The organism is Arthrobacter sp. B1805 (genome assembly GCF_002929745.1).
Taxonomy (GTDB): domain Bacteria; phylum Actinomycetota; class Actinomycetes; order Actinomycetales; family Micrococcaceae; genus Arthrobacter_D.
The window spans coordinates 113,971-170,368 of sequence record NZ_PJIQ01000002.1 but is presented as its reverse complement, the minus strand read 5'-3'; the positions used below and the strand labels follow the sequence as shown (position 1 = coordinate 170,368).

The 56,398-nt window shown below is 67.4% G+C and carries 54 protein-coding genes and 1 tRNA gene (2 of these 55 running past the window's edge); 26 read left to right on the top strand and 29 right to left on the bottom strand.

Translation table 11 applies throughout. The features are described from left to right. Window positions 1–1,057, bottom strand: the 5' portion of a protein-coding gene (gene dacB, locus CXQ96_RS03435; protein WP_258058804.1) for a D-alanyl-D-alanine carboxypeptidase/D-alanyl-D-alanine-endopeptidase. It extends 383 nt beyond the left edge of the window; 1,057 of the gene's 1,440 nt are visible here — the first part of the coding sequence; its start codon is at window positions 1,055–1,057; the stop codon falls past the left edge of the window. A 178-nt stretch (window positions 1,058–1,235) separates the two neighbouring features. On the opposite strand from dacB, the gene CXQ96_RS03430 reads away from it, so the two are divergent. Both CXQ96_RS03430 and CXQ96_RS03425 read left to right on the top strand, forming a co-directional pair. Continuing rightward, window positions 1,236–1,802, top strand: a complete 567-nt coding sequence (locus tag CXQ96_RS03430) for an inorganic diphosphatase (protein WP_104116631.1) — start codon at window positions 1,236–1,238, stop codon at window positions 1,800–1,802. Between the two features lie 143 nt (window positions 1,803–1,945). Next, window positions 1,946–2,575: a hypothetical protein gene (locus CXQ96_RS03425; protein WP_104116630.1), complete on the top strand. Its 630-nt coding sequence runs from the start codon at window positions 1,946–1,948 to the stop codon at window positions 2,573–2,575. Between the two features lie 256 nt (window positions 2,576–2,831). Here CXQ96_RS03425 and CXQ96_RS03420 read toward each other — a convergent pair whose 3' ends face one another. Continuing rightward, window positions 2,832–3,668: an HAD family hydrolase gene (locus tag CXQ96_RS03420; protein ID WP_104116629.1), complete on the bottom strand. Its 837-nt coding sequence runs from the start codon at window positions 3,666–3,668 to the stop codon at window positions 2,832–2,834. 44 nt (window positions 3,669–3,712) lie between these two features. Beyond that, a complete protein-coding gene (gene serS, locus CXQ96_RS03415; protein WP_104116628.1) occupies window positions 3,713–4,993 on the bottom strand; it encodes a serine--tRNA ligase in 1,281 nt (426 codons plus the stop codon). A gap of 68 nt (window positions 4,994–5,061) precedes the next feature. On the opposite strand from serS, the gene CXQ96_RS03410 reads away from it, so the two are divergent. Beyond that, window positions 5,062–6,198 carry a diacylglycerol kinase family protein gene (locus CXQ96_RS03410; protein WP_104116627.1) on the top strand — a complete coding sequence of 379 codons (1,137 nt, stop codon included), beginning with the start codon at window positions 5,062–5,064 and terminating at the stop codon, window positions 6,196–6,198. On the opposite strand, the gene CXQ96_RS03405 is transcribed toward CXQ96_RS03410, so the two are convergent. From CXQ96_RS03405 to CXQ96_RS03390, 4 genes are all read right to left on the bottom strand, one after another. Next, entirely contained in the window at window positions 6,195–6,539 is a 345-nt protein-coding gene (locus tag CXQ96_RS03405; protein ID WP_104116626.1) for a hypothetical protein, read from the bottom strand. The genes CXQ96_RS03410 and CXQ96_RS03405 overlap by 4 nt on opposite strands. Before the next feature lie 86 nt (window positions 6,540–6,625). Continuing rightward, window positions 6,626–7,600 (bottom strand): DNA topoisomerase IB, encoded by a 975-nt coding sequence (locus tag CXQ96_RS03400; RefSeq protein WP_104116625.1) that lies wholly within the window; start codon window positions 7,598–7,600, stop codon window positions 6,626–6,628. Window positions 7,601–7,679: 79 nt separating this feature from the next. Continuing rightward, window positions 7,680–8,618, bottom strand: coding sequence for a prephenate dehydratase (gene pheA, locus CXQ96_RS03395; RefSeq protein WP_104116624.1), 939 nt, complete (start codon window positions 8,616–8,618; stop codon window positions 7,680–7,682). Beyond that, window positions 8,615–8,941 (bottom strand): rhodanese-like domain-containing protein, encoded by a 327-nt coding sequence (locus CXQ96_RS03390; RefSeq protein ID WP_104116623.1) that lies wholly within the window; start codon window positions 8,939–8,941, stop codon window positions 8,615–8,617. The genes pheA and CXQ96_RS03390 overlap by 4 nt, the downstream gene beginning before the upstream one ends. A 159-nt stretch (window positions 8,942–9,100) precedes the next feature. On the opposite strand from CXQ96_RS03390, the gene CXQ96_RS03385 reads away from it, so the two are divergent. Beyond that, window positions 9,101–10,540 (top strand): amidase, encoded by a 1,440-nt coding sequence (locus CXQ96_RS03385; protein WP_104116622.1) that lies wholly within the window; start codon window positions 9,101–9,103, stop codon window positions 10,538–10,540. Further along, window positions 10,541–12,004, top strand: coding sequence for a peptide MFS transporter (locus CXQ96_RS03380; protein ID WP_258058802.1), 1,464 nt, complete (start codon window positions 10,541–10,543; stop codon window positions 12,002–12,004). It abuts the gene before it with no gap. Between the two features lie 89 nt (window positions 12,005–12,093). On the opposite strand, the gene CXQ96_RS03375 is transcribed toward CXQ96_RS03380, so the two are convergent. Further along, window positions 12,094–13,329: a glycerate kinase gene (locus CXQ96_RS03375; protein ID WP_104116621.1), complete on the bottom strand. Its 1,236-nt coding sequence runs from the start codon at window positions 13,327–13,329 to the stop codon at window positions 12,094–12,096. Window positions 13,330–13,381: 52 nt separating this feature from the next. Beyond that, the gene (locus tag CXQ96_RS18310) at window positions 13,382–13,549 is read right to left on the bottom strand and encodes a hypothetical protein (RefSeq protein ID WP_181036337.1); all 168 of its coding nucleotides are present in this window, start codon (window positions 13,547–13,549) and stop codon (window positions 13,382–13,384) included. Window positions 13,550–13,706: 157 nt separating this feature from the next. On the opposite strand from CXQ96_RS18310, the gene pgm reads away from it, so the two are divergent. The 3 genes from pgm (at window position 13,707) to CXQ96_RS03360 (ending at window position 17,855) form a co-directional block, all read left to right on the top strand. Continuing rightward, on the top strand, window positions 13,707–15,338 hold the full coding sequence (gene pgm, locus CXQ96_RS03370) for a phosphoglucomutase (alpha-D-glucose-1,6-bisphosphate-dependent) (RefSeq protein ID WP_104116620.1): 1,632 nt from the start codon (window positions 13,707–13,709) through the stop codon (window positions 15,336–15,338). A gap of 132 nt (window positions 15,339–15,470) precedes the next feature. After that, window positions 15,471–16,799, top strand: coding sequence for a uracil-xanthine permease family protein (locus CXQ96_RS03365; protein ID WP_104116619.1), 1,329 nt, complete (start codon window positions 15,471–15,473; stop codon window positions 16,797–16,799). A 54-nt stretch (window positions 16,800–16,853) separates the two neighbouring features. Further along, window positions 16,854–17,855 carry a hypothetical protein gene (locus CXQ96_RS03360; protein ID WP_104116618.1) on the top strand — a complete coding sequence of 334 codons (1,002 nt, stop codon included), beginning with the start codon at window positions 16,854–16,856 and terminating at the stop codon, window positions 17,853–17,855. 40 nt (window positions 17,856–17,895) lie between these two features. Here the strand turns inward: CXQ96_RS03360 and CXQ96_RS03355 are convergent, their stop codons facing one another. The 3 genes from CXQ96_RS03355 to CXQ96_RS03345 form a co-directional block, all read right to left on the bottom strand. Next, window positions 17,896–19,017, bottom strand: a complete 1,122-nt coding sequence (locus CXQ96_RS03355) for an HTTM domain-containing protein (RefSeq protein WP_104116617.1) — start codon at window positions 19,015–19,017, stop codon at window positions 17,896–17,898. Continuing rightward, window positions 19,008–19,760: a DUF5819 family protein gene (locus tag CXQ96_RS03350; RefSeq protein ID WP_104116616.1), complete on the bottom strand. Its 753-nt coding sequence runs from the start codon at window positions 19,758–19,760 to the stop codon at window positions 19,008–19,010. The genes CXQ96_RS03355 and CXQ96_RS03350 overlap by 10 nt, the downstream gene beginning before the upstream one ends. Before the next feature lie 121 nt (window positions 19,761–19,881). Further along, a complete protein-coding gene (locus CXQ96_RS03345) occupies window positions 19,882–23,115 on the bottom strand; it encodes a choice-of-anchor G family protein (protein ID WP_219816076.1) in 3,234 nt (1,077 codons plus the stop codon). 405 nt (window positions 23,116–23,520) lie between these two features. Between CXQ96_RS03345 and CXQ96_RS03340 the strand changes: the two genes are divergently transcribed. Beyond that, window positions 23,521–24,177: a response regulator transcription factor gene (locus CXQ96_RS03340; RefSeq protein ID WP_146070798.1), complete on the top strand. Its 657-nt coding sequence runs from the start codon at window positions 23,521–23,523 to the stop codon at window positions 24,175–24,177. Window positions 24,178–24,381: 204 nt separating this feature from the next. Then, window positions 24,382–25,845, top strand: a complete 1,464-nt coding sequence (locus CXQ96_RS03335; RefSeq protein WP_104116613.1) for a glycoside hydrolase family 43 protein — start codon at window positions 24,382–24,384, stop codon at window positions 25,843–25,845. Between the two features lie 162 nt (window positions 25,846–26,007). Here the strand turns inward: CXQ96_RS03335 and CXQ96_RS03330 are convergent, their stop codons facing one another. The 4 genes from CXQ96_RS03330 to CXQ96_RS03315 form a co-directional block, all read right to left on the bottom strand. Beyond that, on the bottom strand, window positions 26,008–26,838 hold the full coding sequence (locus tag CXQ96_RS03330; protein WP_104116612.1) for a glycerophosphodiester phosphodiesterase family protein: 831 nt from the start codon (window positions 26,836–26,838) through the stop codon (window positions 26,008–26,010). Beyond that, entirely contained in the window at window positions 26,816–27,625 is an 810-nt protein-coding gene (locus tag CXQ96_RS03325) for an HAD family hydrolase (protein ID WP_104116611.1), read from the bottom strand. Before CXQ96_RS03325 ends, CXQ96_RS03330 begins: the two co-directional genes overlap by 23 nt. Window positions 27,626–27,696: 71 nt before the next feature. Next, on the bottom strand, window positions 27,697–28,224 hold the full coding sequence (locus CXQ96_RS03320) for a YbhB/YbcL family Raf kinase inhibitor-like protein (protein ID WP_104116610.1): 528 nt from the start codon (window positions 28,222–28,224) through the stop codon (window positions 27,697–27,699). Between the two features lie 34 nt (window positions 28,225–28,258). Next, entirely contained in the window at window positions 28,259–29,179 is a 921-nt protein-coding gene (locus tag CXQ96_RS03315; protein WP_104116609.1) for a carbohydrate kinase, read from the bottom strand. A 275-nt stretch (window positions 29,180–29,454) separates the two neighbouring features. On the opposite strand from CXQ96_RS03315, the gene ftsW reads away from it, so the two are divergent. After that, window positions 29,455–30,678 (top strand): putative lipid II flippase FtsW, encoded by a 1,224-nt coding sequence (gene ftsW, locus CXQ96_RS03305; protein ID WP_104116607.1) that lies wholly within the window; start codon window positions 29,455–29,457, stop codon window positions 30,676–30,678. Window positions 30,679–30,746: 68 nt separating this feature from the next. Here ftsW and CXQ96_RS03300 read toward each other — a convergent pair whose 3' ends face one another. Then, on the bottom strand, window positions 30,747–31,712 hold the full coding sequence (locus CXQ96_RS03300) for a TIGR03885 family FMN-dependent LLM class oxidoreductase (protein WP_104116781.1): 966 nt from the start codon (window positions 31,710–31,712) through the stop codon (window positions 30,747–30,749). Window positions 31,713–31,882: 170 nt separating this feature from the next. On the opposite strand from CXQ96_RS03300, the gene CXQ96_RS03295 reads away from it, so the two are divergent. After that, window positions 31,883–33,091, top strand: a complete 1,209-nt coding sequence (locus tag CXQ96_RS03295) for an MFS transporter (RefSeq protein WP_181036336.1) — start codon at window positions 31,883–31,885, stop codon at window positions 33,089–33,091. Here the strand turns inward: CXQ96_RS03295 and CXQ96_RS03290 are convergent. Further along, window positions 33,088–33,570 (bottom strand): PGPGW domain-containing protein, encoded by a 483-nt coding sequence (locus CXQ96_RS03290; protein ID WP_104116605.1) that lies wholly within the window; start codon window positions 33,568–33,570, stop codon window positions 33,088–33,090. The genes CXQ96_RS03295 and CXQ96_RS03290 overlap by 4 nt on opposite strands. A gap of 146 nt (window positions 33,571–33,716) precedes the next feature. On the opposite strand from CXQ96_RS03290, the gene CXQ96_RS03285 reads away from it, so the two are divergent. Genes CXQ96_RS03285 through CXQ96_RS03275 form a run of 3 tightly spaced genes read left to right on the top strand, consistent with a single transcriptional unit; the run spans window position 33,717 to window position 36,139 of the window. Then, window positions 33,717–34,694, top strand: a complete 978-nt coding sequence (locus tag CXQ96_RS03285) for a ring-cleaving dioxygenase (RefSeq protein WP_104116604.1) — start codon at window positions 33,717–33,719, stop codon at window positions 34,692–34,694. Window positions 34,695–34,701: 7 nt separating this feature from the next. Then, complete coding sequence (locus tag CXQ96_RS03280) at window positions 34,702–35,343, top strand: alpha/beta hydrolase (protein WP_104116603.1); 642 nt, start codon at window positions 34,702–34,704, stop codon at window positions 35,341–35,343. Then, on the top strand, window positions 35,336–36,139 hold the full coding sequence (locus CXQ96_RS03275; protein ID WP_104116602.1) for an isocitrate lyase/phosphoenolpyruvate mutase family protein: 804 nt from the start codon (window positions 35,336–35,338) through the stop codon (window positions 36,137–36,139). The genes CXQ96_RS03280 and CXQ96_RS03275 overlap by 8 nt, the downstream gene beginning before the upstream one ends. A gap of 29 nt (window positions 36,140–36,168) precedes the next feature. Here CXQ96_RS03275 and CXQ96_RS03270 read toward each other — a convergent pair whose 3' ends face one another. Beyond that, window positions 36,169–37,053 (bottom strand): alpha/beta hydrolase, encoded by an 885-nt coding sequence (locus CXQ96_RS03270; RefSeq protein ID WP_104116601.1) that lies wholly within the window; start codon window positions 37,051–37,053, stop codon window positions 36,169–36,171. A 65-nt stretch (window positions 37,054–37,118) separates the two neighbouring features. On the opposite strand from CXQ96_RS03270, the gene CXQ96_RS03265 reads away from it, so the two are divergent. Further along, the gene (locus CXQ96_RS03265; RefSeq protein ID WP_104116600.1) at window positions 37,119–38,228 is read left to right on the top strand and encodes a GTP pyrophosphokinase family protein; all 1,110 of its coding nucleotides are present in this window, start codon (window positions 37,119–37,121) and stop codon (window positions 38,226–38,228) included. A gap of 62 nt (window positions 38,229–38,290) precedes the next feature. On the opposite strand, the gene CXQ96_RS03260 is transcribed toward CXQ96_RS03265, so the two are convergent. Next, window positions 38,291–39,418, bottom strand: a complete 1,128-nt coding sequence (locus tag CXQ96_RS03260) for an alpha/beta hydrolase (RefSeq protein WP_258058798.1) — start codon at window positions 39,416–39,418, stop codon at window positions 38,291–38,293. A gap of 343 nt (window positions 39,419–39,761) precedes the next feature. On the opposite strand from CXQ96_RS03260, the gene CXQ96_RS03255 reads away from it, so the two are divergent. Then, window positions 39,762–40,127: a hypothetical protein gene (locus CXQ96_RS03255; RefSeq protein WP_104116598.1), complete on the top strand. Its 366-nt coding sequence runs from the start codon at window positions 39,762–39,764 to the stop codon at window positions 40,125–40,127. A 17-nt stretch (window positions 40,128–40,144) separates the two neighbouring features. Here the strand turns inward: CXQ96_RS03255 and CXQ96_RS03250 are convergent, their stop codons facing one another. The 3 genes from CXQ96_RS03250 to CXQ96_RS03240 all read right to left on the bottom strand — a co-directional run bounded on the left by CXQ96_RS03250 (window position 40,145) and on the right by CXQ96_RS03240 (window position 45,768). Then, complete coding sequence (locus tag CXQ96_RS03250) at window positions 40,145–42,529, bottom strand: phosphoketolase (protein ID WP_104116597.1); 2,385 nt, start codon at window positions 42,527–42,529, stop codon at window positions 40,145–40,147. A 49-nt stretch (window positions 42,530–42,578) separates the two neighbouring features. After that, on the bottom strand, window positions 42,579–45,191 hold the full coding sequence (locus CXQ96_RS03245) for an ATP-dependent DNA ligase (protein WP_104116596.1): 2,613 nt from the start codon (window positions 45,189–45,191) through the stop codon (window positions 42,579–42,581). Between the two features lie 82 nt (window positions 45,192–45,273). After that, window positions 45,274–45,768 (bottom strand): SRPBCC domain-containing protein, encoded by a 495-nt coding sequence (locus tag CXQ96_RS03240; RefSeq protein WP_104116595.1) that lies wholly within the window; start codon window positions 45,766–45,768, stop codon window positions 45,274–45,276. A 69-nt stretch (window positions 45,769–45,837) separates the two neighbouring features. Here CXQ96_RS03240 and CXQ96_RS03235 point away from each other — a divergent pair, with 69 nt between their 5' ends. Then, window positions 45,838–46,677 (top strand): Ku protein, encoded by an 840-nt coding sequence (locus CXQ96_RS03235; RefSeq protein WP_104116594.1) that lies wholly within the window; start codon window positions 45,838–45,840, stop codon window positions 46,675–46,677. Further along, window positions 46,677–46,931 (top strand): hypothetical protein, encoded by a 255-nt coding sequence (locus tag CXQ96_RS03230; RefSeq protein WP_104116593.1) that lies wholly within the window; start codon window positions 46,677–46,679, stop codon window positions 46,929–46,931. The genes CXQ96_RS03235 and CXQ96_RS03230 overlap by 1 nt, the downstream gene beginning before the upstream one ends. Before the next feature lie 7 nt (window positions 46,932–46,938). Here CXQ96_RS03230 and nhaA read toward each other — a convergent pair whose 3' ends face one another. The 5 genes from nhaA to CXQ96_RS03205 form a co-directional block, all read right to left on the bottom strand. Further along, complete coding sequence (nhaA, locus tag CXQ96_RS03225; protein ID WP_104116592.1) at window positions 46,939–48,354, bottom strand: Na+/H+ antiporter NhaA; 1,416 nt, start codon at window positions 48,352–48,354, stop codon at window positions 46,939–46,941. 104 nt (window positions 48,355–48,458) lie between these two features. Further along, window positions 48,459–49,157, bottom strand: coding sequence for a TrkA family potassium uptake protein (locus CXQ96_RS03220; protein WP_258058796.1), 699 nt, complete (start codon window positions 49,155–49,157; stop codon window positions 48,459–48,461). Then, window positions 49,150–50,571 (bottom strand): TrkH family potassium uptake protein, encoded by a 1,422-nt coding sequence (locus tag CXQ96_RS03215; protein ID WP_104116591.1) that lies wholly within the window; start codon window positions 50,569–50,571, stop codon window positions 49,150–49,152. The genes CXQ96_RS03220 and CXQ96_RS03215 overlap by 8 nt, the downstream gene beginning before the upstream one ends. A gap of 176 nt (window positions 50,572–50,747) precedes the next feature. Next, window positions 50,748–51,416 (bottom strand): haloacid dehalogenase type II, encoded by a 669-nt coding sequence (locus tag CXQ96_RS03210; protein WP_104116590.1) that lies wholly within the window; start codon window positions 51,414–51,416, stop codon window positions 50,748–50,750. Continuing rightward, window positions 51,416–51,667 carry a DUF2630 family protein gene (locus tag CXQ96_RS03205; RefSeq protein WP_104116589.1) on the bottom strand — a complete coding sequence of 84 codons (252 nt, stop codon included), beginning with the start codon at window positions 51,665–51,667 and terminating at the stop codon, window positions 51,416–51,418. The genes CXQ96_RS03210 and CXQ96_RS03205 overlap by 1 nt, the downstream gene beginning before the upstream one ends. Window positions 51,668–51,843: 176 nt before the next feature. On the opposite strand from CXQ96_RS03205, the gene CXQ96_RS03200 reads away from it, so the two are divergent. The 5 genes from CXQ96_RS03200 (at window position 51,844) to pstS (ending at window position 55,003) form a co-directional block, all read left to right on the top strand. After that, window positions 51,844–51,917, top strand: a tRNA-Val gene (locus CXQ96_RS03200). A 198-nt stretch (window positions 51,918–52,115) separates the two neighbouring features. Continuing rightward, on the top strand, window positions 52,116–52,574 hold the full coding sequence (locus tag CXQ96_RS03195; protein ID WP_104116779.1) for an Hsp20/alpha crystallin family protein: 459 nt from the start codon (window positions 52,116–52,118) through the stop codon (window positions 52,572–52,574). Window positions 52,575–52,694: 120 nt separating this feature from the next. Next, window positions 52,695–53,492, top strand: coding sequence for an SDR family oxidoreductase (locus CXQ96_RS03190; protein ID WP_104116588.1), 798 nt, complete (start codon window positions 52,695–52,697; stop codon window positions 53,490–53,492). 100 nt (window positions 53,493–53,592) lie between these two features. Next, on the top strand, window positions 53,593–53,814 hold the full coding sequence (locus tag CXQ96_RS03185) for a hypothetical protein (RefSeq protein WP_104116587.1): 222 nt from the start codon (window positions 53,593–53,595) through the stop codon (window positions 53,812–53,814). 79 nt (window positions 53,815–53,893) lie between these two features. Further along, window positions 53,894–55,003 carry a phosphate ABC transporter substrate-binding protein PstS gene (gene pstS, locus CXQ96_RS03180; RefSeq protein WP_104116586.1) on the top strand — a complete coding sequence of 370 codons (1,110 nt, stop codon included), beginning with the start codon at window positions 53,894–53,896 and terminating at the stop codon, window positions 55,001–55,003. A 63-nt stretch (window positions 55,004–55,066) separates the two neighbouring features. Here pstS and CXQ96_RS03175 read toward each other — a convergent pair whose 3' ends face one another. Then, complete coding sequence (locus CXQ96_RS03175) at window positions 55,067–55,606, bottom strand: SRPBCC family protein (protein ID WP_308662467.1); 540 nt, start codon at window positions 55,604–55,606, stop codon at window positions 55,067–55,069. A gap of 214 nt (window positions 55,607–55,820) precedes the next feature. On the opposite strand from CXQ96_RS03175, the gene CXQ96_RS03170 reads away from it, so the two are divergent. Both CXQ96_RS03170 and CXQ96_RS03165 read left to right on the top strand, forming a co-directional pair. Further along, window positions 55,821–56,315 (top strand): Dps family protein, encoded by a 495-nt coding sequence (locus tag CXQ96_RS03170; protein ID WP_104116584.1) that lies wholly within the window; start codon window positions 55,821–55,823, stop codon window positions 56,313–56,315. Then, on the top strand, window positions 56,287–56,398 hold the 5' end (the start) of the coding sequence (locus tag CXQ96_RS03165) for a GAF and ANTAR domain-containing protein (RefSeq protein ID WP_258058839.1). The gene runs 476 nt beyond the window's last position; 112 of the gene's 588 nt are visible here — the first part of the coding sequence; it begins with the start codon at window positions 56,287–56,289; its stop codon lies off the right edge, out of view. The genes CXQ96_RS03170 and CXQ96_RS03165 overlap by 29 nt, the downstream gene beginning before the upstream one ends.

Genomic DNA, 56,398 nt, shown 5'->3' with positions numbered 1-56,398 from the left:
GCCCTTCCTCGGGCACGCCGAGCCGCGTGGCGGCGATGGTCAGGGCTTCTGTCGCTCCTCCGAAGGATGCCGGGCGTCCGCTGTCGAGGGCGGCGATGCGGGCGAGGGCCTCGGCCAGGTAGTTGTCCGAGATCTCGAGCATCCGGCGCACCTGGTGCTGCAGCGGCGCCGACTCGACGGCTGCCACGGGTTCGGTGCCTTCCGGTGCCGCCTGGCGCCGCACGTCCGGCTGGACGACGATGCCACGCTCGGCAGCGGCTGTGACCAGGGCAGCCGCAAAGGTACGGCCGGCGTCGAGGCCTGCGTCCTGGGAACGGGGGCCTCCGGCCCGGCCCTCGTCGATCCAGGCCGAATTGATGGCGAGTGAGTGCAGCGGCGCGATCTCGCCCGCTTCGACATCACCCTCGGCCCACGTCGGGTTGAGGGTTGCGCCGGCGAAGAGGGTGTCGTCGAGGTACACGGTGTACGGGCCGGAACCGTCCGGTAGGGCAGCGGCCGTCTCCGCGGCGAGGGTGCCGAGACCCGCATGCCCCACGACGGCGTCCGGGTCCGACAGACCTGAACCGAGGAGGACATCACCGCCGCCGCGCAGGTACAGGGCGTGCGCATCGGTCCCCGAGGCGAGCACCGACGTCGTCAGCGTCTCCTCCGGCTGCCCGAAGGTCATGGACGCCACGGCCGTGAACAGTTTGATGTTCGACGCCGGAGGCTGCAGGCGGGTGGCCTCCCTCGCGTAGAGCACGCTCCCGTCGGTCGAATCGATGACCGTCCCGGCGAAGGTGCCCGGACCGGGGATCTGCAGCACCGCATCCAGTTGCGCCCCCAGCACCGCAGGGTCCGGTGTCGGGGCCGAGGCCGAGAGTGGTGTGACGACGTCGGGCACCGCGACGGCCGTCGGGGGAATCTGCGGCGCAGGCGTGACCGGTGGAGGCGCCGGCGGCGCCGGGTCGACGGCTGCCAGGACTGCCGGCGCGAGGTGGGAGGCCAGGGGTACAGCGATCGCGGCCATGACCAGGACGAGCAGGAGACCGGTCAGCAGGCGGAGCGGGCGCTTCATGGTGTCCTTTCGCAAGCTATCGCCGAGCAGCACTCAAACCACGGGGAATGCCCTTGTACCGGCGACCGACCGATATGTTAGGGCTGACGATTAACAGTAGACCGGCCGGCCGCCCCCTCCCAGGAGGGCGCGGCCGCCGGCTGCCGACCGGACCATCGACCTACCCATAGGAGTTGCCATGAAGCTCGACGTCACCATCGAGATCCCGAAGGGATCGCGCGTCAAGTACGAGATCGACCACGAGACCCACCGGTTGCGCCTCGACCGCGTCCTGTTCACGGCGATGCAGTACCCCACCCATTACGGCTACTTCGAGAACACACTCGGCGAGGACGGCGACCCGCTGGACGCACTGGTCCTGCTGCAGGACTTCGACCTCATCCCGGGGGTCCTCGTCGAGTCGCGCCCCATCGGCGTCTTCAACATGACCGACGACGGCGGCGGGGACGCCAAGGTCCTCTGCGTGCCGGTCGATCCCCGCTTCGATCACATCCAGGAACTGTCCGACGTCTCGGATTACCTGCTCGACGAGATCAAGCACTTCTTCACCAAGTACAAGGACCTCGAGCCGGGCAAGTGGGTCGAGGCCGCGGACTGGGCAGGTCGGGAGGAAGCCGAAGCCGAGATCGAGGCGTCCCTCAAGCGCTTCAAGGAGATCGGCGAGGGCAGCGCCCACGACGAGCCGCAGGGCCGCGACGTCGACGTCGACGCGAAGAACGCCACGGAAACCCCCGAGGGCCGCTAGCAGCCCCAGCACGACAGGAGCTCCCGTCGTCCCGTCCGTCGAGGGGGTGACGGGAGCTCCAGCGCTCTCCGAGCAGGCAGGGACGCGCGTGGAAATCAACGCACTTCGGTTGATTCGAGCCCTCGGGCCTCCATACTGATGCCATGCACTATGTCCTGACGATCAACCAGCGCGACTCGCGCGAGGTCGGGGACCTCGTGGGCGATCTGCTCAAGGCCCTGCGCTACCTGCCGACCGTGGTGCCGTTCCAGCGATCGGTCGGTGACGAGGTCCAGGGCGTCGTCGACTCCGCGTCGACGGCGGTGGACGCCGCCCTGCGAGCCATCCGCTACCGCCGCTGGCACGTGGGCATCGGCGTCGGCGGGCTGACCCCCCCGGTGCCGGAGCGGCTCGTCGACGCGGAGGGCTACGGCCTCGTGTACGCGCGAAGAGCCGTGAACCGGGCCCAGAAGACCGGCGAGCGCATTCCCCTCGCGGTCGAAGGGCCCGACAGCGAGATCGCCGCTGAGGCCGAGGCCGTCCTCCGACTGCTCGGACAGATCGTCTACACGCGCACCGACGCCGAATGGAACGTCCTCGACCTGATGACCCCCGGTGCCCGCGGACAGCAGAAATACATCGCACAGGAACTGGGCATCACCGCGCAGGCGGTGAGCCGCGCCGCCGTCCGCTCACACTGGATGGAGGAGTGGGCGACGCGTCCCGCGGCGGCCCGCCTGCTGGATCTCGCGTACGGGCCCGCCTCCCTCCCCGAAGCCAGCCTGGCCTACTGAGAGATACCGGCACGCAGGTCGGACGCCGAGAGGACACCGCGAACTCCTCCAGATCGGCGCGCGCGGTCAGCCCCTTGAGGCATCGAGCGGGTGCTGGACCACGCGGGTCCCGCCGATGCAGCCGTTCCAGCTGTTGGTCGCGCCGTCATCGAGCCAGTCGGAGCCGAACAACCACGGCAGCGCGTGAGCAGGGCATTGCAAGGGAATGAACGGCGAGACAACGCCAGGCCGCCCCCCCTGGCCTGACGGAACGACGTCAGACGAGGGACCGCAATACCTTCGCGGCGCCGTCGTCGTACACGCTTCCGGTGACCTCCGATGCGGCTGACCGCACTTCGTCCGGCGCCTGCCCCATGGCCACGCCGCGGCCGGCCCACTGAAGCATCTCGATGTCGTTCCGGCCGTCACCGACGGCGACGGTCAGGGCACGGTCCGTTCCGAGCCTCGTGCGCAGGGACTCCAGGGCGCTGGCCTTCGTGACGCCCTGCGCCGCGATGTCCAGCCACGCGGTCCAGCCGACGGAGTAGGTGACCCCGTGCAGCCCGATGGAGGCCACGGCGGCGCCGAACTCCTCGGCGGAGCTGTCCGTGCTGAAGACGACGACCCGTACGGCGTGGCTCTCGAGCATCTCCTCGAAGTCGACGCTCTGCGCCTCGGAGCCGAAGCTCGCGTCCTGGAAGCTCTCGGTGCACAGGAACCTGCCACGATCGTCCTCGAGCGCGTACTTCGCCGCCGGCAACCGCTCCCTCAGGGCGGTGAGGGCGGGCTTCGGATCGAAGGTGACGCGCTCGACGACCTCGAAGCCCTCGGGCATCGAACTGTCGATCCTCAAGGTGACGCCGCCGTTCGAGCAGACGGCATACCCGCGCCTGATGCCCAGCAGGTCGATCACGGGGAGCGTCGCTCCGAGGGACCTGCCCGTGGCGATGATGACGTCGTGCCCGGCTTCGATGACGGCCCGCGCGGCGTCGCGTACCTCCTCCGTCATGTTCCCCTCGTGATCCACGAGGGTGCCGTCGACGTCGAGGGCGATGAGATGGCGTTTCCGGTTGTCCTGCTGGTCATCGATGCCAGCATTGATCAAAGTACTCATGACTCAGTGAACCAGACCTCACCGACGCCCCGGTAGGGCGGCGCTCACAGTACCGGAAGGGTTTCCAGTCCGTTAAGATACGGCCGCAGCGCCACCGGCACCGTGACGGAGCCGTCCGCATTCTGGTGGTGCTCGAGGATCGCGACGATCCAGCGCGTGGTGGCGAGGGTCCCGTTGAGGGTCGCGACGGCCCGCGTGCCCTTCTGTCCCTCCCCCTCCTGGCGTTCGCGGATGTTCAGGCGCCGGGCCTGGAAGGTGGTGCAGTTCGACGTCGACGTCAGCTCACGGTAGTCGCCCTGCGTCGGAACCCACGCCTCGCAGTCGAACTTCCGTGCGGCGGACATGCCGAGATCCCCTGCCGCCGTGTCGATGACGCGGTACGGCAGCTCGACCTTGGCGAGCATCTCCTCTTCCCAGGCGAGCATGCGCTCGTGCTCCGCGGCCGCGTCCTCGACGGTCGTGTAGGTGAACATCTCGACCTTGTTGAACTGGTGCACCCGGATGATGCCACGGGTGTCCTTGCCGTGCGAGCCGGCCTCCCGGCGGTAGCAGGAGGACCAGCCCGCGTACCGTACGGGCCCCTTGCCGAGGTCGATGATCTCGTCCGAGTGGTAACCGGCGAGAGCGACCTCGGAGGTGCCCACCAGGTACAGGTTGTCCTCCTCCAGGCGGTAGATCTCGGCGTCGTGCGCGATGTCGAAGCCGGTTCCCTGCATGGTCTCGGGTCGCACGAGAGTCGGCGTGATCATCGGGATGAAGTCCGCCTTGATCGCCTGGTCCAGCGCCATCTGCAGCAGCGCGATCTCGAGGCGCGCACCGACGCCTTTCAGGAAGTAGAAGCGTGAGCCCGAGACCTTCGCCCCGCGCTCCATGTCGATCGCGCCGATGAGCTCGCCAATCTCGAGGTGGTCCCGGGGCTCAAATCCCTCCGCGGCGAAGTCGCGCGGGGTACCGACCTTCCGCAGCACGACGTAGTCGTCCTCGCCGCCCTCTGGCACACCCTCCTGCACGAGGTTCGGGAGTTTGCGCAGCAGCGCTTCCTGCTCCGTCTTGGCCTCCTCGGAGGCCGCTGCCGCAGCCTTGACGGACGACGCCAGTTCCTTCACGTCCGCAAGGAGCGCCTGCTTCTCCTCGCCCTTGGCCTGTGCCACCTTCTTGCCGAAGGCGTTCTGTTCGGCGCGCAGCGTTTCGTACGCGGTCACGGCCTCGCGCCGACGGGCATCAGCCGCGAGGACGGCGTCCACCAGCGACTCGTCCGCCCTGCGTGCGCGCTGCGATGCTCGGAACTGCTCGGGATTCAGGCGGAGGTCGTTGACGTCGATCACACCGACAAGACTACCCAAACCCGCGGACACGACCGCGCGGGGGAACGGTCCAGCTATTGTGGGTGACCATGCGCCGCAAACTCCTCGCCGGGACCGCTGCGGCGTCCGCCGCCGTCGCGTCCATCCAGAGTTACTGGGCCGTCCGTCGGCTGCAGCAGACGCGCACGCCCACGGCGTCGTTCCACAAGCCGGTACCCGTGGCCGAGGGGCCGCAGCGTGTGGCGCTCATCCTCAACCCGTCGAAGCTGCAGGCCGCCAGTGCGCGCGCCCTCGTCGAGCAGGCCTGCTCCGACGCCGGCTGGGAGCCTCCCCTCGTCCTCGAGACCACCATCGAGGATCCGGGGACGGGCCAGGCGGAACGGGCCCTGGCGGCCGGGGCCGACGTCGTCATCGCGGCCGGAGGCGATGGAACGGTGCGCGCCGTCGCGCAGGCCCTCGCGCACAAGCCGGCCGCGCTCGGGCTGCTGCCACTCGGCACCGGAAACCTGCTGGTACGCAACCTCGGCCTGCCCTACCACGACGTCGCGGGATGCCTCCGGTCCGCCCTGCACGGCGACGAGCGGCGCATCGACATGGCGCGCATCACCCTCCGCAACGACCGCACCCACGTCATCTCGGACTATCCCTTCCTGGTCATGGGCGGCGTCGGATTCGACGCGAGCGTCGTGGCCGACGCGAAGCAGGACCTGAAGGAGAAATTCGGCTGGCTCGCCTACAGCGAGGCCGGCGTCCGCCACCTGCCGGGCAGGCGACGCCGCATCTCCATCAGCCTGGACGGACAGCCTCCCCAGAGCCGCAAGGTCCGCAGCCTGCTGGTGGCCAACTGCGGGAAACTCCCGGCGGGCGTCGATTTCGTGCCCGACGCCGTGATCGACGACGGCTACCTGGACGTGGTGGTCCTCAGCCCCCGCAGCCTGCTCGGCTGGACCTGGATGGCCGCGAAGATCCTCCTGCGCCACCGCGGCGGGATACCGGTCATCAGCTACTACCGTGCGCGGGAGGTCACGGTCTGGTCCGCTGACCCGATCGCCACGCAGCTCGACGGAGACCCTTCCGGAGCCATCACCTCGCTGACCGCCCGGGTGGACCCGGACGCACTGATGGTCCGGGTGCCGGTGTCGGCTCCCGGACCATCGGGGTCCACCGCGGTGCTGCCGCTGTCGGACCTCCAGGGCAGGTGGCGGCGGTTCCTGCGCCGCTCCTAGCGGTCGCGGTCCGTGTAGTCGCCCTCGCCGTCGGGCGTGTCGACGAGCGGCTTGTCCTTGTCCGTGTACTCGCCCTCTTCCGCCGGGCTCTGCGCGGAGGTGTACCCGCCGGAGCCTCCGGAGGGTTCGCTGCTGGTGTAGTTCCCCTCCCCGCCGTCGTCGACGACCTCCGACGCGTCGTGGTCGGCCCGGCCGGCCTGCTGGTTGATGAGGGCCTGCTCCTCGGCGAAACGGATGTCGTTGCCCTGGTCGCCGATGTCACCCTGCCAGTTGGGATCCGACGTCGAGCCGTCACCCTCGTTGGGGTTCACGATGTGTCCTCCATGAGCGTTCTCGGTCATGATGCTTCCTTTCGTCGAAGGATGCGCTCCTCGTTGGGCGCCCGCTGCCAGCGTACTGACCAACGGGATGGTTTGAAATGTGCGCCTCAGTCGCGCAGGAGTTCCTGCACGGCCTTCTCCGACGCCGAATAGGTCGTGATCGGGATGACCTCGCCACTCATGAACCGGTCGACGAGCCGGGGGTCCACGTAGGAGCTGCGGGCGACCGTCGGGGTGTTCCCGAGGTGGTCGGCGACGGCCTTCATCGTGGCACTGACGGCCTTCTGGCGCGCCGTGCGGCTCGTCGCCTTGAGATCCTCCTTGGCGAGCGCCATGGCCGCGACGACGGTGGCCTGCCACGTCCGGAAGTCCTTCGCCGTGAACGGTCCGCCGGTGACCTGTCGCAGGAATTCGTTGAGCAGCGAGCCGTCCACGTGGTGCCACTTGCCGTCGTCCGTCAGGTAGGCGAGGACAGTGTCGGCGTCCTCGCGCTCCATCATGGGCCGCAGCGCGTTGGCGAGGTCCTCGTCCTCCAGCCGGGTGTCCCACTGCTGGCCGCTCTTCCCAGGGAAGTCGAACGTGATGACGTTCCCCTCGACGATGCAGTGCTCCACGAGGAGAGTGGTCACGCCGAACGAGCCGTTCGCTTCCGCGTACTGGGTGGAACCGATGCGGAGGGCTCCGGCGTCGACGATCCGGAGGGCGGCTGCGAAGGCGCGTTCCCTCGTCAGGCCGTCGCTGCGGAGGTGCTGGGTGATGGCGCGGCGGGCACTCGGCAGCTTGGCGCCGAAGTCGAGGGCACGGTCGAACTTCTCGCGGTCCTTCTGCTCGCGCCATGCCGGGTGGTACATGTACTGGCGCCTGCCGGCGTCGTCCGTGCCGATGGCCTGGACGTGGCCGTTGGGGTAGGGCGCTATCCAGACGTCCTTCCACGCCGGCGGGATGACGAGGTCCTTGATGCGTTCCAGCTCGTCGCGGTCCCGCAGCAGTTCGCCGTTCGGAGCGCGGTAGCTGAAGCCCTTACCGTGGCGCCGACGCGTGATACCGGGCCTGCGCGTGTTGCTGCGGCGCAATCGAGCCATCGTGGAACCAGCCTTCGAATGGGAGGAGGACCTTCGATAGTAAGCCTACTGTGCTTTCAGCGCTCCCTGCACCGTCGGTTCAGCGGCCCCCGAGGATCTGCCCGAGCCACGCATCGGCCAAACCGAAGGCGTGGTCCGATGTGTGACGCTCGACAGCGGGCGTGCGGCGGTCGGCGCGTGCATAGGACCCGAGGAAGCGGATCCCGGGGCTGATGCGGTGAAGTCCCTTGAGCGCATCGGCCACACGGGCGTCCTCGACGTGGCCGTCCGCGTCCACGCTGAAGAAGTAGTCGCCGAGGAATTGGCCCGTGGGCCTGGACTCGATGCGGCTGAGGTTCACGCCGCGGGCCGCGAACTGATCGAGGATCTGCATCAGGGCGCCCGGGTGGTCCTCGGGCAGGGGGATCACGAGGGTCGTCTTGTCGGCTCCGGTGCGCGGCGGCAGGGCATCCGGCCGGCCGACGAGGATGAACCGCGTGACGGCGTCGCTGACGTCCCCGATGTCCGACGCCAGCACGGCGAGCCCGAGCCGCCGGGCCACCAGGGGTGAGCAGATCGCGGCCTCATATGAGTCCTCCCCGTCGACGAGCCCGAAGGCCGCGGCAGCGGTCGACGACGCCGGGATGTACTCGACTCCGGCGACGTGGGCGTCGACCCAGTTGCGGCACTGCGCCCAGGCATGGCCGTGCGTCGCGATACGTCGGACGGCGCCGAGCGCCGAACCCTGCCGACCGGCGAGGACGAAGGTGATCGGCACGAGTTCCTCGCGGAGGATGCGCAACGGCTCTCCGACGGCGATGGCGTCCAGCGTTGCGCTGACGCCGCCCTCCACCGAGTTCTCGATGGGCACCATGGCAGCATCCACTGCGCCCGAACGGACGGCGTGCAGCGCCGCACCGACCGTCGATGCCGGCACCCGGCGGGCAGCATCGGCACCGGGCACCTGGAGCAGCGCGGCCTCCGTGAAGGTTCCCTCCGGCCCGAGATAGGCGTAGGAGGAGGTGTCCGGACGCGTCACAGGACGGTGGGCTCGCTGCCCGTCTCGGACACCATCGGCTTGCCGGCCTCCAGCCAGGCGCCCATGCCGCCGCTCACGTTGACGGCCGTGTAGCCGTTGCCCTCGAGCCACTCGGCTGCGCGCTGCGACCGGCCGCCACTGCGGCAGACCACGTGCAGGTCCTCGTCGGGATCCAGCTCGGCGAGCCGTGCCGGAAGCTGGTCGAGCGGGATGTGCAGCGCGCCCTCGACGTGGCCCGCCTCCCACTCGTAGTCCTCGCGGACGTCGAGGATCCGCGCGTCGCTGGGCACAGCCGTCACCGGCACGTTCTGGGGTTCACTCATGCGCCTAGCTTTTCACGCCCCGGCGCGGGCCCGCTATTGCTACGTACGGTCGCGGCTGCCGGTGGCCCCTCGAAGCGGCTCCTATAGTTGTGTTTGTTGTTGTCGGGGGCCCACGGCGTGGCGGGTCCCGGACCTGCCCGCCCAGCGACTGGAAGCCCCTTGAGCGAACTGCACGAACTCTCCGCACTCACCCTCCGGGACGCCCTGGCCCGAGGTGCCGTCAGTGCGCGCGAGGTCACCGAGCACTTCCTCCGGCGCGTGGACGCGCTCAACCCGGGCCTCGGCTCGTTCCTCACGGTGACGCACGACGACGCCCTGCGTGCCGCGGACCACGCGGACGGGCTGCGCTCCACGGGGGTGGCCCTCGGTCCCCTGCACGGGGTTCCCCTTGCCCACAAGGACCTCACCGATGTCGCCGGAGTCAGGACCACGCTCGGCACGGCGGCGCTCGATCACGCGGTGGCCGCGGAGGACGCGCCGCTCGCCGCCGTCCTGCGTCGCGCCGGCGCCATCAACCTGGGCAAGACCCAGGTGCCCGAGTTCGGGCTGAGCTGCTACAGCGAGAACCGCATCGCCCCACCTGCCCGCAACCCGCTCGACCACCGGCTCAGCCCTGCCGGGTCCTCCGGCGGGAGTGCAGCAGCGGTGGCTGCCCGCATGGTTCCGTTCGCTCCGGGCACCGACGGTGGAGGTTCGATCCGCATCCCGGCAGCAGCGACCGGCCTGGTGGGCCTGAAGCCGAACCGCGGGCGCGTGCCCTCCGGCTCCGGGCAGGCCGACCTCGGGCAGTTCGTCGTCGCCGGACCGCTCGCCCATTCCGCCGTGGACGCCGGACTCCTCCTCGACGCCCTCGTGGCCGAACCGAACTACCGGCCCACGAGCGCCGCCTCACGGTACCCGGGGTCCTTCACCGACGCCGCTCTGCGCGCTGAAGGCCGTTTCCGCATCGGGGTCAGTACTGTGTCGCCCTTCTCGTCCGCGATGGACATCAGCCTGGACAGCGCTGCGACCGACGCCCTCCACGCGGGGATCCAGCTGCTGCAGGGCGCGGGTCACGACGTCGTCGACGCCGACCTGCTGTACGACGAGCGCTACCACGACGCGTTTCAGCTCGTCTGGACCGCAGGCCTTGCGACCGCTCCGATACCGGCGGACCGGGAGGACCGGCTGACGGACATCACCCGCGTGCTGCGCCGCAGGGCCCTGGGACGCACGGCGGCGCAACTGGCGGGCGCCGTCGACGTACTGCGCCAGTTCGAGCAGAGCACGATCGAGCAGTACTCGCGCTACGACATGGTGCTCACCCCCGCGGTGGCCATGACCCCCCGCCCCATCGGGTGGTACACCGACGCCGACGGCGACACCGACTACCTGCGGCAATGCCAGTACTCGCCCTACACGTCCATGGTCAATGTGTGCGGTCTTCCCGCGGTGGCCGTCCCCACGCTGCACCTCCCGGACGGACTGTCGATGAGCGTGCAGCTCATCGGACGCCCCGGGGAGGAAGCGCACCTCCTCGCCGCGACCGCCCAGATCGAGGCCCTCCGGGCGGGCGGCAGCGATTTTGCCTCCGCCGGCCCGAGCGGCACCATGGAGTAAGTGAGTACACTCCAGCGGACCGCCGACTCCGGCGGAAGAACGTTCCTCGGCCACCCGCGAATGTTGGCGAACCTCTTCAGCGTCGAGCTCTGGGAGCGGTTCTCGTTCTACGGCATGCAGGCTCTGCTGCTGTTCTACATGACCTATTCCCTTGCCGAGGGAGGGCTGGCGCTCGATCCGGGCACCGCCGCCGGCCTCGTGGGAGCCTATGGCGGTGGCGTCTACCTCTCGACGATCCTCGGCGCCTGGCTGGCCGACCGGGTGCTCGGTAGCGAGCGGGTCCTGTTCTACTCCGCGATCATCATCATGTGCGGGCACGTTGCCCTCGCCCTGCTGCCGGGCGTCGTCGGCCTCTCGGTCGGCCTCGTGATGGTGGGGGTCGGGTCGGGCGGCCTGAAGGCCAACGCGTCCTCACTCGTCGGCACGCTCTACGCGCCCGGCGACGACCGCCGCGACGCGGGCTTTTCCATCTTCTACATGGGCATCAACATCGGCGGCCTCATGGGACCGCTGCTCACCAACCTGGCCTGGGACACCTACGGCTTCCACGTCGGGTTCGGGCTGGCCGCCGTCGGCATGGCAGCCGGGCTCCTCCAGTACGCCGCGACCCGCAAGAACCTGCCGGCCGCGGCGCATACCGTCGAGAACCCCCTGCCCCGGTCGGCCTACCCGCGCTGGATCGCGATCGCCGCCGTCGTCGTCCTCCTCGTCGGCGTGGTCCTGGCCACCGGGCTCCTCGATGCCGGCAACCTGGCCGGCGTGATGGCCTACACCGCCATCGCGGCGACCATCGCCTACTTCGCCGTCATCCTCTCGAGCAGCAGGGTCACGGCCGAGGAGCGGCGCCGGGTCTACTCCTTCATGCCGCTCTTCGTCGCGAGTGCCGCGTTCTGGTCGCTGTTCCAGCAGCAGTTCACGGTGGTGGCGCTGTATTCCGAGAGCCGACTGGACAGGAATCTCTTCGGCTGGGAGATGCCGCCGGGCATGGTGCAGTCCATCAACCCCGTCTTCATCATCATCTTCGCCGGGATCTTCGCCGCCCTGTGGACACGGCTCGGCAGCCGCCAGCCCTCCTCTCCCCTGAAGTTCTCCTTCGGGCTGATCGTCATGGGCGTCGCGTTCCTCGCGTTCATCCCCTTCGCGGGCGGCGGAGCCAACAGCACACCGCTGATCGGCCTGGCCGGGATCCTGCTGCTGTTCACCTGGGCCGAGCTCTTCATCTCGCCGATCGGGCTGTCCGTGACCACCAAGCTGGCACCCGAGGCGTTCCGCACCCAGATGCTTGCCCTGTTCTTCCTGTCCATCTCGCTCGGGACCACGGTGTCGGGCCTCCTTGCCGGTTTCTACTCGGAAGCGAACGAGGTGCCGTACTTCGCCTTCAGCGGCATCACGGCGATCGTCCTGGGCGGCGCCCTCATAGCAGCCGCGCCGGCCATCCGGAAGGGCATGGGCGCGGTCCGCTAGCCCCGTGCAGCCGCTCGATACCGCGGGTCGGCCTGTTGCGCGAACGGCGCCGTCGCCCGGACTTCTATTCTGAAGCGCGAGATCACGGTCTAACGAGGAACGGTCGCACCGAACACCCCGTAGACATGTGCGGCGGCGTCCTCCATCAGTGACGCGGCGCCCTGGAGGAGCTCCTCGAGTGCCATGGGCCCCGTTGCGAGGGAGAACGCCCCCGCCAGCCCGGCGTCCTGCACCTGTGCGGCCGAGAGCTGGACGCGCCCGGCGATCACGACGACGGCGCAGGTGTCGGGCGCGGTCGCCACGACGGCCTGCACCACCTTGCCACCCAGGGACTGCGAGTCGAAGGAGCCCTCACCGGTCAGCACGAGGTCGGCCTCGGCCAGCGCGCCCGCGAGCCCGACGGCGTCCGCCACGAGAGCGGAGCCCGGCACGATCTCCGCACCGAGGAACGGCACGAGGACCGCGGGCAGGCCGCCGGCGGCACCGGCACCGGGCACGTCCACCATCGCGACGCCGGTCAGCTCCTCGACGACGCGGGAAAGGTGGGACAGTGCGTGATCGAGCACGACGACGTCGTTCGGCGTGGCGCCCTTCTGCGGCCCGAAGACCGCAGCGGCACCGCGCGGTCCGCACAGGGGATTGTCGACGTCCACGGCGATACGCCAGCGTACGTCGAGGGCTCGCGGGTGCAGGTTCGAGGTGTCGATCGAGGCCAGCGCAGTGAGGCTTCCGCCACCAGGCAGCAGGGCGTCACCGTCCGCATCGAGGAACCGGGCACCGAGCGCGGACAGCAGCCCGGTCCCGCCATCCGTGGACGCCGAGCCGCCGACACACAGCAGGATTTCCTCGGCGCCGTCGTCGAGGAGTTGTGCCGCGATCTCGCCGACGCCGTAACTGGTAGCCGTGAGCGCGTCGAGAGGAATGTCCGCGACCAGGGGCAGGCCGTTGGCTTCCGCGGCTTCGAGCACCCCACGTACCGGCAGCCGCTCCTGGCGCCCCTGGTCCGACACGGGTGCCGCCTCCTGGTCCGTGGCGGGGACCCGCGAGATGGCGTACCGCGCCCTGCGGGCACGGCCGGCCGCGTCGTGGCACTCCGTGGTCCGCGGCTCGACCTCCCAGGCCGCGAGCAGCGCATCGAGGGTTCCCTCCCCGCCGTCCGCTAGCGGGGCCAGGACGACAGCCGGCTCGGGGTGGCCGAGGCGCGAGGCCGCAGCGTGGACCCCTGCGGACATGGCAAGGGCAGCCTCCGCTGCGGGGAGGCTGCCCTTGAGGGAATCCGGTGCGAGAACGATCCTGAGCGGACGCCGGTGCGCGTGCGTGGTCATCCAACCACCCTAGCGGTGGGTCCTGCCCCGTCCGAGAACCGGCCGGTATGCGTCAGTCGTCGGAGCCGCCGTCGTTGTCCGCCTCGAAATCGGGGGCGATCTCGTCCTCGGTGCCGGGTCCGCCGTAGCCGCCGGCTGCCTGCTCCTCGAGCTTGCCGGCCTCCTCCGCGCCCTGCTCCTCGGGATCGCCGGTGGGGGTGTCGCTGGAATTCTCGCTCATGGTGGTACCTTCCGTGATGCGTCTGCCCCTGATTGGGTGCTGATACTCAGCTTACTGATGATCGTCGAGCGGGCAACCGGATCACGTTTCCCCTGCGCCCGGTCGTCACGAACGATCAGCGGATGTAATCGGGGGCGTTCTTTGACATGCTGGGGCCATGGCTAACCGAGCGGGCACCGTAGCCCTTCCCAGCGACCTCGTAGATGTGACCAAGCTGCTCGACGCGTATTTCGACGTCGAGCCCGATCTCGGGGACCCCGCGCAGCGCGTGGCCTTCGGGACGTCGGGCCACCGCGGCTCGTCCCTGAGGTCATCCTTCAACGAGGGGCACATCGCTGCGATCACGCAGGCGATCGTCGAGTACCGTGCCGCGCAGGGAATCACGGGGCCGCTCTTCATGGGCAAGGACACCCACGCGCTCTCCGAGCCGGCGCAGAACACCGCGCTCGAGGTCCTGGCGGCCAACGGAGTGACAGTCCTGATCGACGCGCGGGGCGCCTACACCCCGACCCCCGCGGTGTCCCACGCGATCCTCACCTACAACGCGGCGAAGGTCGAGCAGGCCGACGGGATCGTCATCACGCCGTCGCACAATCCACCGGCCGATGGCGGTTTCAAGTACAACCCGCCGCACGGTGGCCCTGCCGATTCTGATGCCACGACCTGGATCGCGAACCGCGCGAACGACCTCCTCGAGGGCGGACTGCGGGACGTCAGGCGCATGCCGATCTCGCAGGCCCGCACCGCCGAAGGAATCGGCAGCTACGACTTCCTGCGGCAGTACATCGACGACCTCCCCTCCGTCCTTAACCTCGACGCCATCCGGTCGGCGAACGTCCACATCGGCGCCGACCCGATGGGGGGCGCCTCGGTGGACTACTGGGGAGCGATCGGTGAGCGGCACAACCTGAACCTGACGGTGGTCAACCCGACGGTCGACCCCCAGTGGGCGTTCATGACCCTCGACTGGGACGAGAAGATCCGGATGGACTGCTCCTCGCCGTACGCCATGGCGTCGCTCATCGGCCGGGCATCGGAGTTCGACATCTCGACGGGGAACGACGCCGACGCCGACAGGCACGGGATCGTCACCCCGGACGGGGGTCTGATGAACCCGAACCACTACCTCGCCGTCGCGATCCAGTACCTCTACGCGAACCGCCCCAACTGGCGAGCGGACGCCGTCATCGGCAAGACCCTCGTGTCGTCGTCGATCATCGACCGCGTGGCCCTCGATCTCGGACGGGTGCTGCAGGAGGTTCCCGTGGGCTTCAAGTGGTTCGTACCGGGACTCCTCACCGGCGACCTCGCCTTCGGCGGCGAGGAGTCCGCGGGTGCTTCCTTCCTGCGCCATGACGGCACGCCCTGGAGCACCGACAAGGACGGCATCCTGCTGGCCCTCCTCGCCTCGGAGATCACCGCTGTCACCGGAAAGACCCCCTCCCAGCACTATGCAGGACTCACGGAGCGCTTCGGCGCTCCCGTGTACGCGCGCATCGACGCCGCTGCCACCCGCGAGCAGAAAGCGGCGCTGGGCAAGCTCTCGCCGTCCGACGTCACCGCCACGACACTCGCCGGTGAGGAGATCACGGCACGCCTGACGGAGGCTCCGGGCAACGGCGCCCCGGTGGGCGGCCTGAAGGTCACGACGGAGAACGCATGGTTCGCCGCGAGGCCCTCGGGCACGGAGGACGTCTACAAGATCTACGCTGAATCCTTCAAGGGCGAGGAGCACCTGAAGCAGGTGCAGGCCGAGGCCAAGGCCCTGGTGGACGGCGTCATCAGCTGACCACGGGAGGAAGCCCTGGCGCGGATCCGCAGGGCTCGCCGACAGGGGTGTCGCGCACGCCGTAACACCCCTGTCACGTGCTGCGGATAGGATTCTCCGGAACCCCCGCGACCACCTGTGGAAGGCACGCCCATGAGCACACGAGGAATCAGCTGGACTCTCCATGGGGACGGCAGGAATGTCCTTCCGGGCGGTTTCGTCGCTCCCGAGGAACGCCTCAGCTGGCCCAGGACCATCGGCGTCGGAGCCCAGCACGTCGTGGCCATGTTCGGAGCGACGTTCCTCGTACCTCTCATCACGGGCTTTCCGCCGTCGACCACCCTCCTGTTCTCCGGCATCGGCACCATCCTGTTCCTGATCATCACCGCAGGGAAGGTGCCGAGCTACCTCGGGTCGAGTTTCGCCTTCATCGCGCCGATCGCCGCTGCGCAGTCACAGCACGGCGCAGCCGGAGCCCTCGGTGGCATCATCATGGCGGGCGCGGCACTCGCCGTCATCGGCCTGATCGTCCACACCGCCGGGGCGCGCTGGATCCAGCTGGCCATGCCACCCATCGTCACGGGCGCCATCGTCGCCCTGATCGGCCTGAACCTGGCGCCCACCGCGAAGACGAACTTCGAGCAGGCACCCCTCACGGCCCTGGTGACCGTCATCGCGATCCTGCTCGTCACGGTGCTGTTCAAGGGAATCCTCGGGCGCCTGTCCATCCTGGTCGGTGTCCTCGCCGGGTACGTCGTCGCCATGTTCCGTGGCGAAGTGGACTTCGCCGCGATCAACGACGCCGCCTGGATCGGACTGCCGGAGTTCTCCGCGCCCGCGTTCCACCTGTCCGTCGTCGGCCTCTTCGTACCCGTCGTCCTGGTCCTCGTCGCGGAGAACATCGGGCACGTGAAGTCGGTGGCCGCGATGACACATCGCGACCTCGATCCGCTGACCGGCCGCGCGCTCATGGCGGACGGCATCGCGACGATGGTCGCCGGGGCCGGCGGCGGATCCGGCACCACCACCTACGCGGAGAACATCGGTGTCATGGCGGCATCGCGCGTTTACTCGACCGCGGCCTACTGGGTGGCCGGCATCGTGGCGATCCTGCTGAGCCTGTTCCCGAAGTTCGGTGCCCTGATCGCCACCGTGCCGCAGGGAGTGCTCGGCGGCGCCGGGGTTGTCCTCTACGGCATGATCGGGATCCTCGGCGTCCGGATCTGGGTGCAGAACCAGGTGAACTTCTCCAACCCCATCAACCTGTCGACGGCCGGGGTGGCCCTGGTGATCGGCATCGCCGACTTCACCTGGACCATCGGTGATCTCACCTTCGCCGGCATCGCCCTCGGGACGGCCGCGGCGCTCCTGATCTTCCACGGGATGACGGCGATAGCGCGGGTCCGCGGAAGCGAGCATGTCGCAGGGCCGGATGAGCTCGAATCAAGGGACCACGGCAGCAGGCCTTCGAAACTGGGCTGAGTCAGCCAGTGGAAGAATGATCAGCATGTCGCCCTCCCCCTGCCCCGGTCCCCGATGAACAACCCCCGCCAGACCTGGGCCTCCCCCGAGTGGCGACAGCAGGCGGAGCAGTGGATCGACCTCGTGCTTGAGACGTTCGGAGTGTCCCGGACCGGTCCTTCCGAACAGCCCCGCATCCGATTCTGGTCCACGCAGCTGACGGTGCCCACGGATCACGGGACGCTGTGGTTCAAGGAGAACAACCTCGGACAGCTCGCGGAAGCATCCATCATGTCGCTGCTGGGCGAAATCGCCCCGGATCATGTCGCCGCTCCCCTGGCGATCGAGCCCTCGCGCGGCTGGATGCTCACTGCGGATCATGGAGCCACCCTCGACAGGCTGGGATCGGACGAGGCCTCCGTCTGGTCGCGTGTGGCAACCGACTTCGCCGACCTGCAGCAGCTCGCCGCGCCGCACGGAGAACGGCTCTCGCAAGCCGGGTTGGTCATCATGAATCCCGAGGTGGCAGCGAACTTCGTCGAGAACCAGTTGCTCCTGCACACCGGGCTTCCCGATGGGCACCCGCTGTACCTGTCGGCCGAGGACGCGGACGACGTCGTACGACGGCTTCCGGTCATCAACGAGGCCGTCGACGTCCTGCGTGGTGTGTCCGTGCCTCTGTCGCTCGACCACAACGACCTGCACGCCCGGAACTGCTTCCTGCCGGGGAGCCCCGACGATTCGTTGCGTTTCTTCGATTTCGCGGACTCCTACTGGGCGCACCCGTTCAGCGCGCTGCTCGTCCCGATCACGCAGATGCGCGAGCAGTGGAACACGACGGCGGAGGACCCACGCATACAGTCGGTGGTCACCGCCTATCTCGACCGATGGACAACATATGCGCCATCCGAGGACCTCAGGGCCGCCGTCGAGCCGGCACTGAAGCTGGCGGGGGTGCACCGGTACGGCTCGTGGTTGCGCCTGCTGGTATACGCCGACGACGAGTCGATGCGCACCTACGCTCCAGCAGCGCTTCACTATCTGCGGACACTCGGGAATCCGGTCCTCGAGGGGTAACGCATCGATCGGACGACGACGTGCGGCATGGCAGTCCGCCTCAGCGCCTGCTTACCAAAGCGCGATCCTCGGTGCGCGGGTTAGCAACCACATCGGTGTCGAGCGCCGGCACTGATGCAGACGGTACGGTTGCTGGTACTCCTCGTCGGATGCCCAGCTTGGCAGTCCGCTTCTGCAGCGCACCAGCGCCCCAGCGCTGAATCGCAAGCCAGGTGGCGCTGCCGACCAGGACTGCATCGGCCGAGGCCATGATTCCCGAGAAGAACGGCAGGCCCATCGCGATCGCGATTCCGAGGTGCATCGCCAGGATCCCGAGCAGCGTGATGCGCCGGGTCACCTTATTGAACAGCAGGAACGGGAAGGCGATCTGGATGATCACCGTGAAGTAGGTCGCCAGGACCGTTGCCCAGGTGAAGAACGTCAGAGCTCCCGAGAGCCAGGGAAGCGCTCCGTACGTTTCGGACGCGAGTGGGTAGTAGACCGCGGTGCCGTTCTGCCAGGCGGTGCCCTGCACCTTGTACATGCCGGCCTCGAAGTAGACGAGGCAGAGTTGAGCGATGACCATGCAGAGCGCGAGGTTGTGCAGCACTGAGCCAGTCTGGGTCTCCGGCGAGGACTCCCGGGCTCGCCGCCTGGCATCCAGCGACCATCTCCTTGAGATGTCCGCGAAGACCAGGTAGATGAGCATGATGCGGATGAAATAGTTGCCGCCGTCGGCAATCACGGTGTTTTGTGCGTTGATGCCTGCATAGAACACGAACAGCAGGGGCGTGATGAAGCGTGTGCGCCACCCGAGGATGAATGCGATGACCAGCGCGATCGTGATGACGTACCAGGCCCAGAAGGCGCCGCTGCCGGCGTTCCGCAGCAGATCGAGCGGCCACATGTAGCCGATGACGTTGCGGTGGGGCTCCCAATAGGCCGAGCCGGGGCCCCAGATGCGCTCTGCTACCGGAAGGTTCACCAGGAGCCATGCGAGTACGAGGCTGCCGGAAACGATTCTCATCACGGCCAGGCCGTAGGAACCGTGGCGGTCGGCCACGAACCAGGAGGATAGCCCGAGCAGCCATTCGGACGGTTTGTTCCGGTGCGCGCGCACCCAGGATCGGATGGGGCGGTCTTCGGCGGCCGCCGCCGATCGAGGAGGGGATGTTACAGCCATGCGTTTCGGGTCTCCTCGCTGAAGGGCATGACGCTGCGCCAGCCGATGTTCATGAAGCTCTGGGTGGGTTCGGCTGAGGCGTCGTGACGCTGCTCGAAGGGAACGACGGCATCCCGGCGCATACGCACCTCGACAAGCGATGCTTCCTCGCCCCAGGTGTGTAGCGCATACAGCGAGGCGAAGCCTACGGCGACGTCCTCCATGCGCTGGTAGGTCCGCAGCTTGTTAAGCTGGTCGGCCGCGATGGTGTCGGCTGCTTCCTCGGAATCGAGGTCCACGCCGAAGACGGGTTCCTGGTCGAGGTGGTTCGCTTCGGCCATCTGACGGTAGTCCGGCGACAGGGCAGAAGCCGTAGGCCAGAAACGGCTGTTGATGACTTTGGATTGCCGGTGCTCACGGTTGGCGATTGTCCGAAGAGCCGCAGGAGGGGCTTCCTCCTCGCTGACGTTCCGCCACTCGGTGAACTCGGCGCCGGCCGCGTCGCCGCCCGCGCAGACCTCTGCCGGGCTGATGCACGCCCGAACGAGCATGTACTCGTCCTGTGAGTAGACGCCCGGCGCGAACAGGTTCCAGCCCTGGTCCAGCGGACCCAGGAAATACCGGTTGAGGCCCGGCTGCAGGGACTGCTTCAAGGGAGTCTGCGGTCCGGTGAAGGCGAGAGTTGCCGCCATGTGGCCGCCGCCGATCAGGACTCCAACGAGGAGGACGATGGCGGGGATCTTTCGGATGCGTGGTGAGCTCACTGCTTTGCTCTCTGGAGATGGGAAAGGGAAGGGGCGTGTGTGAGGGGGGGCCGAGACAAAGCCATGGCGGCAAGGGTTGTCCCCTGCCGCCATGGTTTGTTCCAGCTGGACGCGTTCCTGGTTAGGCGCGTGCCTGGTTGCGACGCTTGCTCAGGACCAATCCGGCGATGCCGGCCAGGAGGAGCAGGATGCCGAAGCCCACGAGGGGAAGGACTCCTTCAGCGCCTGTGTGGACGAGCTGGGCGCCGGTGAGGGCACCCCGCTTGGTGTCCGTGACGCCATTCAGGGACGGCGTCGTGGCGGTGTTGGTAGCGCCGTTCGTTGCGGGGTTCACCGCTGCGTTATCGGCACCGGTCACAGCCGTGTTGTCAGCTGTGTTATCGAGCGTGTTGTCAGCCGTGTTGTCAGCCGTGTTGTCAGCCGTGTTGTCAGCCGTGTTGTCAGCACCGTTGTCGGCCGGGTTCTCAGCAGGGTTGTCCGCCGGGTTGACCGAAGGGTTCTCAGCAGGGTTGACCGCAGGATTCTCAGCAGGATTGTCCCCACCGTTGACGCCGCCAGCTACAGCCGTGTTGTCAGCGCCGTTGATAGCACCCAGCACTGCAGTGTTGTCGGCACCGTTGATAGCACCAGCCACAGCAGTGTTGTCAGCGCCGTTGATAGCACCCAGCACTGCAGTGTTGTCGGCACCGTTGATAGCACCAGCCACAGCAGTGTTGTCAGCGCCGTTGATAGCACCAGCCACAGCAGTGTTCTCGGCACCGTTGATCGCACCGAGCACCGAAGTGTTGTCCGCGCCGTTCACGTCACCCAGGACTGCAGTGTTGTCAGCCGTGTTCACAGTCGTGTTGTCGGCACCGTTGATGGCACCAGCCACAGCAGTGTTGTCGGCACCGTTGATCGCACCGAGCACCGAAGTGTTGTCCGCGCCGTTCACGTCACCCAGGACTGCAGTGTTGTCAGCCGTGTTCACAGTCGTGTTGTCGGCACCGTTGATGGCACCAGCCACAGCAGTGTTGTCGGCACCGTTGATCGCACCGAGCACCGAAGTGTTGTCCGCGCCGTTCACGTCACCCAGGACTGCAGTGTTGTCAGCCGTGTTCACAGTCGTGTTGTCGGCACCGTTGATGGCACCAGCCACAGCAGTGTTGTCAGCGCCATTGATCGCACCGAGCACCGAAGTGTTGTCCGCGCCGTTCACGTCACCCAGAACTGCAGTGTTGTCCGCACCGTTGACGTCACCCAGGACAGCGGTGTTATCCGCCGTGTTCACTGTCGTGTTGTCGGCGCCATTGATGGCACCAGCCACAGCAGTGTTGTCGGCACCGTTGATCGCGCCGAGCACCGAAGTGTTGTCCGCACCGTTGACTTCACCCAGGACAGCGGTGTTATCAGCCGTGTTCACTGTCGTGTTGTCGGCAGTGTTGATGGCACCAGCCACAGCAGTGTTGTCAGCGCCGTTGATCGCGCCGAGCACCGAAGTGTTGTCCGCACCGTTGACTTCACCCAGGACAGCGGTGTTATCAGCCGTGTTCACAGTCGTGTTGTCGGCAGTGTTGATGGCACCAGCCACAGCAGTGTTGTCAGCGCCATTGATCGCACCGAGCACCGAAGTGTTGTCCGCACCGTTCACGTCACCCAGAACTGCAGTGTTGTCAGCCGTGTTCACAGTCGTGTTGTCGGCACCGTTGATGGCACCAGCCACAGCAGTGTTGTCAGCGCCATTGATCGCACCAGCCACAGCAGTGTTGTCAGCGCCATTGATCGCACCGAGCACCGAAGTGTTGTCCGCACCGTTGACGTCACCCAGGACAGCGGTGTTATCCGCCGTGTTCACAGTCGTGTTGTCGGCAGTGTTGACTCCGGTGTTGTCGCCCGGGTTGTCACCGGGGTTGTCGACCGCCGAAGCGAGGACGCTGGAGGTAGCTAAGCGAAGCGAGACCGCGTCCAGTCGAGGCAGCAGCGTCACAGCGAGTGCGCTCACGGTGAAGGAATCCTCACCGAGGATTCCCGGCGTGGGCTGCTCGTTGACCACCAGTCGGACGACCTCGGAGAGTACCGTCGCAAGACCCGGCGACAGCGCGCCTACCGTCTGGTTCACGAAAGTCGTGAGGCCGGCGGTTGTGTTGGTCAGGGTGCTGTTCAGGGCTGTACCGATCGCCGAGACCAGGTTCGTGGTCAGGAGGCCGGAGAGAGCCGTGGTCAGGTTTGCGTCCAGGCCCGCGATGTTCACCGCGACAGTCGGCGCAACTGCACCGGGGGTGCCGGTGAATCCTCCGAGCGTTCCCGTGAGGGTTGCCGAACCTGTGAGGCTGGGGACCAGGGGAAGCAAAGAGTCGACCTCTACGCCTGCAGTGACCGTGACTCCCAGTGTGGGAACGACTCGGGTGATTCCCGTATTGATCTCGGCGACCGCGTCGGTCAGCACCTGGGTCACGGCGGCCGTGATCCGGTTGATGTCCGCTGCTGTCAGCACCTGAGTGTTGGCCGGACGACCGTTGAGACCAAGAGCATCAAGGTCGACTGCGATCTCGCCAGTCCGCAGGTTGACGGTGACGAGTCCATCGGGGCTGACTCGAGGTGTGTCCAAAATCGGATCAACGACAGCGTCCAGCGCTGCCCCTGCACCGTCCACGGTCACGGTGACCGGTCCGACGGACGCGTTCGCGAGACCGAGAAGCGAGAGATCCAGCTCGATGCCGGCGCCTGCGTTACCGAGCGCTGCTGCCAGGCCGTCGACGGTCCTGGACACGTCCGTGGTCAGGGTTCCGACCAGGGGACTGCGCAGGAGGAGTTGCGCGTCCGCAACAACGTACTCCGATGTCGGCGTCTCGGCTCCGTTCTGCTCAGCCCGCGACGCGAGCACACCGAGATCCAGCGAAAGCTGATCCACAACGCTACCACCGGCAACCTGGCTCAGCAGGGGTGTGAGGTTGACGGATGCGGAGTCCCCCTGTGAGGCGGGAGAGACAGCGATTGCACCATCGGCGGTGATAGCACCAGCCGCAGCAACCGACGTTGTCGCCGATGGTGAGGACGCGAAACTGTTGAGCACTCCGGCTTCGCCGAACGATAGCAGGCCGCCCGTTCCGCCAGCCGGGTTCAGCAGTGGAACTCGGACAGTGCCGAGATCGACCTGCACTGCGTTCAGCACGTTTGCATTGAGCGAAGATGTATCTGGTCCGGGATCGCTCGGGGATGCGCTCTCGGCAAGGCCAAGGCCGATCAGGTCGATTCCGGTGAACAACGAGCCGCTGAGGACCTCGGCGCGCGCGGCACTCTCATCAGTGGGAAGAGGAGCGGCAACCGCTCCCTGCAGCGGAGCCAGGGCAAGGCCCGCTACAACTCCTCCTGCCAAGAACCTCATCGTATTTCTATGCCGCCGTTTAGGCGGCCCCCCTATAAGTAACGTCAAAACTGCTCCTTGATCAAGAAGAAGCGCGCCCAAGACAGGACGCGGCGCTCAGAACGCTATCTACGCAATACGACAGGCAGAGATAATCGACCGGGTAAATTGATCTAGAGAAGCAGTCATTCTTTTCACCTACCCGGGTATGTGCTCGTCGTACTACACAGCGGAATGCGACGGCGAAACACAGGGCACTGATGGACAATCGTCCAATCTCCCAGTCAGATAGGCTATGGCGGGTGCTGGGGTGCCCGTCTTATTCGGACAACCCTCACGTGGCGGAGAAGCCGCAGTAAGCGGTTGATCTGTTATGCCGATGGCGGGGGCCATCGGTTCAGGGGGAAGGCTACAACTTTGGCTCAACAAACTCTTCGGGTACATCTGGTCGACGACGACTACCTGGTGCGCCTCGGTGTGGAACGGCTATTTGAAGGCCTGGAGCACATTGAGCTCGAATCTGTCACGTCGAGCGGGGATGCCGCGATCAAGGAGGCGCTTGCCCTCAAACCCGACGTCGTCCTGATGGAGACAACGGTGCGGAACGTCGATGGCGTCCGGGCAGTACAGGAGATCTCAGCTCGCGCACCGCAGGTGAAGGTTGCAATGCTCTCCTCCGCGACCGATTTTGGCATCATGTGCGACGCCTACCGGGCCGGCGCCGCCAGCTACCTCTCCAAGTATTCGGTTTCGTCCGACCTGGGAGCGGCCATTCGGATGATCCATCGTGGTGAGGCCATCTTCTCCATGCCGCCCGACCTCGAGCGGTTTCCGCTGCCGGCGGTACCGGCTGAATCGTCCGAGCTTCAGCTGATCAAGCGACTGCCGGCCCGTGACCGCGCAATCCTGTCCGCGCTGACCGAGGGTCGGACGAACGGCCAGATCGCAGGCGCGTTGCATGTCAGCGAGGCAACCGTGAAGGCCCAGATCACGAAGATCATGGCGAAGCTCAATGTGGCCGGACGAGTGCAGCTCGCGGTGCTCGCAGTGAGGGCCGGCGTCGCTACCCTCTAGTTCACTCGTCGTCCGCCATTCAGGGCCGCATTCCCGCGCGCAATCCCGCGCAGAATATGAGCAGCTCTGGGACTCCGGTTCTGACCCTCCCTTGACGGACCGGGTGGCCGCGTGGCACTGTTTTACAACGATGTAGACAACGATGTAAATCGAGCGTGCACTGTCGCCCGCCCGCCCTCTCACCATCGAAAGGACCACGTGATAATGACGTCACGTACGAAGCTTTGGTCGCGATCCGCGAGTATCGCAGCCGTCCTGGCACTCGCCCTCACAAGTGCAGCGCTGCCGGCGACGGCAGAGCCGAAAGTCCCCGCCCAAACCGGCGCCCTCACCCAGCAATCCGCAGCCCGGAGCATCGACGACCTCGTCGGAGGCAAGTCGGTCGTCGGCGAAACGACGCCCATCCATGATCCGGCCCTGATCATCGACGACGACGGCACCTGGTACGTCTACTCCACGGGCCTCCTTGCCCGGGAGAACGGCGGCACCATCCAGACCTGGTCCTCGAAGGACGAGGGAACCACGTGGGAATACCGGGGCACCGTCTGGGACGAGATCCCGGCGTGGATCGACGAGCGCTATGCCGGCGGTGTCCTTCCGGAGAACCTCTGGGCTCCGGAGATCTACGAGAACGACGGCATTTACTACCTCTACTACTCGGCGTCCCAGTTCGGCGGAAACAACTCCCTCACGGCTCTGGCGACGAACACCACGCTCAATCCCGATGACCCCGACTACAGGTGGGTGGACCAGGGGCTCGTCGTCGACTCCCCCGTCACCGGACTCGACCCGAACAATCCCGGCAAGACCTTCAACGCCATCGACGCCGGTATCGTCGAGGACGCGGACGGCAGGCCCTACATGTCGATCGGGTCCTTCTGGTACGGGATCTTCCTCGTGCCCTTGGAGTGGCCCAGTGGCAAGCCGGTGGAGAACTGGCAGTCGCAGACAGTGAACATCGCGGACCGCTTCATCCCGGGCAACCCCATCGAGGCGCCGTACATCATGCAGCGCGACGGCTACTACTACCTGTTCACGTCATTCGACTTCTGCTGCCGCGGCGCGGACTCCACGTACAAGATCGCCGTGGCCCGCTCGGAATCCATCACGGGCCCGTACCTCGACAAGCAGGGACGCGACATGGTTGGCGGCGGAGGAACCATCCTCATGGAATCGCACGGCGCCATGAACGGCCTCGGCGGACAGTCCGTATTCGGCGACTACCTCGCGTTCCACTACTACGACCGCAACAACACAGCGGCCCCTTACATCCCGACGCTCGGACTGCAGAAGATGGGTTGGGAGGACGGCTGGCCCACCGTCGACCAGACCGTGGAGCTGCCCGAACTCGCCTCGGCACCGCAATCGGTGACTGTGCGGGACGGGCACAAGGCACGCTTCGTGGCGAGTGCGACCGGAACACCGGAGCCCGTAGCGGTCTGGGAGAGTTCCGACGATGACGGCGCCACCTGGCAGGTCGCGGACGTCACCCAGCGTGCGGAGCGCAGCGACGACGGCACCTACACGTCGGTCGCCGAGGTCAAGAAGGCGCAGCCCGCCGACGACGGCCGGCTGTTCCGCGCGACGTTCTCGAACCCACACGGTGCGGTGACCACGGATCCCGTGGAGCTGACCGTCGAACCGAAGCCCGGCAAGGGCCGCAAGTAGCCGATCGGGCGTCCGCAGCGCGGACGCCCGATCCTAGACTCGATGGGTCAGCGGTGGGCGCGATACCCCGTTGATCCATCGATACCGAGGGAGCCCGGTTGCGGGAGTGGCCGCAACCGGGCTCCCGCATGTACGGGCGGTGGCGGTGCCTGCCGATAGAGGCTAGGCGCGTACGTCACCCTGCGGCCAGGCGGACCTCGCCGCCATGCACTCGGCGAGGACGTCCGCGGCGTCGGACACGAGTCCGTCGACACCCAGGTCCAGCAAGCGGCCCATGTCGGCCCGGTCGTTGATCGTCCACACATGGACCTGCAGCCCGGCCGCATGGCACGCGTCGACGAAACGACCCGTCACGACGCGCATGCCGCGGTAGGTCTCAGGCACCTGGAGCGCCTGGACTGCTGAGACTCTGCTGACCGCTCCGGCCAGGCCGAGCGGCGCAAGGAGCTTCAGGAGCGTGGTGACCGCCATCCCCGCCGAGGACGCCGTCGGTCCGTCCAGCAGCCGCAGCACCTTGCGGCGGCGGCGATCCGAGAACGACGCGACGAGCACGCGGTCATGTGCAGCCCGGCGGTTGATGAGGTCCGCGAACGGCCGCACGCAGGCACCACTCTTGACGTCGATGTTCAGGCGCAGGCCGGGCCACCGCAGCAGCACGGCCTCGAGCGTCGGGATGCCGCCGCCGCCGCCGACGGACAACTCTCCGAGCTCCCACGCGGTGCGAGCCGCCATGGGACCATGGGCGTCGGTCACGCGGTCGAGGTCCTCGTCGTGGAAGACCATCACGACGCCGTCGCTCGAGGCGCGGACGTCGATCTCGAGGTACCGGAAGCCGAGCTCCACGGCACGCTCGAAAGCGGCCATGGTGTTCTCGCCTCCGTCCGGCGCGAAGCCCCGGTGCGCCAGGGCGATCGGGCGGGGACTCGGAGGAGTCCCTGCCGCATTGTGCAGGTAGGGGTAGGCGCCCTGGTCAGGCCGTCCGGAGCGCCGCAAGCCGTTCCTCCAGCACCTGTGCCACGCCGTCCTCGTCGAACGGCGGTGCCACGAGGTTGGCCGCGGCAAGGGCGTCGGGGTGTCCCGAAGCCATCGCGTAGCCCTGCCCCGCCCAGCCCAGCATCTGCACGTCGTTCGGCATGTCGCCGAAGGCGACGACGTCCCCTGCCTCGATGCCTCGCTCGGCTGCATACTGCGCCAGCGTGACGGACTTGTTGATGTCCGGTACGGCCATCTCGAGCAGGGCGATGGTCGGCGCGGAGTGCGTCGTCGACACGAGGTGCGCGACGGCCGGCCGGACCGCGGCGAGGAATTCGTCGGGCGAAATGTCCTTCTCCCGCGCGAGGAACTTCACGATGTCCTCGCCGGGTAGCGATTTTTCGAAGGGCTCCGCCGTGAGGCCGCCGAGGAGTTCGGAGGTCGCGGCGTCGGCGAACCCCGATTCGACCTTGAACCCCGACACCGTCTCCGCGGCGAAGGTAGCTGCGGGAAAGAGGCCGCGGATGATGTCGCGCGCGGCGTAGACATCCTCGGGATCCAGGAGTTTCGCATCGAGGACGTGCTCGGACGCCAGGTCGTAGGTGAGGGCGCCGTTGGAACAGATCACCGTCCCGGTGTGGCCGAGCTGGTCGCGGAGGGGCTGCAGCCAGCGGGGTGGACGGCCGGTGACGAAGACGACGTCCACCCCGGCCTCGGCACACGCCCGGAACGCACGGATGGTGCGTTCGCTCATCTTGCCGTCATGACCGACGACGGTCCCGTCCATGTCGCTCGCCACGAGGCGCATTGCTGACTCCTTTGTGTTCTGGGCTTCCAGCGTACCGGCGCGCGTCCTGTCGCGGGTTGCGGGGCCGTCACCTACTGCTCGAACGTGCCGATGATCCGCGCGCGCCCGATGCCGTGCGAGAACAGCGTGAAGCCCAGATAGGCGGGCGTAGCTTCGGCCGGTACATCGAGGGTCTCGACGTCGACCGCGTGGACGACCACGTGGTAATGGTGCGGACCGTGTCCTGCGGGAGGTGCGGCTCCTACGAACCCGGCAAAGCCGCCGTCGTTCCGGAGCTGCACCGCCCCCTCCGGCAACAGGCCGGAGCCCGGCGTCCCGGCACCCGCCGGCAGGGACGTGGTCGTGACGGGCAGATTCAGGACCGCCCAGTGCCAAAAGCCGCTGGCCGTAGGCGCGTCCGGGTCGTAGACGGTCACGACGAAGCTCTTCGTGCCGTCGGGGAACCCACTCCAGCTGAGCTGCGGGGACTCGTCCCTGCCACCCGCTCCCATCAGCCCCGACGCCTGTGCGGCGTCGAGGGGTGCGTTGTGGGTGATGCTCTCACTGGTGAGCTCGAACTCGGGTACCTGCGGAAGGTCTGCGTACGGATCGCGGGTCATCGCTGTGCTCCTGGGGGTCGTGGCGAAGTGTGGCTCAGCTGTGGATCATCTCTTCGCGCGTGGGCGGATTGGCCCCGGCACGCGAGACCGTGATGGCTGCTGCCCGCGCCGCGTACTGCAGCATGCCGGTCAACTGCCCGAGGTTGATTCGGCGCAGCTCGTCCCGCCGATGGGCGCCGTCGAGTTCGAGGTCCACGAGGGACCCGAGCAGGGCCGCCATGAACGAGTCCCCCGCCCCCACGGTGTCCACGACGCTCGTCGAGGGCGCAGGAACGGATACCTCGCCCGCCCGGCAGACACCCCACGGTCCTTTCGACCCGCGGGTGACGACGACGACGGCGGCCCCGGCGTCCAGCCAGGCCCGCGCCGACTGCTCCGGGGTGCGGTCGGGATAGAGCCAGGCAAGGTCCTCGTCGGAGGCCTTCACGACGTCGGCGAGCACCACGAACCTCTCGGCCTGCTCCCGGGCGAACGCCGGATCGCGGATGATCGTCGGCCTGCAGTTGGGGTCATAGGTGACGGTGACGAGGGGGTGGGCCGCAGTGACGAGGGCCAGGACGTCGTCGGCCCCCGGGCTGAGCATCGTGGCGATGGAACCGGTGTGCAGGAGGGTCGTCCCATCGAGGAGACTGTCCTTGCGCTCGGGCAGGTCGGGGAGCTCCCAAACGAGCCGGAAGTCGTAGGAGGCTCCCCCGGCCGGGTCGAGGCGCGCCGTCGCGACACTCGTGGGAGCGCCGTCCGGCTCGACGGGAAAGGGCACTGAGTTGTCGCGGAGGTGCTTCCGGATCATCCGGCCGTAGTCGTCGTCGCCGTACCGTCCGACGAACTGCGCCGGATGGCCCAGGCGTGCGAGCCCCACGGCGACGTTCATGGGGCTACCGCCCACGTGCGCGCGCATTGAGGCAGTGTCGCTGACGACTTCGTCGATGAGGGTTTCCCCGATTACGGTGAGCACTCATTCAACGTACCAGCCCCGGCAGGGCGCCGACCCGGAGCGTTGGATTCTGCCCGAGGGGTCCCTGGGACTATCCTGCCTGCCGCGCGCCGCAGTACAGGGAAGCGCGTCGCCGAGGCGGTCCTCGCCGCCGTCCTCGCCGCCGTTCCCGTCGCCGCTCTCGCGGAATCGCCGATGCGCCTCCACGAGGCGGAAGGTCATCCTTGGCACACTTGTATTCCTTCCCCTCCGCCCGGACCTGTGCACCTGGTGCCGGTCATGTCCCCAGGACGCCGATGACACCCGCCCCTACCGCCGCACGCTCGAATCCCTCCGGTGCTCGGGCACCTTCCCGCCAGGTCCGCCTCCGGACGATCGTCGGGGCGCCGCGACCGTACTCGAACAGGAACTCCCGGAACCTGCTGATCACAACGACCTTCGCCCTGGTGACGATCGGTCTGATGATGGTGCTGTCGGCGTCGTCGGTCGAGTTGGTCGCGGCCGGCGAATCGCCTTTCGACACCTTCACCAAGCAGCTCATGTGGGCAGGCATCGGCAGTGCCGCGCTGGTGGTCTGCGCGTTCATCCCCCTGGCGACGTACAAGAAGCTGTCGTGGCTGATCCTCCTCGGTTCCCTCGCCTTCTCCCTGCTGGTGTTCAGCCCGCTCGGCGTCGAGGTCCAGGGCAACCGGAACTGGATCGGGATCGGTCCCCTGACCGCCCAGCCGTCGGAGTTCCTCAAGCTCAGCATCATCATCTGGGGCTCCGCGATCCTGGCGCGGAAGGCCAAGCTGCTCGGAAACTGGAAGCACATGGCGATTCCCGTCGTCCCGGCGGCGATGATCGCGATCGGGATCGTGATCGCGGGAAAGGACCTCGGAACCGCGATGGTGCTGGCACTCATCGTCGTCGGACTGTTCTTCTTCGCCGGTGCAAGCCCCAAACTGTTCGTCGGCGGTCTCGTCCTCGGTACCATCGGGATCCTCCTGGCGGTGACCTCCAGTCCCAACCGCATGCTGCGCATCAGCGCGTGGCTGGACCCGGCAGCCGAGGGAACGGCCGAGGGACTGGGTTACCAGAGCGCTCAGGCCCTGTACGGCCTCGCTGGTGGAGGTGTCTTCGGCGTCGGCATCGGCCAGAGCCGACAGAAGGTGAACTGGATACCCGAAGCACACAACGACTTCGTGTTCGCCATCCTCGGGGAGGAACTCGGACTCGTCGGAGCCCTGCTCGTGATCCTGCTCTTCGCAGTGCTCGCGTACTCCATCTACCGGATCTCGAAGCGGTCCGGGGATCTCTACGTCACCTACGTCAGTGGAGCGATCCTCGTGTGGATCATCGGACAGGCCATCCTGAACATCGCCGTCGTGACCGGCATGATCCCTGTGATCGGCGTGCCCCTGCCCTTCATCTCCTACGGCGGGTCCTCGATGGTCGCAGTCCTTGCCGCCGTCGGGGTCCTCATCTCCTGCTCGAGGGCTACCGAGCGTGAGGTGTCGTCACCCGATGCACCTGCCTGATCCTGCGCGGTCGCTTCCGGTGGCCACCCCGCCCGGCGCCGCGATGCGATGGCCGGGGGCTGGGGGGGCTACTGACCGGCCATGAACTGCGGCAGGACGTGCTGGGCCATCGTGTCGAGGAAGAAGTCCTGGTTCTTGTCGACGTTGTGCAGGTAGATACGGTCGACGCCCTGACCCGAGATCCTGTCGATCAGGCCGCTGAGCTCGCCCGGGTCAGCCGTGACGAAGACGGATTCGGCCACGGCCTCCGGGGTGACATGCTCGGCTGCCTGATCGTAGTGCTCGACGGTTTCGAGATCCCAGCACAGAGGCGGCGGGAAGACGTTCGTCCGCCACTGGTCGTGCGCAGTACGGAGGGCTTGCTCATGCGTCGGCGCCACACTCACCTGCGTCTGGACGACGACGTCGCCGCGCCCCCCGGCGTTGCGGTAGGCGCCGATGACGTCCGCGAGGTCGGCCATGGGCTGCAGTATCGTGACCAGTCCGTCGGCCCATGACGCGACCCACTCGGCAGTGTCCCGCGTGACTGCGGCTCCGATCAGCGGCGGCGGCGATTCCGGCAGGGACCAGAGGCGTGCCCGATCCACCGTGACCAGGCCTCGATGGCTCACTTCCTCACCTGCGAGCAGGGCCCGGATGACCTCCACGCACTCCCTGAGCCGTGCCTTCCGCTCAGGCTTCGACGGCCATCTGTCGCCGGTGATGTGCTCGTTCATGGCTTCACCGCTCCCGAGCGCGGCCCAGAACCTGCCCGGGTACATCTCCTCCAGCGTTGCGATCGCCTGGGCGGTGATGACGGGGTGGTACCGCTGCCCCGGCGCGGTGACCACTCCCAGGGAGAGGTCCGTGGACTCGAGCGCGGAGCCCAGCCAGGACCAGGCGAACCCCGACTGGCCCTGACGCTCGCTCCACGGGCTGAGGTGGTCCGAACACATCGCTGCGGCGAATCCGGCGTCCTCCGCGTCCTTCACCACGGTGAGCAGGGTGCGCGGACTCAGTTGTTCGTGGGAGCAGTGGAGACCGAGCACTGTCACGGCGCGTACCTCGTTCGGAAGTGGGTATCTGCTGGCGGGCATCTCCAGCTTCGGTGGGAGAGGCCCGACGGACAAGGCCATCGCGGAACTTCCAGACACCACGCGGACCTGCTATGCGATCGGCACCAGCCCCCGGCGAGCGTCGGCCGTTGTGCGTATTGTTCGTTCCGATGAAACGCTCGTTCCAGGCAACCTCCGGTACCGCCGGTCCCCTCTTCGCCATGACGGCGGTCGCACTGATCGCGGCCACCTACGGACTGGCGAGGTTCGGTTATGGCCTCTTCCTTCCGCAGTTCTCCGGCTCGTTCGCACTCACGCCCACGATCGGCGGCCTGCTGTCCTCCGGCGCGTCCATCGTGTACTGCCTGGCCGCAGCCGTCGGGTTCCGCTATGCGCCGCACCACCCGCGCGCGGTGACCATCCTCGCCGGCAGCTCGGCGTCCCTCGGCAGCGCGGGCATCGCTGCCTCCACGGTGACGCCCGCTTTCGCCGCGTCGGTCCTGCTGGCGGGCATGGGAGCAGGCTTCGCGTCTCCGTCACTGGTGGAACTCGTACGCCGCAACGTCACCGAGAGCCGACAGGACAGGCTGCAGTCGGTGGTGAATTCCGGCACCGGCTTCGGCGTCGTGGCGGCCGGCGTGCTCGCCCTGGCGCTCAGCACCTCATGGCGGCTCGCCTGGGCTCTCATTGCCGTCGTGACCCTGGTTTCGATGATCGGGGTCCTGATGACGGACTCCTCGGGCGCACGGACCGCACCGGGGCGGCAGCACCACGGCGTCCGAGCGCGAAGGACCCGCTGGTCGGACCTGCGCCCCTTGACCCACCCTGTCCTTGCGGCCTTCGCCTACGGCACCGGGTGTGCCGCGCTCTGGATCCACGGTCGCACCCTCCTCGAACAGCAGGGAGGCATGACGACGACGTCGTCCGCGGTGGTGTGGATCGCCCTGGGCGCCGGCGGCGCTGCAGCCGTCCTGACTGCCCCGTGGCTGGCACGGCACTCCGTCAGGACGACCTGGACGATCACGGTGTGTGCCACCGCCGGTGCAACCGGAGCGATCGCTGCCCTTCCCGGCAGCACCGCCTTCAGCTTCGCCGCAGCCGCCCTCTTCGGCCTGGCGTATACCGCGGCTACCTCCGTGCTGATCATCTGGGCGACGCATACTGCGACGAGCAGCGCCGCCGGAACCTCGGTGCTCTTCACCAGCCTCGTGCTGGGTCAGGCCGCCGGATCGACCCTGACCGGCTTGCTGATCGACGCAGCGGGCTTCGTTCCCGCCTTCGCTGTCGCGGCGGCGACCTCGCTGATCGGCGCGATCGGGTTTCTGCGTCCTGCCCGCTCGCTGACGTCGACGGCACGGTCCTCCGATCGGCTGCCCTAACGGATGTCCGTTCGCGCGGCGGACGGCCGCGGCGGAATAGGCCGACCACGGAACCGCCGCACGCTGTACACGATCAGGACGATGGCGATCAGCGATGACGCGATCAGGCTGATGCCCGTGCCCGGCCCTCCGAACAACCACCACCTGGAATCGAGGAACCACCACGAAGGAACGCCGGGCTGCAGTATCCACACGACGCCGAGCCCCATGATCGTCAGGGCACTCAGGCAACTCACCGCGATCCGGGGGATGGTCTTCACCCCGAGCGCCGCGGCATGGTAGGCATTCGCCTTCAGGGGTGTCAGATATCGGCGTGCCCAGTGGTACTGCTGCGACAGGACGGCGAGCCCGGCGGCCAACATCAGGAGTCCGGGACCCGGCAGCACGAGGGCAGCTGCGCCCAGGATGACGAGGGTCCACCCGAGCACCTCGATGCCCGTCCGGCGGATCCAGCCCCGAACCCGCTCTTTCGCTGCCATGCACACAGGATGACATAGGTAGCTGGACACTTACGACGGTCAGCAGACTGCCGGTCAGTACGCCGGGTAGCGGGAACAGAACCAGTAGTGCATGCGTTTGCATACACATCCGGGATTACACGGGCCAGTCCAACGAGGAGGACAGCGTGACAGCGCGAACCGAAGGTCTTCACCACGTCACCGCGATCGCTGGTGACCCACAGCGGAACATCGACTTCTACATCAAGGGGCTGGGGCTGCGCCTCGTCAAGAAGACGGTGAACTTCGACGATCCGGGTACTTATCACCTGTACTACGGCGACGAGTCCGGCCGTCCCGGCTCACTCCTGACCTTCTTCCCGTGGCAGGGCGTCCGCAGCGGACGCGTGGGAAACGGGCAATCGACCACCACTGCGTTCTCCGTCCCGCAGGGCACCCTCGGCTGGTGGCAGGAGCACTTCAGGGCCATCGGCGTCGAGTCCACGATCACGAGCGCCTCCTCGGAGGAGGATCGGCTCTCGCTCCGCGACCCGGACGGGCTGCAGATCGACCTCGTCGCGTCGTCCGTGTCGGATCCGCGCAACCCCTGGGACTCCGCCTCCGTTCCGGCGGAATACGCCATTCGCGGTCAGCACTCCTCCGTCCTGACGGTCCAGGACCCCACCAGGACCCTCGAGACCTTCACGCGGGACCTCGGGATGACGGTGCTGGCGGAGAAGGGCGGCCGTTTTCGTCTCAGCACGCATGGCGGCGAGCCGGGCAGCATCGTCGACGTCGTCACCGATGCGCGCGGCGAGCGCGGACTGGTCGCGGGCGGCACCGTCCACCACGTGGCCTTCCGCGTGCCGGACCAGCAGACGCAGGACGTGTGGCGCCAGGAACTCGCCGAACGGGGCTACGCCGTGACGGCGATCCTCGACCGCCAGTACTTCACCTCGATCTACTTCCGCGAGCCCGGTGGGACCTTGCTGGAAATCGCGACCGACACCCCCGGTTTCGACATCGACGAACCGCTGCTGGAACTCGGCCGTTCCCTGAAGCTGCCACCGTGGCTCGAGCCGGACCGCGAGGCCATCTCCCACGCAGTCGCGAAGATCGAACTGCCCCGGGAGAACAACCCCGCCATCCAGGCCTTCCTCAAGTAGGGCGTGCATGACCACCCCCCAGACCTGGCCGCACGTGTTCGAGGCAGGGACAGCAGGCTCTCCGGTGCTGCTGCTCCTGCACGGCACGGGCGGCGACGAACACGACCTCCTCCCGCTCGTCGACCGGCTTGCCCCGGGCGCCGGCTACCTCGCACCGCGCGGACCCGTACAGGAGCACGGCATGAACCGATGGTTCCGTCGCTTCGGCGAGGGAGTGTTCGACGTCGACGACGTCGTCCGCCGCGCCGGTAAGCTCGCCGGCTTCGTCGAGTGGGCGCGCAACCACTACGGCTTCGGAGACCGCCAGCTCGTGGCCGTGGGCTTCTCGAACGGCGCGAATATCGCGCTTGCCATGGCGTTGCTCCACCCGCAAGTCGCACCGAGGACCATCGCGTTCTCCGGCATGTACCCACTCGAGGGGAGGACGATCGACGCGGACCTCTCCGGGACGGCGGTCGCCCTGTTCAACGGAACCTCCGACGCCATGGCGCCGATCGACAGCGCCATCCGTGTCGGTTCGATCCTCGAGAGCCGCGGCGCCGAAGTAGACCGGAACGTCCGAGAGGGCGGCCACGGAATCCACCCCACCGAGGTAGCCGGCGCAGCCGCTTGGATCACCTCCCACACGAAGAAGGTTCGCGATGACTGAAGCACCCACCAGCACCGATCGCAGCGACATCGCCGCGAAGGCAACCACACTCGCCGGACTGCATGCCGCTCCGGAGATCCTTCAGGTCGTCAACGTCTGGGACGTCATCAGCGCGAAGACCATCGCTGATATCCCCGGAACGAAGGCCCTCGCGACCGCGAGCCACTCGATCGCCGCATCGCTCGGATATGAGGACGGCGAGAACATCCCGGTCGAGGAGATGATCACAGCAGTCGGCCGCATCGCCGCCGCGACCACCCTGCCCGTCACCGCCGACCTCGAGTCCGGCTATGGGAACCCCGAGGAAACGGTCCGCCGTGCAATCGGCGTCGGCATCGTCGGAGCCAACATCGAGGACCAGATGCGCCCGCTGGCCGATGCCGTCGCCCAAATGGAAGCGGTGCTGAGGGCCGGCCGGTCAGAAGGCATCGACTTCGTGCTCAACGCGCGCACCGACGCCTTCGTGAAGGCCGGGGACCGCGACCCGGACGATGTCCTTGCCGACGCCGTCGAGCGCGGCAAGGCCTACCTGGCAGTGGGCGCCACGAACGTCTTCGTTCCCGGTCTCCTCGACGAGCACGCAGTCACCACTCTCGTCAGCGCTTTCGGCCCGCAGCGCCTCAGCGTCATCAACGTTCCCGGAAGTCTCGCGCCGGCCCGCCTGCAGGAGCTCGGCGTCGCCCGGATCTCCTACGGGCCGTGGACCCAGCGAGTCGCTCTGACCGCCCTGGCCACCTCGGCACGGGAACTCCTCTCAGGCGGCGCCCTGCCCGAAGGTACGCTTCCCCTGAACTAGGACGAACGGTCCGGGTCCCGGTCAGGTTGTCACAGCCTGCCGGGATTCGGTGCGAGCGCCGCCCTGTCGATCAGTTCCACGATGCGCTCCCAGGCGCTGGAACCGGGAGTGATGACGTCGAAGTGGTCGCCCGGGACTCGCACGAATTGCGCTGTCGCCCCCGCCGCCGTCGCGGCCTCGACGTAGCTCTCCGACTGGCTCGGAGGAACCGTTGCATCCTCCTCGCCGTGCACCGCGTAGACGGGGACGTCCAGGGGTATCGCCGTCATCGGGTCGGCGAGGGCATACCGATCGGTGTCCCCGGGTGTTCCGAGCAGGTTTTCCACGGCCTGGTCGCCGAGTCCGAGTTCCCGGGCTTCCCGAAGGTTCAGCACACCGGCCTGGCTGATGACGGCGGTCAGGGGCACCGTGGGCGGCCCACTGCCGGGCGTGCCTGCCGGCAGGCCTGACCGCCCGGCAGCCCACACGGCCAGGTGGCCGCCGGCGGAATGCCCCAGCGCCGTTATCGATGTGAAGTCCAGTCCGTGCTCCCTGGCAGCCACAGCCAGATGATCGATGCCCGCGGAGATGTCGTCGAACGTGGCGGGCCAGCCGCCGCCGTCGCCTGCGCGCCGGTATTCGAGGTTCCAGCAGGCGTAGCCGCGGTGCACCAGGTCCAGTGCAAGCGGCTCGCCGAGCTCCGCACCGTAGGTCGACCGCCAGTACCCCCCGTGGATGATGACGACGGCGTCGCGCACGCGCCTGTCCTCGGGCGGCAGGTAGAGGTCGGCGAACTGGCTGGGATCATCGCCGTAGCGGTACCGCTGCGGCGCGGGGAGGCTCCTGGTGGAGGCCTTGACGCCACAGGCCGCGAGCAGGGCCGCCCCGACGGCGGCCACCAGGGCGAGAACGAAGCGCCGGCCCACAGGATTCATGAGGGAAGCGTAACCGTCCCCGGGGTTGGCTACGATGAAGTCTCTCCTCCAGGAAGGCACGGTACATGGGCGCGTGGGATGAACTCGACGAGCGGCTGCGCCCTGTCGTCGAAGCAACTACGCGCGAGTACGAGCGCGTACGGCCGGCCCTCGATCGCGTCACCGTCGCCATGCGGGACAGCATCGCTGCCATCTTCGACGGAAGCGACCTCAAGCCCCTGTTCGTGACGGCCCGCACCAAGACGGTGGAGTCCTTCCGCGACAAGGCGTCCCGCACCCTGCCCTCGACGGATCCCGGCGCCCCTCCCACCCTCGTGTTCCCGGATCCGCTCCGCAACCTCACCGACCTGGTCGGCGTCCGGATCATCACCACCCTTCCGCACGAGGTCGACCTCGCAGCGAACCTGCTGAAGCGCCAACGCAACGAATTCGACTGCCGCGGTGACCGCGAGAAGGACATCGGCTCCATCGAGTCCGGCACATACGGCTATTCGAGCCGTCACCTCATCATGCGCACCATCCACAACGACGTCGTCCGGTCCTTCCAGCAGGCCGTGGACCCTGAGACGAAAGCGGCCGGAAGCTACCTGTTCGAGGTCCAGGTGCGCACGGTCCTCGCCCACGCCTGGTCGGAGATCGAGCACGACATTCGTTTCAAGGCGTCCAACCCGAAGGCGTGGAGCCCCTACTTCGATCGGCAGTTCACCGGCACCGCCGCCATGCTCGAGACCGTGGAGTCCGCGTTCGCCGAACTGCACGAGCGGTACGAGACGGTCACGGGTTTCTGGGACGAGGATGGAGAGGGCAGCGCTCCCCTCACGCCGAACCGGATACGCGACGTGTGGCAGACGCTCCTGCCGCACGTCGACCGGAAATCGGACGACAACTGGGGCTGGGCCGCCGAACTGCTGGCCGCCCACGGCCTGACCACCACTCTCGAACTCGTCTCCCTGCTGCAGGCCGATACCATCACGACGGTCCGCAAGGCCCTGGACCACAGGTACTCGCCCGGTCCGGACCGCCTCCTGGACGACATGCTGTTGTGGCACTACGGCGAGCGCCACATCGACCTGACGGCCGAAGCGCCCGACGCCGACAGCACCCCTCGCCGCGACAGCCTCCAGCGCAGGCGCCGGCAGATGGAGATCTACCGGACGCAGCACCCCGGCGCCTGATGCCTCACGCCTGCTGCGCATCGCAGGGTTGCTTCACCAGGTGGCGCGCCGGCCTGTCCCGTTCAGGGCCTGTCGGCGACGTGCGTGGACAGGAAGTCGAGGGTCCTGTCCCTGGCCTCGCGTGCCTCGGCATGATCCAGATGGAACTGGTACTCGTGGGGGAGCTCGGGTTCGTGGTTGGCGGGCCAGAAGAGTTCGGTGACCGGGACGCCGGCACCTTTCAGGCGGTTGCTGTACGGGACGGATTGGATCCACGTGAGTCCGTCACCGTTCCCGCCGCTGATGAACGTCGGCGGGAGGTCGCCGGTGACGAAGTCGATGGTGGACATGGTGCTACCGGCGTACGTCGAGGACCAGTCGCGGGTGCCCGTGTAGGCCCAGAGTGCGGTCTTGAACCCCCACGCGGGGATGCCGCTGAGGTCCGCCATCGCGCGGAGATCGTAGACACCGCAATGCAGGATGGTGGCAGCCAGTTCCTCCTTCCGGAGGGCGGGTTCTATCCCCATGAGGTTGGCGTAGTCGGGGTTCACTGTCAGGGTTGCCATCTGGCTCGCGAGCTGGGCGCCGGCGGAGTCGCCGGCCAGGACGATGCGGCTGGTGTCGACGTGCAACTCATCGGCGTGTGCCTTGATGTAGGCCAGCGCGTCGTTGATGTCCCGCACTGCCGTGGGGTACGTGGCCTCCGGGGCGATCGGATAGCCCACCCCGATCGTCGTGTAACCCTCCGCGGCGAGAATCCGGAGGTACGGGTCCACGTCGCTCTGCGCGCCGGAGATCCACGCGCCGCCATGGATCCACACCACGGTCGGGAGCGGTCCCGTTGTTCCTTCCGGGCTGAAGGCATCGAAGACGGCACCGGGCTTATAGGACACGCCGGTTCGCGTCCGGAGCGGCGTGTCGGGGACGTACGGGGTCATCTCTTCGACGAGGGCCTTGCCGCCCCGCTCGAAGACACTCCGGATCACCAGGGCGGACGGCCACGGCGTAGCGGACACCACGATGACAATGATCATCGCCAGAACGATGACCAGACCGATCTTCCGTCGTCGGGAGAACCGCCTCGTGGGACGCATCGGTCTCGCACCGGATCGCAGCACCTGCTCCGCCCCGGGTGACGCGCCGTCGGGCGGCATCACCCTCGCACCGGTTTCCGCCGATTCCCGTGACTGCCCTGATTCCCGTGATTGCATAGCAAGCTCTCCCCCATTTGTTTCTCCGAGCAATGCTAGGACCTTTGCGTTCGGCGGAGAACAGGTGGGCAACTCTGCTCACCTCCAGACCGACCCGCGCCTGCCGGTGAGCGACACGTCGTGCCGGCGCCCAACAGCGCATGGCCCGTTCCACGGGTGCTGCAATTTTGCAAGACCGGACAACAAAATGCGGAGGCGGGCTTTGTCCGGGAATCGGCCCCATGGGAACGTTGACGGAGTCTCAGGATGAAGTGGCGGAAAAGGGGAACATGCAGACAACAGACGACGGCCACGTCATGGCGCGATGTGCAGGGCGGAACCGCACGGCGACGAAGGAGCGATCGTGCTGAGCGCACACCTCCAGCAGTGGAGTGTCGTCCAGGCCGTGAGGGAGTCGGGCCTGGGCCTCGACGACATCCTCACCGCCTACATCGACCTGTCCGGCTGCGCCGCCCACCTCGACGTGCAGGAATACCTCGACGGCCTGAGGATGCTGCCGGTGAGGGAACGCGACCTGCTGACCCAGGCGGTCAACGAACTGCTGGACTGTGCCGACTCCGCCGTCGCAGGCGCACACTACAGCGACGACGACGCGGCGCCCTTCGCGGCGTACGTCGACCATCTCCCGCAGCTCACACTTCCCGAGGGATATGACGACGGCATCTCGACCGTCGGGGACAATCACATCAGCAACGACGAGTTCCTCTGACGGCTACCCCCGCCCGACTACGTCGCGTCGTCCGGTGAGGACTCGTCCAGTGTCCAGCCGGTGATGGATTCCAGGTCCTTGCCGGCGTCGCGCGTGTACTGCCACGCTCGTTGACGCTGGTCCTGCAGGTCCTGTCGGAAGCGGGCCTCGGACGCACCCAGTGCCGGCACGCGGTCGATGACGTCCATCGCCAGCTGGAACCTGTCGATCTGGTTGAGCATCGCCATGTCGAAGGGCGTCGTCGTGGTGCCCTCCTCCTTGTAGCCACGGACATGCAGGTTCTCGTGGTTGGTGCGCCGATAGGTCAACCGATGAATGAGCCACGGGTAGCCGTGGTAGGCGAAGACCACGGGCTTCGAGGTGGTGAACAGGGTGTCGAAGTCCCGCGCTGACAGCCCGTGCGGGTGCTCGGAGCTGTCCTGCAGCCGCATGAGGTCCACGACATTGACCACGCGGATCTTCAGTCCCGGCACGCCCGCCTTGAGCAGGCCCGCTGCGGCCACTGTCTCGAGCGTCGGCACGTCGCCCGCACAGGCGAGGACGACGTCGGGCTCCACGCCCCCTTCCTCAGAGCCTGCGAAGCCGAGGATGCCGATGCCGCGCTTGACGTGCAGGTGCGCTTCGTCCGGGCCGAACCACGTAGGGGTCGGCTGCTTGCCCGTCACGATCACGTTGACGGTGTCGCGAGTCTGCATGCAGTGCTCGGTCACGGCGAGCATCGTGTTGGCATCCGGGGGCAGGTAGACCCGGATGATGTCCGCCTTCTTGTTGACCACATGGTCGATGAACCCCGGGTCCTGATGGGAGAAGCCGTTGTGGTCCTGCTGCCAGACGTGGCTCGACAGCATGTAGTTGAAGGAAGCGATGGGCCGGCGCCAGGACAGCGTACGGTGCACCTTGAGCCACTTCGCGAACTGGTTGAACATCGAGTCGACGATGTGCACGAACGCCTCGTAGCAGTTGAAGACACCGTGCCGGCCGGTGAGCAGGTAGCCCTCGAGCCACCCCTGGCAGAGGTGCTCGCTGAGCACCTCCATCACGCGGCCGGAGCGCGCGAGGTGCTCGTCGACGTCCTCAATGCGCGGCTGCCAGACCTTGTCCGTCACCTCGTAGACAGCGGACAGGCGGTTCGACGCCGTCTCGTCCGGCCCGAACAGCCTGAAGTTGTGCGGGTTGCTCTGCATGATGTCCCGCAGGTACCCCCCGACGGTCGTCATCGGGCTCACCTTCTCCGTTCCCGGGCGCGTCACCTCGACGGCGTGATCCGCGTAGCGGGGCAATACGAGGTCGCGGAGGAGCCAGCCACCGTTCGCGTAGGGGGTCGCACTCATCCGCAGGTCGCCGGGAGGCGCCAGCTCAGAGATCTCCGGCCTGAGTTCCCCCGCCTCCGTGAACAGCGTCGCCGGGTCGTAGGACCGCATCCACTCCTCGAGCTGGTGCAGGTGCTCCTCGTTGTCGTGGATCCCGGAGAGCGGCACCTGGTGGGCGCGCCAGGTCCCTTCGACGGGCTTGCCGTCCACCTCGGCCGGGCCGGTCCAGCCCTTCGGTGAGCGCAGAACGATCATCGGCCACCGGGCGGCGGCAGCGTCCGCACCCGCCGGAGAGGTGCGCGCCTGGTCCTGGATCGCGAGGATGTCATCGATGCAGGCGTCCAGGACAGCCGCGAAGTCGCGGTGGGCGTCCTGCGTGGCCGACGGATCCGAGACCGTCACGAAGTGCGGGTCGTAGCCGTAGCCGTACATCAGTTGCCGCAACTGTTCCTCCGGCATGCGGGCCAGCACCGTCGGGTTGGCGATCTTGTACCCGTTGAGGTGCAGGATCGGGAGCACGGCGCCGTCGACGGCGGGGTCGACGAAACTGTTCGAGTGCCAGCTCGTGGCGAGTGGCCCTGTCTCGGCTTCGCCGTCACCCACGACCGCTGCGGCGATCAGCGTCGGGTTGTCGAAGACGGCGCCGTAGGCGTGGGCGAGGGTGTAGCCGAGCTCCCCGCCCTCGTGGATGGATCCGGGTGTCTCGGGAGCGGCGTGGGACGGGATCCCGCCGGGGTAGCTGAACTGCCTGAACAGGGCATTGAGCCCAGCGCCATCCTTGCCGATGGTGCTGTAGACCTCGGAGTACGTCCCCTCGAGCCAGGCGTTGGCCACGTTGGCCGGGCCGCCGTGGCCGGGGCCGGTGACGAACAGCATCTCCTGCTTCCGCTCGGAGATGACCCGGTTGAGGTGCGCATAGACGAAATTGAGCCCGGGGGTGGTTCCCCAGTGGCCGAGCAGGCGTGCCTTGACGTCCTCACTCGCGAGCGGACGCGTCAGCAACGCGTTGTCACGCAGGTAGATCTGCCCCACAGAGATGTAGTTCGCCGCCCGCCACCACGCGTCCATGCCTGCGATATCAAGACCGGTCATGTATGCCTCCTTGGTTATACGTTATGGTGGTTCCGCCTCGGCGGCGGGGTCAGAGCTCGACGACGACGTCCGACGGCGTCTTGTCGGGGCGCCAGCCCCGCCACACCGGGTGGCGGAGCCGCCCGCTTCCCGTGTGCTCGCTGTACTGGACTTCCCCCACCAGCGCGGGCCGGACCCAGTGCGCGTCCGACGCGTCGGCGCTCGGCACGTCGTCGAGCGGGGCCGTCTTGCGTGCCAGCTTCCGGAGGCGGGCGCCCACCTCGGCGAGATCCCGTTCCGTCAGTCCGGATCCCACGCGGCCCACGTATCGCAGATCGACGCCGTCGGGCACTGCTACGAGCAGCGATCCGACCTTCGCGGTACGGCTGCCCTTGCCGGGGCGCCACCCGACTACCACCACTTCCTGGGTGTGGACGTGCTTGATCTTCACCCAGGACGACGACCGCGCGCCGGGCTGGTAGTCACTCGAGAGGCGCTTGGCCATGATGCCTTCGAGGCCGAGTTGCCGGCTGGCCTCGACGGCCTCCTCCAGCGTCGCATCGAGCGCCGGTGGAACTTGGATGTGACCGTCCTCCGCCTCGTCGACCGCTTTCTCGAGCAGTTCGCGGCGCTGGCAGTACTCCAGTCCGGTGAGATCGTTGCCATCGAGCTCCAGCAGGTCGAACAGCATGAGACTGACCGGCGTCGTCCTGCGGGCCGCCGCTATCTCCGCTGTGTGCGTGAGCTTCATGCGCGTCTGCAGCAGACTGAAGTCCGGACGCCCCTTCCCGTTCAGCGCGACGATCTCGCCGTCCAGCACCGCACTGTCCGCGCTGAGATACTCCCCGAGATCACCGATCTCCGGGTAGGTCACCGTGGTGTCGATGCCGTTCCGGCTCGCGAGGGTGACCCGTCCGTCCCTGACGGTCGCGATACATCGCACGCCGTCCCACTTCATCTCATACGCCCACTCGTCCGGGTCGGCGATTCCGTTCTCGGAGCCGAGTGTGGCCAGCATCGGGCGGATGACGCCGGCCCCGGAAGCCCGGACGCCCGCGGACGAACGCGCGGCCTCGGCGTGCCGGGACGGGCTGTCCGAGGTGCGTGCGCTCCCGGCATCCCTGGCCACCGGGCCGGCGGTCTCCGGGGCCGACCTCGAGCCGGTACCCGAGCCTTCCTCCTGGCCGCCGCCCCCCTCCTCGTCCCCGGTGGGACTTGCCTGGGAGCCCTGCTGCGCCTCGGCGGGCTGGTCCTTCATGAGGTGGATGAGCCAGTTGCTCTTGCCGTTCGCTCCCCCGCCGGTGTTGATCAGGGCATAACGGCGGATAGCGGTGCCACCCCGGGCCAGACCGCCGTCCGGTTTGCCGTGGAGGGTGCAGATGACTTCCTTGCCGTCCCGCCACTTCTCCACTTCGTACGTTCCGGCATCCCAGATGGAGACGTCGCCCCCACCGTATTCCCCTTTGGGAATGGTTCCTTCGAAGGAGCCGTAGTCGAGTGGGTGGTCCTCCGTCTGCACTGCCAGGTGGTTCTTGCTCGGCGTCAGGGGCGGACCTTTCGGAATGGCCCATGACACGAGCACGCCGTCGCGCTCCAGGCGAAAATCGTAGTGGAGCCGTCGGGCGTGGTGTTCCTGGATGACGAAGCTGTTGCCCCCCGGCGGCCCCACCGTGTCAGGGACCGGTTCGGGTGTCTTCGTGGCATCCCGCATCGCCCGGTACGTGGACAACCTGTCCGACGGCGCAGCGTTTCCACCGGCGTCGTCGTCCCCACCGGCGTCAACGGACGCCGTTGCCGGGGCGAGCACGTCACCCAGGGACTCCACCCGCTGCATCACCTCGTGGTAGTCGAGGTGGCCCAGGTCCTCATCATCGAGTTCCTCCCACGTGCGCGGCGCGGCGACGGTCGGCTGGAACCGTCCGCGCAGCGAGTAGGGACTGACCGTCGTCTTGTTGGCGTTGTTCTGGCTCCAGTCCACGAGCACCCTGCCCGATCGCAGCGCCTTCTTCATGTCGCTGACGGCCAGGTCCGGGTGGTCCGCCTCGAGGGCGCGGGCCAGTTCGTGCGCGACGGCGGAGACCTGCTCGGATGTCTGCCCTCCGTCGAGGGCGCAGTAGAGGTGGATGCCCTTCGATCCGCTGGTGACAGGGTAGGGCTCGAGTCCCATGTCCTGCAGGATCGGCCGCGCAAGCCGTGCCACCTCTGCGCACTCCGCAATCCCTGCTCCGTCCCCCGGGTCAAGGTCCAGCACGAGGCGGTCGGGATTGCCCTTCGCACCGTCGGCCCCGAATCGCCACTGCGGCACGTGGATCTCGATCGCCGCGATCTGGCCCAGCCAGGTCAGCGTCGCGAGGTCGTTGACCATGGGGTAGACGTTGACGTGGTCCTTGTGCTGAATGGCGTTGCGCGGCACCCAGGAGGGCGCGTTGTCGTCGATGTTCTTCTGGAAGAACACCTGGCCCGGCTCGTCCGGTGTGCCCACACCGTGCACCCAGCGCTTCCGCGTGACGGGACGATGGCCCGCGTGCCGGATCAGGTGGGGAGCCACTGCTGCGTAGTAGGCCAGGACATCGGCCTTGGTCGTTCCCGTCGCCGGGTACAGCACCTTGTCCAGATTGGACAGCCGGAGCGTGCGCCCGTCCACGGTGACGGTCTGTTGCCGGGCGGAGCTCGGAGGGGCCATTCACCCAGTCTTGACCGGATACGCGCGCGATGCCAGTGGCAATCAGCCGCCGGTGACGGGTGCAGAGGCGGCGCCGCGTGTCCTAGTCGGCGAACTGCGCGCGGTAGCGATCGACGTAGATGTCCCAGAGTGCCGGATCCTGGCCGAGGTTCCGCTTGTTGAGGAAGTCGTCCAGGCCGGCGATAGTGAGGTGCCAGCCAGCGGCCATCGTCGGCGAGTGCCGGGGGCTGCCCGGCGTCAGGTGGAGCACGAGTTGCGTACCGTTGTCGCCCGTCCGCGCGAGCTCCCAGCGCAAGCTGTCCGTCTCCCAGGTATAAGCGAGGAGGCGTGGGCGCTCCGCCTCGAGGACCACCCCGCGCAGTGGCTTCTGGTCCGCGTACCGGAAGAGGATCTCCTCGTCCTTCCGCGGTTCGAACTCCATCTCGCAGGGGAACCAGTACTTCAGCTTGTCCGCCTCGGTCAGGTGCTTCCACAGGACGGTCGGCGGGAACGCGAACTGGAACTCCAGGCGCAGCACGGTGGCGCCGTCGTCGCTGGTTGTCTTGCTGACGATGGGCTCTACGGTCTCGGAAGTCACCCCTCAAGTCTAGGGGTGGACCGAGGGCATCCTCTGGCCCACTAAGCCTGCTTGGTGTTGACTTGACCCATGAGAGCCATCTGGAAGGGTGCGGTTGCATTCGGGCTGGTCAATGTGCCGGTCAAGGTCTACAGCGCCACGGAGGACCACGACATCTCCCTGCACCAGGTGCACGACAAGGACGGCGGCCGCATCCGCTACCAGCGGCGCTGCGAGATCTGCAGCGAGATCGTGGACTTCAAGCACATCGACAAGGCCTACGACGACGGCGAGCACACCGTCGTCCTCACGGACGAGGATCTCGCCTCCCTTCCGGTCGAGAAGAGCCGGGAGATCGAGGTGGTGGAGTTCGTCCCGAGCGAGCAGATCGATCCGATCATGTACGACCGCGCCTACTACCTCGAGCCCGACAGCACCTCCACGAAGGCCTACGTCCTGCTTCGGCGGACCCTCGAGGACACGGAGCGCACCGCGATCGTGCAGTTCTCACTCCGCCAGAAGAGCCGCCTGGCCGCGCTGCGGGTCCGCGGGGACGTCCTCATGCTGCAGACGCTGCTCTGGGATGACGAGGTCCGGGAGGCGTCCTTCCCCGCCCTCGAGGAGAAGGTGCGCATCTCCGCGAAGGAGAAGCAGATGTCCGCCGCCCTCGTCGATTCCTTCTCCACGGATTTCGATCCGGAGAACTTCACCGACGAGTACCAGGTCCAGCTGCGCACCCTGATCGACGCGAAGATCGAGAAGGGCGACACGCTCGACACCGAGGAGACCTTCGGTACCGACGCTAGCGAGGACGACGGCGACAACGTGCTGGACCTCATGGAGGCCCTGCGCCGGAGCGTCGAGAAGAACCGTGAGAAGAAGGCCGAGACCAAGAAGACCTCCGGCACCTCCAAGAAGAAGGGCGCGTGATGGGATTCTTCACCGACAGCCTGGGGCGCCAGACGATCGCCCAGAAGCCGAACACACCGATCCTCGGTTGGGCACTGCTCGGCGCCGCGTCCTTCATGGCGCTCGAGGAGGAGAACCGCGAGCGCCTGCGCCGGGCCAGTGCTGCCTGTCTCGCCCTCTGGGCGGCGCTCGAGGTGGTCTCGGGCCGAAGCGGGTTCCGCCGCAGCGCCGGCGCCCTGACGCTGTCCTGGCTCGCTCGCCGCATCCAGGACTGATGCGCCCTTAGCGCCCTTCGAAAACGTCCGGCACGCCGTCGTCGTCGGCGTCGATCTGCTCCTGCGCCTCGATCTCGCGGTAGCGCTTGTTGCGCCGCCGCAGCAGGATTGCCGCGGCAAGCGCTGCAATGAGCGAGCCCGCGAGGATCGCGACCTTCGCGTGGTCGTCCTCCGGTGTTCCCTGCCCGAAGCCGAGTTCGCTGATCAGCAGCGACACCGTGAACCCGACACCCGCCAGAAGAGCCACGCCGATGATGTCCACCCAGGCGAGGTCCGGGTCGAGGCTGGCCTTCGTGGTCTTCGTGACGGCGAAGGTCGCGATCAGGATGCCGACCGGCTTGCCGATCACCAGTGCCACCATGATGCCGATGGCGATGGGATCGGTGATCGCACTGACGAGTCCCTCGATGCCGCCGATCGCGACCCCTGCACTGAAGAACGCGAACACCGGCACCGCGAACCCGGCCGAGACGGGGCGGATGCGGTGCTCGAGGGTGTCGGCGAGGCCGTCGGGGGCGACGTCGTGCGCCTGCGTGGGCCCGTCGTCGTCCTGCACGGTCATGGGGTGCACCACGACGTCCCCAGCCGCGGCCTTCCTGCCCTTCGGCAGCACCGGGATGGCGAATCCGAGGAGCACACCGGCCACCGTGGCGTGCACCCCCGACTCGTGCACGAGTGCCCACACCACGAAGCCGATGGGCAGGAGGATGAGCCAGGGCGCCCAGACGTTGCGCTGGAAGAAGGTGGGGAAGCGCTGCGCAAGGAAGGCGAAGAGCGCGAGCGGGATGATCGCGAACAGCAGCGGGGGCGCCTGGATGTCCTCGGAGTAGAAGAAGGCGATGATGCTGATAGCGAGGAGGTCGTCGACGACGGCCAGCGTGAGCAGGAATATCCGCAGCGCGCTCGGCAGGGACGAACCGACGACGGCGAGGACCGCGACGGCGAAGGCGATGTCGGTTGCGGTCGGGATGGCCCAGCCGCGCAGCGCCTCCGGTCCCGCGGTCGCAGTGATGGCGACGTAGACCAGCGCGGGAACGACGACACCGCCGACGGCGGCAGCGACGGGCACGACGGCGCGGTCGAACTTCCGGAGATCACCGGCAACGAACTCGCGCTTCAGTTCCAGCCCTGCAAGGAAGAAGAAGATGGCGAGCAGACCGTCCGCGGCCCAGGCACCGACGCTGAGTTCGAGGTGCCACGGTTCGTAGCCGAACCGGAAGTCCCGCACCAGGAAGTACGCGTCGGCGGCCGGCGAGTTCGCGAGGATCAGGGCCAGGATCGTGGCCAGGAGGAGGAGCGCGCCGCCCACCGTCTCCTTGCGCAGGATCGTCGAGATCCGCAGGTGCTCCGGGTAGCTGCTGCGTGTGAAGACGTGGCTGCCGGGCGGTGCGGAGGGTTGAGGGGAGGCTGGCTGTGTGTTCATCGGGGGTCCTTCGATCGGGCACGCTCAGGGGAGCGCCGACCAGACTTCCCGGCTCACCAGAGCTTCAAGCCTAGCCTGAATCGACGGTCGCTGTCTCCGCGGTCCTACACCAGCGAGCTGAACAGTTCGGCCTTGCGCGTCGGCCCTGCGACGATGATCTCGTCGTCGTCGTACAGCGTGGTCTCGGCCGTCGTGTAGTCCCATCCGCCGCCCTTCCGTTTGACCGCGACCACGGTGACGCCGTACCTGGCCCGCAGTCCGGTGGTGCCGAGCTCCCGGTCCCAGTACTCGCGTGGCGGGCGGGTCTTGACCATCGCGAAGTTGTCCTCGAACTCAACGTAGTCGAGCATCGTCCCGCGGACCAGGTGTGCCACGCGCTTGCCCATGTCGTGCTCAGGCCGGATCACGCGTTCCACGCCGAGCTGGGAGAGGATCTGCGCGTGCGGCTCGCTGATGGCCTTCGCCCAGATGGTGGGGCGGTCGAAACGCAGGAGGGTCGACGTCGTCAGGATGCTCGCCTCCAGGTCGCTGCCGATACCCACGACGACGCGGTCGAACTCGGGCAGTGACAGTTGGTGCAGCGCCGCCTCCCTGGTGGTGTCCGCCCGGACCACGTGCGTCAACCGCCCGTTGTAGGACTGGACGATGTCCTCGTCGTTGTCGATCCCGAGGACCTCCGTCCCCGCGTTCTCGAGTTCGAGCGCGAGTGCGCCGCCGAAGCGGCCGAGACCGATCACTGCCACAGAATCGGCGGCTGCGATCGCCTCGGTCGGCGTGGAGGAGAAGATGCGTTGCCTAGCCAATGAGGGGCCTTTCCTTCGGGTACTCGTAGTAGAGGGGTTTCGAGCGGAGTGCGAGAGCAGAGGCGAGGGTCACCGGGCCGAGCCGCCCCGCGAACATCACGAGGATGAGGACGACCTGGCCCGCGGGTGGGATGCCTGCCGTGATACCGGTGGAGAGCCCGACCGTGGAGAAGGCGGAGATCACCTCGAAGAGGATGCGGTCCAGCCCGAAATCCGTGGTGAGCATGAGGAACATCGTTGCGGCGATCACGAGTCCGACGGCGAGCAGGACGATGGAGATGGCCTGCCGGTGCACGGAGCGGGGCAGACGCTTGCCGAAGACGTTGACCGCCGTACCGCCGCTGATCTCCGTGTGAAGGATGAAGAACAGCACGCCGAACGTCGTGATCTTCAGGCCGCCGGCCGTACCGGCGGGACCGGCGCCGATGAACATGAGCACGTCCATGGCCAGGAGCGTGACCGGATCGAGGTGCGCGAAATCCACGCTGTTGAAGCCCGCCGTGCGTGTCATGGTGGACTGGAAGAACCCTGCGAGGATGCGCTCCTCCGCATGCAGGGCACCGAGGGTCGCAGGATTGGACCACTCGACGGCGGTGATGAAGAGCGCTCCGACGACCAGGAGGATGACGGTGCCGCCGAGCACCAGCCTGGTGTTCGTGTGCCACTTCCGCGGATACCGGAAGTTCCGCCGCAACTCGAAGAGGACCGGGAACCCGAGCCCTCCGATGATCACCGCGGCGCAGATCGGGAGACAGATCCATGGATCGCCCACGAAGCCGATCAGGTTGTCGCTGAAGAGCGCGAAGCCCGCATTGTTGAAGGACGAGATCGAGTGGAAGATCCCGAGCCATACCGCTTCCCCGAGCCCGTAGCCGTAACCGAGGAGGAAGCGCGCGGCGAGCAGCACCGCAGTCACCGACTCCACGAGCAGCGTGATCCGCAGGACGCCGAGGACCACGTTGCGCACGTCGCCGAAACCCACGCTCTTCGTTTCGGCTGCAGCCGATATACGCGATCGCAGACCCATGCGGCGGGCCAGGAGCACACCGAGGAGCGAGGCGAAGGACATGATTCCGAACCCGCCCACCTGGATCAGGGCGAGGATGATGACGTGCCCGCTGCCGGTCCAGTACACGGGGGTGTCGACGACGATCAACCCGGTCACGCAGACAGCCGAGGTCGCGGTGAACAGAGCCTCGAGGAATGTGGCACTGCCCGGACCCACCCTCGACGTCGGGAGCATCAACAGGCCTGTGCCGACGAGGATTGCCGCCGCAAACCCGATCACGATCACCTGGGCGGGGTGACGTGGACTGAGGTGTTTCGCCCACGCACCGGTGGTCCGGAGGAACCTGCGCGCGCCGGCGACGACGGATGGTACCGATTTCCGGAGGGTATCCCTGCTCGAGCTCACGGGAATGCTTCGACCTCCGGGTGATGAAGTGACCGGTGCGGCGGTCGCACCAATCGATCATTCAATCCGATGCCCGGTGGCCGGAGCGGCGTCTTTACGCTTTCTTGATGCAGGCCCTACTGGCGCGCGCCCTCCGGGTCAGCAGGTTCCCGGGTACCCGGCTACGCAGAACGCTGTCAGCCGCCCAGCACGCGGGTCAGGTCACCGATCGAGGAGACTTCATGATCCGGACGCGTCATGGTGGCCGGGTAGGGCGTCCCCTCCCGGTTGAGCCAGACGGTGCGGAGACCCGCACGCGCTGCACCGTCGACGTCCCAGGGGTGCACGGCGACCAGCACGACGTCGTCCGCTGCCCTCTTCAGTGTTTCCAGAGCGTGGGAGTAGGACTCCGGGGCAGGTTTCCAGCGCGGCGCGTCCTCGACGGACAGGACGGCGTCGACGGCGTCCCTGATGCCGCCGCGGTCGAGCAGCGCTTCTGCCGTGGACGCCGCACCGTTGGTGAGCACCGCGACGGCGAACCCTCCGGCACGCAGTGCCCGGATACCGTCGGCGACGTCCGGGTGCACCGGGAGGTCCTGCAGCGACGCCATCACGTGCGCTACGGCGTCATCAACGCCCCGGTTCAGGACCTGATCCGCGAGGACCACCCGCAGGGCTCCCGCTGCGACGTCATGGAAGGCTACGTTCTGTCCGACGGCGGTCAGCGCGAATCCGTCCCGGAGCACGGAGGCGAACCACAGGGCTGCCAACGGGGCCGGCGCTCCGATCTCCTCGAAATGCTGGGACATGCGTCCCGTGTCCGAGAGAGTGCCGTTGACGTCGAACAGCACTAGGGGCAGTGCCATTACTGGCGGTACCCCTCCACCTGGCTGATCGGACGGGCATCGGCATCAGCGGGATTCTCGCCGGCGTCGGCCTTCGCCCTGCGCTGGCGGAGCAGGTCCCAGCACTGGTCGAGGTCCTCCTCAACGCGCTTCAGCCGGGCAGCGTGATCCTGGTGGGCCTCGCCGGCGCCGGCGTCCTGGGGCTGGTCGCGGAGCTCGTGCTCCTCCTGCACGAGTGCCTGGATGCGCTGCAGAATGTCCTGGTTGTCCATGGTGCGGTCCCTTCGTCATGGCGTGCCGCGGCATGCGGAACGCCCGCCCGGCTTCCCGTTCAGGCTACTGAGGACGGGGGGCAAAGACCAGCGCCCGCAGGACGGGGGACGCATGCGCCGGTACGCGCGGAATTTGGAGCGGAGCCCGGATGGCCTAAGCTGTTGGAGAACCAATTGCCTGTGTAGCTCAGTCTGGTAGAGCATCCGCTTCACACGCGGAAGGCCCGGGGATCGAGGCCCCGCGCAGGCACGAGGATCATCTGGAAGGCCCGTATCGATACGTCGGTACGGGCCTTTCTGCGTGCCGGGGCGTTCGTTCTGAGCGAACAAAAACACTTAGCACTCGGAGGGTGCGAGTGCTAATATTTTCGTAGTTGAGCGAAGGGCGCTCAACCCAGGAACCGCCCACCTGCCGGTGGCACAGACGAAGGAGTTGTTTCCAGTGGCCATGAAGTTTGATCCGTTCCGCGAGCTGGACCGCGTTGCCGGCGCTCTTTTGGAAAGCCGTCCCGGTCTCCGTCTCATGCCGATGGACCTGTACCGCGAGAAGGACCACTACGTCCTCTCCGCGGACCTTCCGGGCATCGATCCCGGCTCGGTCGACATCGACGTCGACGGCCAGCTCCTGACCATCCGCGCCGAGCGCACACTGCGCGGCGCCGAGGGCGTCAAGTGGCTGACGCGCGAGCGCGAGAGCGGCTCGTTCCTCCGCCAGCTCAACCTCGGCCAGGGCGTCGACACCGAGGGCATCTCCGCCCGCTACGAGAACGGCGTCCTCAGCGTGACGATCCCCGTGAGTGAGCGCGCGAAGCCCCGCAAGATCGAGATCATCAGCGGTGAGTCCTCGGCTCCGGTTGAGTCCACGGCGGTCGGTTCCCCCGAGCGCCAGGAAGCGGTCGAGGCATAATCCTCACCCTAACTGCAGTACCCCCGGGCGTGTGTCCGGGGGTACTGCAGTTAAGGGGGCAGGAGTTGAAAAGCCAGAATCTGCTTGCGGGCTGATGCTGCGGATGCAAAGGATGGAGTCATGGACTTCACACCGAGCGCAGCAATAGTCACCGGCTCCGACTCCGGCATCGGCCGGGCCACAGCCCTGGCCCTCGCAGGTCTGGGCTGTGACGTCGGCATCACCTGGCACTCGGACGAGGAGGGCGCGGAGGAGACCGCACGGCTGGTCCGCGAGAAGGGCGTGCGGGCCGCCGTCGCCCAGCTGGACACGACGGATGCTCCGGCGTGCGGCGACGTCGTGGACCAGCTGGCCCAGGAACTCGGCGGGCTCGACGTCTTCGTCAACAACGCAGGAGTCAACGGTGGAACCATGTTCATGGAGACGGACTGGAACACGTGGCGGGGCACCGTGGGGGCGAACCTCGACGGCGCCTTCGTGTGCATTCAGCGCGCTGCACGCCACATGATCGACGGCGACAAGGGCGGTCGCATCATCGCGGTCACCAGCGTCCATCAGGAGCAGCCACGTGTCGGATCCGCAGCCTATGACGCCTCCAAGCACGGCCTCGGCGGCCTCATCCGCACCATCGCGCTCGAACTGGCCGACCGCGGCATCACCGCCAACGCCGTGCTGCCCGGCGAGATCAACACTCCCATGAACAACTCCGCGGAACAGGACCCACACACCATGGACCGCCCGGGCATTCCGCTGGGCCGCCCCGGCGCGCCGGAGGAGATCGCCGACGTCGTCGCCTTCCTCGCATCGGGTGCCTCCAGCTATGTCAACGGCGCGTCGTTCGTGGTGGACGGAGGCATGCTCCTCATGGGACCGCAGGCGGGCTCGCACCTCACGAGCGGAGACTGGCGCACCCTCTGACCGGGATGTGTGAGCGCCGCCACAACTTTCAGCGCTCGTTCATAAGGCGTTCAGGGAGCACCGCTAGCGTGGTGAGTCCGATCCTCCCGAAAGGCGCACCATGGACGCTTCCCCTCCTCCTTCCCTCGAATCCGATGCTCAGGACTGGTCGGGCATCCGGCGCGGAGAGCACATCACCCTGCAGCATCCGGCAGGCTCGCAGCTCAGCGGTGTACTGGACATGAGGACGGACGACGCCTCGGTGGTCTGGATCCAGCTGCACGACGGCGGTGGGCGGCGCCTCGTACACCGGGCCGACGGCTATCGTCTGCGCCGCGGCTGAGCAGACGTCGCTCGCGGACCGCTCGTTCACCTGAAGTACACCTTGGGTTCATCTTTTAGCCACCTGTAACGTTGCTGGGGTGAGAACCCGAGCCACTGTGTACCTGCCCCTCGCCGTCCTCCTCGGACTGACCGGCTGCGGATCCGACTATCCGTTGGGACCGGAGCAGGAAGCCGCCGCACAACGTGGGGACACATCCCTCCAGGGTGCGGTGACCGCTGCCGGATCCTCTGCCCAGGGGCCGGCGATGGATGCGTGGCGCTCAGGATTCGCGAGTCTCTACCCTCGCGCCCAGGTGCAGTACTCGCCCGACGGATCGGGTGCGGGGCGTGGCGCCCTGCTTGCAGGAGCGGTCGGATTCGCCGGGTCGGACGCGTATCTCAGCGACGAGGAGCTCGCCGAATCGACGGAGGCCTGCGGGCCGGGTGGCGCCTTCAACATCCCGGCCTATGTCTCGCCCATCAGCGTGGCGTTCAACCTGCCCGGCATCTCGGAACTGAGGCTGGACGCCGCGACGGTGGCCCGCATCTTCCGCGGCGAGATCACCTCGTGGGACGATCCCGCCATCGCCGACCAGAACGACGTCGATCTCCCCTCCCTGCCGATCTCGGCGGTCAGCCGGTCCGACGACTCCGGTACAACCGAGAACTTCACCGACTACCTGCACGCCGTGGTCCCCGACGTCTGGACCGAGGAGCCCGACGGCACCTGGCCCTCGGAACTCGAGAACGAGAATGCCAAGGGCAATGCAGGAGTCGTCAGCACCGTGGCAGGCACGGTCGGTGCCGTGACCTATGCCGACGACTCCGCCGTGGGGGACCCCCTGGGCCGTGTGGCATTGAAGGTCGGCGGGGCCTACGTGCCGGTGAGTTCCGAGGCCGCTGCGGCCGCCGTCGACCTGGCCGGCCGCGTTTCCGGCCGCGAGGACTACGACATCGCGCTCGACCTCGACCGGACCACCAGCGAGCCCGGGGTGTACCCGCTGGTCCTGGTGTCCTACCACGTGTACTGCGCGCGGTACGAGAACGAGGCTTCCGCCGCCGTCGTCCGGGCGTTCGGTAGCTACGCGGTGAGTGCGGAGGGACAGGCGGCGGCGGCGGAAGCCGCGAAGAGCTCGCCCATCTCGGAGGAGCTGTCCCGCCAGGCGACGGATGCGATCGCCTCCATCGAGGTCGGCGACATCTCCTAGGACAGCCGGGACGGGTAGGGCGGACCCCCCCCCGCAAGGGATCCGCCCTACCCGGGAGAAGCGTCAGACGACGCGGGGACCACCTGAATCGGGATCATTGGTCGACGCGTCCGGGACCGTGCTGTTCGCCGGTGTCGCATCGGGGCTGCCACCGGTCGGCGGAGCCTCGACATTCCCGCGCCAGGCGCCGGTCTCGCCGCCGCTCTTCTCGATGAATTCCTTGAACCTCTTGAGGTCGCCCTTCACCTGGGCTGCATCGGCGTTCACTGCGGCGCCGAGCTTCTCGGTGAAGGTCTCGGGGTGCCAGTCGATCTGGACCATCAGCCGCGTCGTGTTCTCGTCGAGGCGATGGAAGGTCACGACCCCGGCGTGCGATTCACCGTCGGTGCTCTTCCAGGCCACACGCTCGTCCGGGTGCTGCTCCGTGACCTCGGCGTCGAACTCGCGCTTGACGCCGCCGATGCTCGTGACCCAGTGGGTGTGGGTCTCCGAGGTCTGCGTGATCGAGTCGACGCCACCCATGAACTGGGGAAAACTTTCGAACTGCGTCCACTGGTTGTAGGCCGTGCTGACCGGTACTGCTACGTCGATAGATTCCTGCACTGAAGCCAAAAGGGTTCCTCCTTCGTAGAGACTCCGGCGCCGGCCATAGCCCTTTCGAGGGGATCCGACAGGCTGAACCGTAAGTACCCTTAGCGTAGGCAGGTCGGGTGGATTTGGCCAACGCGCAGGTCTAGGGTGAGGAGAGCCCACCCGGTGGAGATCGGTGCGTCCGTGCCCTGCCGGAGGAGCACTCGTCTCGAGCACCGGAGGATCAATGAAGGCTTCACCCACCCTCACAGACAACATGCAGGCCGTTCTGGTCGACCTCATCGAACTGCACCTGCAAGGCAAGCAGGCCCACTGGAACGTGGTCGGCAAGAACTTCCGCGACCTCCACCTGCAGCTGGACGAGATCATCGACGACGCCCGCCTGTTCGCGGACGAGATGGCCGAGCGCATGCGCGCACTTCATGCCGTTCCGGACGGCCGTAGCGTTGCAGTAGCCGAAGGCACCAGGATCGCCCCCTTCCCGGCCGGGCTCGTCTCCACCAAGGACACGGTCGGCCTCGTGGTCCGCATGCTGAACGCCACCGTGAAGACCATGCGCGACGTGCACGACCAGATCGACGAGGAAGACCCCACCACCGCGGACCTGTTGCACGGCTTCATCGCGAAGCTCGAGCAGTACGCCTGGATGGTCGACGCCGAGAACATGGAGCCGACCGCCGACGTCGTCACTCCTGTCGGCACGGACCACGCCACGGTCTGACGCCGGGACCCGGGCCGACGCGGGAAGGGAGGCGCTCGACGAACTCCAGTACCTCTTCGCCGATGGTCCGTGCCTCACCGCCT

Coding starts and splice junctions, on each gene's coding strand:
- CXQ96_RS03290 (WP_104116605.1), bottom strand. CDS start 33,570: ATGGCAGCGAAAGAGCGGGTTCGGGGCTGGATCCGCCGGACGGGCATC.
- CXQ96_RS03360 (WP_104116618.1), top strand. CDS start 16,854: ATGAACAACCCCCGCCAGACCTGGGCCTCCCCCGAGTGGCGACAGCAG.
- CXQ96_RS03185 (WP_104116587.1), top strand. CDS start 53,593: ATGGACGCTTCCCCTCCTCCTTCCCTCGAATCCGATGCTCAGGACTGG.
- CXQ96_RS03250 (WP_104116597.1), bottom strand. CDS start 42,529: ATGACCGGTCTTGATATCGCAGGCATGGACGCGTGGTGGCGGGCGGCG.
- CXQ96_RS03190 (WP_104116588.1), top strand. CDS start 52,695: ATGGACTTCACACCGAGCGCAGCAATAGTCACCGGCTCCGACTCCGGC.
- CXQ96_RS18310 (WP_181036337.1), bottom strand. CDS start 13,549: ATGAGCGAGAATTCCAGCGACACCCCCACCGGCGATCCCGAGGAGCAG.
- CXQ96_RS03195 (WP_104116779.1), top strand. CDS start 52,116: ATGAAGTTTGATCCGTTCCGCGAGCTGGACCGCGTTGCCGGCGCTCTT.
- ftsW (WP_104116607.1), top strand. CDS start 29,455: ATGACACCCGCCCCTACCGCCGCACGCTCGAATCCCTCCGGTGCTCGG.
- CXQ96_RS03425 (WP_104116630.1), top strand. CDS start 1,946: ATGCACTATGTCCTGACGATCAACCAGCGCGACTCGCGCGAGGTCGGG.
- CXQ96_RS03405 (WP_104116626.1), bottom strand. CDS start 6,539: ATGACCGAGAACGCTCATGGAGGACACATCGTGAACCCCAACGAGGGT.
- CXQ96_RS03400 (WP_104116625.1), bottom strand. CDS start 7,600: ATGGCTCGATTGCGCCGCAGCAACACGCGCAGGCCCGGTATCACGCGT.
- CXQ96_RS03375 (WP_104116621.1), bottom strand. CDS start 13,329: ATGACCACGCACGCGCACCGGCGTCCGCTCAGGATCGTTCTCGCACCG.
- CXQ96_RS03295 (WP_181036336.1), top strand. CDS start 31,883: ATGAAACGCTCGTTCCAGGCAACCTCCGGTACCGCCGGTCCCCTCTTC.
- CXQ96_RS03335 (WP_104116613.1), top strand. CDS start 24,382: ATGACGTCACGTACGAAGCTTTGGTCGCGATCCGCGAGTATCGCAGCC.
- CXQ96_RS03265 (WP_104116600.1), top strand. CDS start 37,119: ATGGGCGCGTGGGATGAACTCGACGAGCGGCTGCGCCCTGTCGTCGAA.
- CXQ96_RS03260 (WP_258058798.1), bottom strand. CDS start 39,418: ATGCAATCACGGGAATCAGGGCAGTCACGGGAATCGGCGGAAACCGGT.
- CXQ96_RS03235 (WP_104116594.1), top strand. CDS start 45,838: ATGAGAGCCATCTGGAAGGGTGCGGTTGCATTCGGGCTGGTCAATGTG.
- CXQ96_RS03355 (WP_104116617.1), bottom strand. CDS start 19,017: ATGGCTGTAACATCCCCTCCTCGATCGGCGGCGGCCGCCGAAGACCGC.
- CXQ96_RS03230 (WP_104116593.1), top strand. CDS start 46,677: ATGGGATTCTTCACCGACAGCCTGGGGCGCCAGACGATCGCCCAGAAG.
- CXQ96_RS03270 (WP_104116601.1), bottom strand. CDS start 37,053: ATGAATCCTGTGGGCCGGCGCTTCGTTCTCGCCCTGGTGGCCGCCGTC.
- CXQ96_RS03325 (WP_104116611.1), bottom strand. CDS start 27,625: ATGCGCCTCGTGGCGAGCGACATGGACGGGACCGTCGTCGGTCATGAC.
- CXQ96_RS03275 (WP_104116602.1), top strand. CDS start 35,336: ATGACTGAAGCACCCACCAGCACCGATCGCAGCGACATCGCCGCGAAG.
- CXQ96_RS03205 (WP_104116589.1), bottom strand. CDS start 51,667: ATGGACAACCAGGACATTCTGCAGCGCATCCAGGCACTCGTGCAGGAG.
- CXQ96_RS03210 (WP_104116590.1), bottom strand. CDS start 51,416: ATGGCACTGCCCCTAGTGCTGTTCGACGTCAACGGCACTCTCTCGGAC.
- CXQ96_RS03390 (WP_104116623.1), bottom strand. CDS start 8,941: ATGAGTGAACCCCAGAACGTGCCGGTGACGGCTGTGCCCAGCGACGCG.
- pgm (WP_104116620.1), top strand. CDS start 13,707: ATGGCTAACCGAGCGGGCACCGTAGCCCTTCCCAGCGACCTCGTAGAT.
- CXQ96_RS03410 (WP_104116627.1), top strand. CDS start 5,062: ATGCGCCGCAAACTCCTCGCCGGGACCGCTGCGGCGTCCGCCGCCGTC.
- nhaA (WP_104116592.1), bottom strand. CDS start 48,354: ATGAACACACAGCCAGCCTCCCCTCAACCCTCCGCACCGCCCGGCAGC.
- CXQ96_RS03365 (WP_104116619.1), top strand. CDS start 15,471: ATGAGCACACGAGGAATCAGCTGGACTCTCCATGGGGACGGCAGGAAT.
- CXQ96_RS03320 (WP_104116610.1), bottom strand. CDS start 28,224: ATGACCCGCGATCCGTACGCAGACCTTCCGCAGGTACCCGAGTTCGAG.
- CXQ96_RS03420 (WP_104116629.1), bottom strand. CDS start 3,668: ATGAGTACTTTGATCAATGCTGGCATCGATGACCAGCAGGACAACCGG.
- CXQ96_RS03280 (WP_104116603.1), top strand. CDS start 34,702: ATGACCACCCCCCAGACCTGGCCGCACGTGTTCGAGGCAGGGACAGCA.
- CXQ96_RS03245 (WP_104116596.1), bottom strand. CDS start 45,191: ATGGCCCCTCCGAGCTCCGCCCGGCAACAGACCGTCACCGTGGACGGG.
- CXQ96_RS03430 (WP_104116631.1), top strand. CDS start 1,236: ATGAAGCTCGACGTCACCATCGAGATCCCGAAGGGATCGCGCGTCAAG.
- CXQ96_RS03170 (WP_104116584.1), top strand. CDS start 55,821: ATGAAGGCTTCACCCACCCTCACAGACAACATGCAGGCCGTTCTGGTC.